General features: G+C 71.8%; 37 protein-coding genes. 15 read left to right on the forward strand and 22 right to left on the reverse strand.

Annotated elements, in window-relative coordinates; genetic code table 11:
• On the reverse strand, positions 1–320 hold a 320-nt coding region (locus N864_RS03290), incomplete at its 3' end, for a hypothetical protein (protein WP_034713469.1).
• Between the two features lie 108 nt (positions 321–428).
• On the opposite strand from N864_RS03290, the gene guaB reads away from it, so the two are divergent.
• The 4 genes from guaB to N864_RS03310 all read left to right on the forward strand — a co-directional run bounded on the left by guaB (position 429) and on the right by N864_RS03310 (position 5,493).
• A complete protein-coding gene (gene guaB / locus N864_RS03295; protein WP_034713471.1) occupies positions 429–1,949 on the forward strand; it encodes an IMP dehydrogenase in 1,521 nt (506 codons plus the stop codon).
• A 119-nt stretch (positions 1,950–2,068) separates the two neighbouring features.
• Positions 2,069–3,190, forward strand: coding sequence for a GuaB3 family IMP dehydrogenase-related protein (locus N864_RS03300; RefSeq protein WP_034713474.1), 1,122 nt, complete (start codon positions 2,069–2,071; stop codon positions 3,188–3,190).
• Positions 3,191–3,424: 234 nt separating this feature from the next.
• Complete coding sequence (locus N864_RS03305) at positions 3,425–3,631, forward strand: cold-shock protein (RefSeq protein ID WP_034713477.1); 207 nt, start codon at positions 3,425–3,427, stop codon at positions 3,629–3,631.
• A gap of 176 nt (positions 3,632–3,807) precedes the next feature.
• Positions 3,808–5,493, forward strand: coding sequence for an FAD-dependent oxidoreductase (locus N864_RS03310; RefSeq protein WP_034713479.1), 1,686 nt, complete (start codon positions 3,808–3,810; stop codon positions 5,491–5,493).
• Positions 5,494–5,668: 175 nt separating this feature from the next.
• On the opposite strand, the gene N864_RS03315 is transcribed toward N864_RS03310, so the two are convergent.
• The 9 genes from N864_RS03315 to N864_RS03355 form a co-directional block, all read right to left on the reverse strand.
• Positions 5,669–7,456 carry an ABC transporter ATP-binding protein gene (locus tag N864_RS03315; protein WP_051518133.1) on the reverse strand — a complete coding sequence of 596 codons (1,788 nt, stop codon included), beginning with the start codon at positions 7,454–7,456 and terminating at the stop codon, positions 5,669–5,671.
• Positions 7,456–9,168, reverse strand: a complete 1,713-nt coding sequence (locus N864_RS03320) for an ABC transporter ATP-binding protein (RefSeq protein ID WP_155892803.1) — start codon at positions 9,166–9,168, stop codon at positions 7,456–7,458. The genes N864_RS03315 and N864_RS03320 overlap by 1 nt, the downstream gene beginning before the upstream one ends.
• Positions 9,169–9,212: 44 nt before the next feature.
• The gene (gene mnhG, locus N864_RS03325; RefSeq protein ID WP_051518134.1) at positions 9,213–9,638 is read right to left on the reverse strand and encodes a monovalent cation/H(+) antiporter subunit G; all 426 of its coding nucleotides are present in this window, start codon (positions 9,636–9,638) and stop codon (positions 9,213–9,215) included.
• Positions 9,635–9,910 (reverse strand): MrpF/PhaF family protein, encoded by a 276-nt coding sequence (locus tag N864_RS03330; protein WP_034713481.1) that lies wholly within the window; start codon positions 9,908–9,910, stop codon positions 9,635–9,637. The genes mnhG and N864_RS03330 overlap by 4 nt, the downstream gene beginning before the upstream one ends.
• Positions 9,907–10,491: a Na+/H+ antiporter subunit E gene (locus N864_RS03335; protein WP_081793327.1), complete on the reverse strand. Its 585-nt coding sequence runs from the start codon at positions 10,489–10,491 to the stop codon at positions 9,907–9,909. The genes N864_RS03330 and N864_RS03335 overlap by 4 nt, the downstream gene beginning before the upstream one ends.
• The gene (locus tag N864_RS03340; RefSeq protein ID WP_034713483.1) at positions 10,488–12,110 is read right to left on the reverse strand and encodes a Na+/H+ antiporter subunit D; all 1,623 of its coding nucleotides are present in this window, start codon (positions 12,108–12,110) and stop codon (positions 10,488–10,490) included. The genes N864_RS03335 and N864_RS03340 overlap by 4 nt, the downstream gene beginning before the upstream one ends.
• Complete coding sequence (locus N864_RS03345) at positions 12,107–12,625, reverse strand: Na(+)/H(+) antiporter subunit C (protein WP_240474193.1); 519 nt, start codon at positions 12,623–12,625, stop codon at positions 12,107–12,109. Before N864_RS03345 ends, N864_RS03340 begins: the two co-directional genes overlap by 4 nt.
• Positions 12,625–15,471, reverse strand: coding sequence for a Na+/H+ antiporter subunit A (locus N864_RS03350; protein WP_034713485.1), 2,847 nt, complete (start codon positions 15,469–15,471; stop codon positions 12,625–12,627). Before N864_RS03350 ends, N864_RS03345 begins: the two co-directional genes overlap by 1 nt.
• A gap of 96 nt (positions 15,472–15,567) precedes the next feature.
• A complete protein-coding gene (locus N864_RS03355; protein WP_034713487.1) occupies positions 15,568–16,278 on the reverse strand; it encodes a hypothetical protein in 711 nt (236 codons plus the stop codon).
• Positions 16,279–16,349: 71 nt separating this feature from the next.
• On the opposite strand from N864_RS03355, the gene N864_RS03360 reads away from it, so the two are divergent.
• The 4 genes from N864_RS03360 to N864_RS23420 all read left to right on the forward strand — a co-directional run bounded on the left by N864_RS03360 (position 16,350) and on the right by N864_RS23420 (position 21,018).
• Positions 16,350–17,117: an SURF1 family protein gene (locus N864_RS03360; RefSeq protein WP_034713490.1), complete on the forward strand. Its 768-nt coding sequence runs from the start codon at positions 16,350–16,352 to the stop codon at positions 17,115–17,117.
• A complete protein-coding gene (locus N864_RS03365) occupies positions 17,114–17,509 on the forward strand; it encodes a DUF3817 domain-containing protein (protein WP_034713494.1) in 396 nt (131 codons plus the stop codon). Before N864_RS03360 ends, N864_RS03365 begins: the two co-directional genes overlap by 4 nt.
• A 1,121-nt stretch (positions 17,510–18,630) precedes the next feature.
• Positions 18,631–20,229 (forward strand): glutamine-hydrolyzing GMP synthase, encoded by a 1,599-nt coding sequence (gene guaA, locus N864_RS03370; RefSeq protein WP_034713495.1) that lies wholly within the window; start codon positions 18,631–18,633, stop codon positions 20,227–20,229.
• A gap of 81 nt (positions 20,230–20,310) precedes the next feature.
• Complete coding sequence (locus tag N864_RS23420) at positions 20,311–21,018, forward strand: phosphatase PAP2 family protein (RefSeq protein ID WP_051518136.1); 708 nt, start codon at positions 20,311–20,313, stop codon at positions 21,016–21,018.
• Here N864_RS23420 and N864_RS03385 read toward each other — a convergent pair.
• On the reverse strand, positions 21,005–21,469 hold the full coding sequence (locus N864_RS03385) for a hypothetical protein (protein ID WP_034713497.1): 465 nt from the start codon (positions 21,467–21,469) through the stop codon (positions 21,005–21,007). The genes N864_RS23420 and N864_RS03385 overlap by 14 nt on opposite strands.
• Positions 21,470–21,657: 188 nt before the next feature.
• On the opposite strand from N864_RS03385, the gene asnB reads away from it, so the two are divergent.
• A complete protein-coding gene (gene asnB / locus N864_RS03390; protein ID WP_034713499.1) occupies positions 21,658–24,333 on the forward strand; it encodes an asparagine synthase (glutamine-hydrolyzing) in 2,676 nt (891 codons plus the stop codon).
• 231 nt (positions 24,334–24,564) lie between these two features.
• Positions 24,565–26,961 carry a phosphoketolase family protein gene (locus N864_RS03395; protein WP_034713500.1) on the forward strand — a complete coding sequence of 799 codons (2,397 nt, stop codon included), beginning with the start codon at positions 24,565–24,567 and terminating at the stop codon, positions 26,959–26,961.
• An 82-nt stretch (positions 26,962–27,043) separates the two neighbouring features.
• Here N864_RS03395 and N864_RS03400 read toward each other — a convergent pair whose 3' ends face one another.
• Both N864_RS03400 and N864_RS03405 read right to left on the reverse strand, forming a co-directional pair.
• A complete protein-coding gene (locus N864_RS03400; RefSeq protein ID WP_240474194.1) occupies positions 27,044–28,123 on the reverse strand; it encodes a lysylphosphatidylglycerol synthase transmembrane domain-containing protein in 1,080 nt (359 codons plus the stop codon).
• Entirely contained in the window at positions 28,120–29,049 is a 930-nt protein-coding gene (locus N864_RS03405) for a PIG-L deacetylase family protein (protein WP_081793330.1), read from the reverse strand. Before N864_RS03405 ends, N864_RS03400 begins: the two co-directional genes overlap by 4 nt.
• A gap of 37 nt (positions 29,050–29,086) precedes the next feature.
• On the opposite strand from N864_RS03405, the gene N864_RS03410 reads away from it, so the two are divergent.
• From N864_RS03410 to N864_RS03425, 4 genes are read left to right on the forward strand one after another with little or no spacing between them, the layout of a single operon-like run.
• Positions 29,087–30,358, forward strand: coding sequence for a glycosyltransferase (locus tag N864_RS03410; RefSeq protein ID WP_034713508.1), 1,272 nt, complete (start codon positions 29,087–29,089; stop codon positions 30,356–30,358).
• Positions 30,355–31,062, forward strand: coding sequence for an NUDIX hydrolase (locus N864_RS03415; protein WP_034713510.1), 708 nt, complete (start codon positions 30,355–30,357; stop codon positions 31,060–31,062). Before N864_RS03410 ends, N864_RS03415 begins: the two co-directional genes overlap by 4 nt.
• Before the next feature lie 10 nt (positions 31,063–31,072).
• On the forward strand, positions 31,073–31,426 hold the full coding sequence (locus N864_RS03420; RefSeq protein WP_034713511.1) for a hypothetical protein: 354 nt from the start codon (positions 31,073–31,075) through the stop codon (positions 31,424–31,426).
• 1 nt (position 31,427) lies between these two features.
• Positions 31,428–31,643, forward strand: coding sequence for a hypothetical protein (locus N864_RS03425; RefSeq protein ID WP_034713513.1), 216 nt, complete (start codon positions 31,428–31,430; stop codon positions 31,641–31,643).
• Between the two features lie 55 nt (positions 31,644–31,698).
• On the opposite strand, the gene N864_RS03430 is transcribed toward N864_RS03425, so the two are convergent.
• The 8 genes from N864_RS03430 to N864_RS03465 all read right to left on the reverse strand — a co-directional run bounded on the left by N864_RS03430 (position 31,699) and on the right by N864_RS03465 (position 39,055).
• On the reverse strand, positions 31,699–32,997 hold the full coding sequence (locus N864_RS03430) for a WD40 repeat domain-containing protein (RefSeq protein WP_034713516.1): 1,299 nt from the start codon (positions 32,995–32,997) through the stop codon (positions 31,699–31,701).
• The gene (locus N864_RS03435) at positions 32,994–33,506 is read right to left on the reverse strand and encodes a SigE family RNA polymerase sigma factor (protein WP_034713519.1); all 513 of its coding nucleotides are present in this window, start codon (positions 33,504–33,506) and stop codon (positions 32,994–32,996) included. Before N864_RS03435 ends, N864_RS03430 begins: the two co-directional genes overlap by 4 nt.
• A gap of 99 nt (positions 33,507–33,605) precedes the next feature.
• Complete coding sequence (locus N864_RS03440) at positions 33,606–35,168, reverse strand: amidohydrolase (RefSeq protein ID WP_034713523.1); 1,563 nt, start codon at positions 35,166–35,168, stop codon at positions 33,606–33,608.
• Positions 35,165–35,521, reverse strand: coding sequence for a 4a-hydroxytetrahydrobiopterin dehydratase (locus N864_RS03445; RefSeq protein ID WP_051518137.1), 357 nt, complete (start codon positions 35,519–35,521; stop codon positions 35,165–35,167). The genes N864_RS03440 and N864_RS03445 overlap by 4 nt, the downstream gene beginning before the upstream one ends.
• A gap of 19 nt (positions 35,522–35,540) precedes the next feature.
• The gene (locus N864_RS03450) at positions 35,541–36,533 is read right to left on the reverse strand and encodes a quinone oxidoreductase family protein (RefSeq protein ID WP_034713530.1); all 993 of its coding nucleotides are present in this window, start codon (positions 36,531–36,533) and stop codon (positions 35,541–35,543) included.
• 10 nt (positions 36,534–36,543) lie between these two features.
• Complete coding sequence (locus N864_RS03455) at positions 36,544–37,059, reverse strand: GNAT family N-acetyltransferase (protein ID WP_051518140.1); 516 nt, start codon at positions 37,057–37,059, stop codon at positions 36,544–36,546.
• Positions 37,060–37,173: 114 nt separating this feature from the next.
• Positions 37,174–37,614 carry an SRPBCC family protein gene (locus N864_RS03460; protein ID WP_034713532.1) on the reverse strand — a complete coding sequence of 147 codons (441 nt, stop codon included), beginning with the start codon at positions 37,612–37,614 and terminating at the stop codon, positions 37,174–37,176.
• On the reverse strand, positions 37,589–39,055 hold the full coding sequence (locus tag N864_RS03465; protein ID WP_205620850.1) for a wax ester/triacylglycerol synthase family O-acyltransferase: 1,467 nt from the start codon (positions 39,053–39,055) through the stop codon (positions 37,589–37,591). The genes N864_RS03460 and N864_RS03465 overlap by 26 nt, the downstream gene beginning before the upstream one ends.
• Before the next feature lie 108 nt (positions 39,056–39,163).
• Here N864_RS03465 and pcrA point away from each other — a divergent pair, with 108 nt between their 5' ends.
• Positions 39,164–41,635 carry a DNA helicase PcrA gene (gene pcrA, locus N864_RS03470; RefSeq protein ID WP_034713534.1) on the forward strand — a complete coding sequence of 824 codons (2,472 nt, stop codon included), beginning with the start codon at positions 39,164–39,166 and terminating at the stop codon, positions 41,633–41,635.
• 57 nt (positions 41,636–41,692) lie between these two features.
• Here pcrA and N864_RS03475 read toward each other — a convergent pair.
• A partial coding sequence (locus N864_RS03475) for a M23 family metallopeptidase (protein ID WP_034713536.1) occupies positions 41,693–42,263 on the reverse strand: 571 nt, incomplete at its 5' end.

Raw genomic sequence — 42,263 nt, forward strand, 5'->3', positions numbered from 1 at the left:
CCGACGCAGGTCCGGGCGAGCGGGTCCGCCAAGGCCCCCAGGCCCGCCGTGCCGCAGCAGGCCGGCCGCGTCGGCTCGAAGAAGCCCGCGACGACACGCACCCCCGGCAGCGGCAGGGCCACCAGCACCCCCGTCACCACGCCCGGCACGACGTCCTCGGTCTCGCCCTCGGCCACCACGAGGGCGGCGCCGACCGCCCCGGGACCTGGCGACACCGCGGGCCGGGCAGCGAACGCCCAGCAGGGCGCGACCCCACCGACACCGGCCAGCGACGGACGGCCGCCGGGTCTCGTCTCCGGCCCCGGCACGCCGGCGGCCACCGTCCCACCCCAGGCCACACACGGCCAGCAGCAGGGACGATTCGAGGGCGCCACAGGGGCCCCCACGGCGGCTCCGGGACGCCCGACCCGCTGAACTACCATTTGTGCATGAGCCTCGGATCGTCTGAACTTCCTGCTGCCTTCGCACCTCTCGGGCTGACCTACGACGACGTCCTGCTCCTGCCCGGCGAGACCGACGTCATCCCGAGCGAGGTCGACACGACCGCTCGGCTGACCCGCGAGATCAGCATCCGGGTGCCGCTGCTGTCCGCGGCGATGGACACGGTCACCGAGGCGCGGATGGCGATCGCGATGGCCCGCCAGGGCGGCATCGGCGTGCTGCACCGCAACCTCTCGATCGAGGACCAGGCCAAGCAGGTCGACCTCGTCAAACGCACCCAGACCGGCCGCATCACGAACCCCGTCACGATCGGGCCCGACGCGACGCTCGAGGAGCTGGACCGGATCTGCGGCGAGTACCGCGTCTCCGGGCTGCCCGTCGTCGCCCCCGACGACACGCTGCTCGGCATCATCACCAACCGCGACCTGCGCTTCGTCCCGGTGGCCGAGTGGAGCCGCACCCTCGTGCGCGACGTCATGACGCCGATGCCGCTCATCACCGCGCCGGTCGACATCGACCGTGACTCCGCCGCGGCGATCCTGCGCCAGCACAAGCGCGAGCGCCTGCCGCTCGTCGACGACCACGGCCGGCTCGCCGGACTCATCACCGTCAAGGACTTCGTCAAGTCCGAGCAGTTCCCCGACGCGAGCAAGGACGGCCAGGGCCGCCTCCTCGTCGGCGGCGCCGTCGGCTACTTCGGCGACTCGTGGGAGCGGGCCACGACCCTCATCGAGGCCGGGGTCGACGTGCTCGTCGTCGACACCGCGCACGGCCACGCCCGCCTGCTGCTCGACATGGTCAAGCGCCTCAAGAGCGACCCCGCCACGGCGCAGACCCAGATCATCGGCGGCAACGTCGCGACCCGGGAGGGGGCGCAGGCCCTCGTCGACGCCGGGGTCGACGCGGTCAAGGTCGGCGTCGGCCCGGGCTCGATCTGCACCACCCGAGTCGTCGCAGGGGTCGGCGTGCCACAGGTGACCGCGATCCACGAGGCCGCCCAGGCCTGCGGCCCGGCCGGGGTGCCGCTCATCGGCGACGGTGGCCTGCAGTACTCCGGCGACATCGCCAAGGCCCTCGTCGCCGGCGCCGACGCCGTCATGGTCGGCTCGCTCCTCGCCGGCTGCGAGGAGAGCCCGGGGGAGCTCGTCCTCGTCAACGGCAAGCAGTACAAGTCCTACCGCGGGATGGGATCGCTCGCGGCGATGTCCTCCCGCGGCAAGAAGTCCTACTCGAAGGACCGCTACTTCCAGGCCGACGTCGCGAGCGACGACGAGCTCATCCCGGAGGGCATCGAGGGCCGGGTCGCCTACAAGGGCCCGGTCTCGACCGTCGCGCGCCAGCTCGTCGGCGGCCTGCACCAGTCGATGTTCTACGTCGGGGCGCGCACGATCCCCGAGCTGAAGGAGCGTGGCCGCTTCGTCCGGATCACGTCGGCCGGCCTCAAGGAGAGCCACCCGCACGACATCCAGGCCATCGTCGAGGCGCCGAACTACGCCGCACGCGGCTGAGTCCCCGGCCCGTATGCCGCTCAGCTCGCCACGCGCGAACGGCGCGGTGAGCTGGTGCTGGCCCAGCGGCATACGGACGACGGCGCGAGCCGGCCCCGCGCGGTCGATAGGCTGACCGGGTGACCGAGATCGAGATTGGCCGCGGCAAGCGCGGCCGGCGTGCCTACTCCTTCGACGACATCGCCGTCGTGCCCTCGCGGCGCACGCGCGACCCGGAGGAGGTCTCGGTCTCCTGGCAGATCGACGCCTACCACTTCGACATCCCCGTCATGGGCGCGCCGATGGACTCGGTCATCTCGCCCGACACGGCGATCGAGCTCGGCCGGCTCGGCGGCCTGCCCGTCCTCGACCTCGAGGGGCTGTGGACCCGCTACGACGACCCGCTGCCGCTCCTCGAGGAGATCGCCGGGCTCGAGCCGCTCCGCTCGACGGCCCGGATGCAGGAGATCTATGCCGAGCCGATCAAGTCCGAGCTCATCACGCAGCGGCTGCAGGAGCTGCGCGCGGCCGGGGTGACCGTCGCCGGGGCGCTGTCGCCCGCCCGGACGCAGCAGCACTGGAAGACCGTCGTCGACGCCGGGGTCGACCTGTTCGTCATCCGCGGCACGACCGTCTCGGCCGAGCACGTCTCCGGTCAGGCCGAGCCGCTCAACCTCAAGCGGTTCATCTACGAGCTCGACGTGCCGGTCATCGTCGGCGGCGCCGCGTCGTACACCGCGGCGCTGCACCTGATGCGGACCGGTGCGGCCGGCGTCCTCGTCGGGTTCGGCGGGGGAGCGGCGCACACGACCCGCGCCACCCTCGGCATCCACGCGCCGATGGCCTCCGCTGTGGCCGACGTCGCGGCGGCGCGCCGCGACTACCTCGACGAGTCGGGTGGCCGCTACGTGCACGTCATCGCCGACGGCGGGGTCGGGACGTCGGGCGACGTCGTCAAGGCGATCGCCTGCGGTGCCGACGCGGTCATGCTCGGCGCCGCGCTGGCCCGGGCGACCGATGCCCCGGGCCGTGGGTTCCACTGGGGCCCCGAGGCGCACCACCCACAGCTACCGCGCGGCGAGCGGATCCAGCTGGGACGGCAGGCGACGCTCGAGGAGGTCCTTGTCGGGCCGAGCCGCAGCGCGGACGGCACGACGAACATCATCGGTGCGCTCCGGCGCGCCATGGCCACGACCGGCTACTCCGACGTCAAGGAGTTCCAGCGGGTCGAGGTCGTCGTCGCGCCCTACGGCGGCCGCTGAGGCCGCTCAGGTCGACGCGCCCCCGGCGAGCGACTCGCGGTGCGCCGGGCCCGAATAGGTTTTGGCGGGCCGACCCCCTAGAGTTGTCGCGGGTTGGTTCTTGCGTTTTTGCATCATGAGTAGTCGGTCCCGCCGGGGCCTGCAGTTATTCCTGAGAAGACGAGTCACAGGCATCACACCTCGGACCGCTCCGAAAGTCGGTGCGGACTCCATTCCTCAGAAGGCAGGTTCACCATGGCTACTGGCACCGTGAAGTGGTTCAACTCCGAAAAGGGCTTCGGCTTCATCGCTCCCGACGACGGCTCCGCCGACGTGTTCGCCCACTACTCGGCGATCAACTCGGGCGGCTACCGCTCGCTCGACGAGAACGACAAGGTCGAGTACGAGACCCAGCAGGGCCCGAAGGGTCCGCAGGCCGCGAACATCACCGTTCTGCGCTGACTCTGGGCTGACGCTGCGCCGAGACTCCTCGGCACGAGCATCCACGACCGCCGTCCGACGTCTCGTCGGGCGGCGGTCGTCGTCTTCCCGGCCCGAACAGCCGGCCACGGGGGGCCCGCGCGCCGCGATGTGACCGGCCGGTAGCCTTTGCCGGCGCGGCCTCCTACAGTTCTCCCATGAGCCGCGCGCACGACCACGACGTCATCGTCATCGGCTCGGGTTTCGGCGGGTCCGTCGCGGCCCTCCGGCTCGCGGAGAAGGGCTACGACGTCCTCGTCTACGAGGCGGGGCGGCGCTTCGCGGACGAGGACTTCGCCAGGACCAGCTGGGACCTGCGGCGCTACCTCTGGGCCCCGGCGCTCGGCTGCTACGGCGTGCAGCGGATCCACCGACTCCCGCACTGCCTCGTCCTCGCCGGTGCCGGGGTCGGCGGCGGGTCGCTCAACTACGCGCAGACGCTCTACGTCCCGCCGAAGCCGTTCTTCACGGACCCGCAGTGGTCCGGCATCACCGACTGGGAGGCCGAGCTGGCGCCCCACTACGCCACGGCGCAGCGCATGCTCGGGGTGGTCGAGAACCCGTGCGACGGCCCCGTCGAGCGGCTGATGCGCGACACCGCGGTCGAGCTGGGCACCGGCGCGTCGTTCCGGCGCACGCCCGTCGGCGTCTTCTTCGGCGAGCCGGGCCGGCGCGTCCCCGACCCGTACTTCGGCGGCGAGGGGCCGGACCGCACCGGCTGCACCCAGTGCGGCAACTGCATGGTCGGCTGCCGGGTGGGCGCCAAGAACACGCTCGTGAAGAACTACCTCGCGCTCGCGGAGCGCCGCGGCGTCGTGATCGAGCCGCTACGCACCGTGACGTCGGTGCGCCCGCTCGATCCCGCCCACCCCGACGAGGGGTATGCCGTTCACACCGTCCGCACCGACGCGCACCGTCGCGGCCGGCGCGATCCGCGGGCCGCGACGGCCCGGCACGTGGTCGTCGCGGCGGGCGCGTGGGGGACCGCCCAGCTGCTGCAGACGCTCAAGGCGACCGCCCTGCCGGGCATCTCCGACCGGCTCGGGTGGCAGACCCGGACGAACTCGGAGGCGCTCGGTGGCGCGATGACCGTCCGGGTGCCACGCGACGTCGACCTGACCAGGGGCGTGGCGATCACATCGAGCTTCCACGTCGATGAGACGACCCACGTGGAGAACGTCCGCTACGGCAAGGGCTCCAACGCGATGGGCCTGCTCGCCGTGATGCAGGTCGACGGCGGCGGCAGGGTGCCGCGGCCGGTGCGCTTCCTCGCCTCGGCGCTGCGCCACCCCGGCGACTTCGCGAGGTCGCTGTCCGTGCGGCGCTGGAGCGAGCGGACGGTCATCGCGTTGGTGATGCAGACGGTGGACAACTCCATCGTCGTGAGCCGGCGGCGCGGCTGGTTCCGCTGGCACCTCACCTCCGAGCAGGGCCACGGTGAGCCGAACCCGACCTGGATCCCGCAGGGCAACCGTGCGGTACGGGCGCTTGCCCGGGGTCTGGAGCGCGCCACCGGCGAGCGGTCGCGGCCGGGCTCGTCGATCGGGGAGATCCTCGACATCCCGATGACCGCCCACTTCCTCGGCGGGGCCGTCATCGCGGAGTCGCCCGACCGGGGTGTCGTCGACCCCTACCAGCGACTCTGGGGCTATCCGGGGATCAGCGTGGTGGACGGTTCGACGGTGTCGGCGAACCTCGGGGTCAACCCGGCCCTGACGATCACGGCCCAGGCGGAGCGGGCGATGGCGCTCTGGCCGCGCCGGGGTGAGCCGGACCGGCGCCCGAAGCAGGGCGAGCCGTACGTGCGGCTCACGGAGCGTGTGGCGGCCGGTGCCGACGGCTGATCAGGCAGGTTTGGGAGGCTGGGGTCGCCACCCCTCAGAGACAACCCCAGCCCCTGATGGCGGACCGCAACCGGTCGGAACCGGCCCGCACATCAGCGACGACGCCGCAACCACGTAGGGATGCGTGCCGTCGCCACCATCCTTCCATGCTTGGCCGTGTTTCGCTCCAGATGTCTCAGCCGTGGGCCGGCTCGCGCTCGTCGCGCCACGACCGCCACAGCGCCGCGTAGGCACCGTTTGCCTCGAGCAGCTCGTGGTGGGACCCGATCTCGCTCACCAGCCCGTCCTCGATGACACACACCCGGTCGGCGTCGTGCGCCGTCATCAGCCGGTGAGCGATCGCGACGACCGTGCGCCCGTCGACGACCGCCGCGAGGGACCGCTCGAGGTGGCGGGCGGCCCGAGGGTCGAGCAGCGAGGTCGCCTCGTCGAGGACCAGCGTGTGCGGGTCGGCCAGGACGAGCCGCGCGAGCGCGAGCTGCTGGGCCTGTGGCTCGCTCAGCCGGTGGCCGCCCGACCCGACGACGGTGCCCAGGTGCTCGGGCAACCGGTCGGCCCACCCGAGGGCGTCGACGGCGGCGAGGGCGTCGCGCAGCTCGTCGTCGGAGGCCGCCGGCCGCGCGAGGCGCAGGTTGTCGGCCAGGGAACCGACAAAGACATGGTGCTCCTGCGTGACGAGGGCGACCTGTCCCCGCAGCTGCGCCAGCTCGAGGTCGACGAGCCGCACGCCGCCGACGTCGACCCGCCCCGCACGGGGACCGTCGATGCCGGCCATCAGCCGCCCGAGCGTCGACTTGCCCGCGCCCGACGGGCCGACGATGGCCAGCCGCTCACCCGGCCGCAGGTCGAGCGACACACCCTTCAGCACATCGCGACCGGACCGGTAGGCGTAGTGGGCCCCGTCGACGGTGAGCCGGTCGTCGGCAGGCACCTCGCCCGTCGCGGACCGGTCGGGTGGCACGTCTCCGACCCCGATGACCCGCGCGAGCGACGTCGCGCCGACCTGGACCTCGTCGAGCCAGGAGATCAGCTCGTCGAGCGGGCCCGCCATCTGCTGGACGTAGAGCGCCACGGCGGTGACGGTGCCGGCGGTGGCGAGGTCGTTCGTGATGAGCCAGCCGCCCCAGAGCAGGGTCGCCGCGACGGGCAGGTAGAACGCGACCTCGACCGCCGGGAACCACCGCATCCGCAGCCGGAGGGTGTAGAGCTCGGCGTCGTAACAGTCCGCGAGAGCCGCGTCCATGCGCCGACGCCGCCGCCGGCCCAGCCCCAGTGCGTCGACGGTCCGCGCGCCCTCGGTCGACTCCGTGACGACCCCGCCGAGCACGGCATACGTCGCCCGCTCCCGGAGGTAGCCCGCGGGGGCGAGGCGCAGGTAGCGCCGCGTCGAGGCCCACAGCAGCGGGGCACCGACGACGACCGGCAGCGCGACGAGCCAACCCGTCGCGAACGCGGCGACGAGGGTGATCGCCGTCGTGACCGACCCCACGAAGACCGCGGGGATCCCGAAGCGCAGGACGTGCGAGAGCGCCTCGACGTCGTTCGTCGTCCGCGACACGAGGTCACCGGTGCCGGCACGCTCGACGGTCGAGAGCGGGAGGCCGACGACCCGGGACATGAACTGCTCGCGCAGCTCCGCGAAGATCGTCTCGCCCATGACGAACGAGGCGCGCCGGGCGAACCAGGTCAGGACGGTCTGGACGACGACGGCCACCGCGATCCACAGGGCGAGCCGGTTGACGACCGCGATCGAGCGGTGGCCGGTGATCTCGTCGACGAGCAGCCCGATGACGCGTGGCGCGACGAGGGCCGCGAGGGCGGCGACGGCGTGCATCGCCACGACGCGCACGATCGCGCTGCGGTGCCGGGTGAGCAGGCCGCGGGTGTGGGCGCGCACCGACGCGGTGGTCGCGACGGGCAGCGTGCGGCTCACCGGGTCGGTCGCGGGGGTCGCGGTCGGCATCAGGCGTCCTCCCCTCGGACGACGGTCGAGCGGTATGGCGCGTGCTCGGCGAGGAGGGCGCGGTGCGTCCCGGACGTGGTGGCCCTGCCGCCCTCGAGGAAGACGACGTGGTCGGCCTGCTCGAGCAGGAGGGGGCTGGCGGACATGACGACGGTGGTCCGGCCCCGGCGGGCCTCGGCGAGCCGCGCCGCGATGCGCGCCTCGGTGTGGGCGTCGACCGCGCTCGTCGGCTCGACGAGGACCAGGATGTCGGCCTCGGTGAGCAGTGCCCGGGTCAGGGCGAGCCGCTGGCGCTGGCCGCCGCTGAACGCCCGGCCGCGCTCCTGGACCTCGCTGTGGACGCCGTCGGGGAGCGCCTCGAGGATGTCCTCGCCACTCGCCACCGACAGTGCCGTGAGGACCGCCGCGTCGCCGTGCACGCCGCGGGGGTCGAGCTCGTCGCGCAGCGTCCCGGTGAACAATCGGGGGTCGGTCTCGGAGACGACGATGCGGCTGCGGACGTCGGTGAGGGAGGCATCGGCCAGGCGGGTGCCACCGAGGCGTGCCTCGGTCGGCACGGGGCCGAACCGGCCCAGCCGATCGGCGAGTGCAGCGGACTCCTGCGGGTCGGCGGACACGACGGCGGTCAGGCGGCCGGGCTCGATGCGCACCCCGCTCTGCGGATCGAACAGGGGCGCCGGCCCGGTCGGCAGCGGAATGGCCTCCGACCCGTCACGGTCATCGGGCTCGACGGAGAGCACCCGGAGCAGCTTGCCCGCGCCGATGTGGGCGCGGGTCGCCCGGTCCACCATCTCGGTCGCGGTGCGCAGCGGGATGACGAGGAACGCGGTGTAGCCGTAGAACGCGACGAGTTGCCCCGGGGTGATCTCGCCGTCGATGGCGAACCGCGCCCCGAGCCACACGACGACGAGCACGAACAGCCCGGGCAGCAGGACCTGGGCGGCGTCGAGCGCTGCCTGGTAGCCCGCCACGCGGTTGCCCGCGCGCCGCACATCCTGGGACTGAGCGGCATACCGGCCGAGGAAGGTCTGCTCGCCGCCGATGCCGCGCAGCACTCGCAAGCCGGCCACGGTGTCGGCCCCGAGGCCGATCAGCTTGCCCGACTCCTCGCGCTGGGCGAGCTGGCGTCGCTGGAGCGGCCGGACGATGAAGCTGAGGCAGGCGACGAGCACCGGCACGCCGATGAGGACGACGAGACCGAGCGGGCGGGACGCGTCGAGCAGGATGAGGGCCACGACGACATAGCTCGCGACGGCACCGACGAAGCGGGCGCTGATGTCGTAGATGCCGCCGATCCGCATCGCGTCGGAGGACACGCTCGCGACGACGTCGCCCACCGGCACCGTCCGGGGGAGTGCCTCGCCGGTGTCGGCGGCCTGGTGGCCGACGAGCTGGGCCGAGCGGAACGCGCCCTGCAACCAGTTGAGCACCGAGAAGCGGTGCCGCAGCACTCCGGCGGCGGCACTGAGCAGGATGAGCCCGAGGAGGGCGGCGCACCAGCGCAGCAGCGCCTCGGAGTCACCGCCGAGGATGCCCTCGTCGATGGCGCGGCTCATGACCGCCGGGAAGAGCGCCTGGCTGACCATCCACACGACGCCGAACGTCACCGCCACCACGAGGGTGCGCCACTGGAGCCGGCCGACCCAGCGCAGGTAGGCGGTCGCGCTCGTCAGGTCGGGAGTGCCGGGATCGGCGTAGGGCAGGCGGATCACCAGCCGACGGTAGCGCCGAGGACCGACACGGCTCACCCCATTTTCTACGGCTGTAGTGGTCCGGGTGCATCTGGCGAGGCGGGTGGTCGGGCGTCGTCGCCATCGCCGTCGCCGTCGGCGCCGCCGTCACGCGCCAGCGCCTCGGATAGCTCGTCGACGATGAGCAGGTCCGTGCGGACGTTGCGGTGCCGGTAGGCCGACCGGCCGACCAGCTGGGCCGTCACCGGCGAGGTGAAGAACTGCGTCGCACCGACGAAGACGAGCGTCGTCACCGCCGCCCAGGTGCGCAGCGTCAGCGACAGCCCCATGAGGACGAGGATGAGCCCGAGGGTCTGCGGCTTCGTCGCCGCGTGCAGACGCGACAGGGTGTCGGGGAAGCGGACGAGCCCCACTGCTCCCGCGAGGCACATGAACGCGCCGAGGAGCAGGCAGACCCCTCCAGCGGCGTCGAGCACGGTGGACCAGGTCACGGCGCCTCCCGGTCGGAGTCGTGCGACATGAAGCGGGCGATGGCGACGCCACCCACGAAGCTGACGATGCCGAGGACCATGAGCAGGGGCAGGCTCGTCGCCCGCTTGTGCCAGGCCGCCTCCATGCCGACCCCGGCGATGACGATGACGAGCAGGATGTCGGTCGCGATGAGCCGGTCGAGGTTGGTCGGCCCGCGGTAGACGCGGTAGAGGACGAGGGCCGCGGCGGCGGCGAGCATGAGCATCCCGGCGATGGCGAAGGCGGCGGTCATGCGAGCTCCTCCTCGCGCTTGCGCCGCTCGAGGTCGGCGATCTCCTCGTCGGACCCGAGGGCCCGCACCACCCGCTCCTCGACCCGGTAGACGTGGGCGCGGCCCTCCTCGATCGCACCCGGTCGACCGACGTCGAGCAGGTGCAGGAACAGCGTCGAGGTCGACCGGCGCGCGTCGAGCACGACGGAGCCGGGGACGAGCGCGTTGAGCTCCGCCGTGATGGTCAGGTAGAAGTCGGAGCGTGAGCGCAGCGGCACCTCGATGACGGCGTTGCGCGGCCGCTTGGGGCTGAAGGCGAGCCGCGTCACCTGGATCGAGGCGACGACGAGGTCGATGAAGAACCGCAGGATGAGGTGGGCGACGCGCAGCGGCCGGGGGTGACCGGCGAACTCGATGGACGGCAGCGGGAAGGCCAGGGTGACGACGAGGCCGACGATGAGCCCGTTGACGATGTTGCCCCAGGTGATGCGGTCCCACAGGAAGAGCCACGCGACCGCCACGGCGATGATGGCCCGCGGCTGGAAGCCACCGCGGCGCGAGGCCCGGTGGCGGCGGCCCTGCTTCGTCGGCCGGTCCGTCATCGGCGCACCTCCGGTGGGAGCACGCTGGTGATGTAGGGGGTCCGCTGCTTGAGGTCGGCCGCGGCGCGCTGGGTGTAGGCGAACAGCGGTCCGGCTGCAAGCGTGATCACCAGACCGACCGCGGTCATCGTCGCCGTCGCAGCGAGCATGAGCGGCGGCATGGCCCGGCTCGTCGACGGCGTCTCGGTCAGCACGGTGGTCCGCGCGGTCGCCGGGTCGACGTCGGCCGGCACGCCGACGCTGCCCGACGCGAGCGCGGCGGCCACCTCGGCCGGGGCCGGCGTCTCGGCGATGGGCCGCCAGAAGGCCTGGCTCCACACCTTGGCCAGCGCGTAGAGGGTCAGCAGGCTGGTCACGATGCCGCCCGCCACGAGGGCCCAGGACAGGGGGGTGCCGAACTCGATGCCGGCGTGGAACAGCCCGATCTTGGCGAGGAACCCGGACAGCGGCGGGATGCCGGAGAGGTTCATCGCCGCGACGAAGAAGAGGATGGACAGGACGGGGGACGCGACGGCCAGGCCGGCGAGCCGGTCGAGCGACGTGGTGCCGCCCAGCCGTTCGACGAGCCCGGCGATGAGGAACAACGCGGTCTGGATCGTGATGTGGTGCACGACGTAGAAGATGGCGCCTGCCATGCCGTGGGCCGTCCCGAGCGCGATGCCGAAGACCATGTAGCCGATGTGGCTGACGAGGGTGAACGACAGGATGCGCTTGAGGCCGGACTGGGAGACGGCGCCGAGGATGCCGATGACCATCGTCAGCAAGGCGGCCCACATCAGCAGGCCGTGCAGCGGCGACTCGGGGAACAGGAGCGTCTGCACCCGGATCATCGCGTAGACACCCACCTTCGTCAGCAGCCCGGCGAAGACGGCCGTGACCGGCGCTGGCGCGGTGGGGTAGCTGTCCGGCAGCCAGGCCGAGAGCGGGAAGACGGCGGCCTTGATCGCGAACGCGGTGAGCAGGCAAAGCTGCAGCACGAGCAGCACCCCCGGCTCGACCCCCCCGAGGCGGATCGCGAGCTGGGCGAGGTTGACGGTGCCGGTCGCGGCATACGTCGCGGCGATCCCGATCAGGAAGATCGACGAGGAGATCAGGCTGACGACGACGTAGGTGGTGCCGGCGTGGATGCGCTGCTCGGCGCCGCCCAGCGTCAGCAGCACATAGGAGGCGTAGAGCAGGATCTCGAAGCCGACGAAGAGGTTGAACAGGTCACCGGCGAGGAAGGCGTTGCTGACGCCGGCCGCCAGGACCAGGTAGGTCGGGTGGAAGATCGTCATCGGGGTGTCCGTCTCGTCGTCCTCCTGTCCCTGGGCAATAGAGAAGATCAGGACGACGAGAATGACGACCCCCGACACGAGCAGCATCAGCGCGCTGAGCCGGTCGGCGACGAGCGAGATGCCGAGCGGCTCCTTCCAGGCGCCGACCCAGAGCACCTGTGGGCCCTGGCGGTCCGTCACGACGACGAGGATCGCGGCGACGACGACGAGTCCGGTCAGCGCGACGGTGCTGGTGACCCGCTGGAGCAGGGGCGAGCGGCGCACGGCGAGCGAGAGGGCCGCACCGAGGAGGGGAAGCAGGACCGGCAGCGGGACGAGGTTGGCCGCGACGTCGTCGATCATGACCGCTCCTCGGCGAGCTCGTCCGACGTGGTCGTCGACTCCTCGCCGACGTCGAACGTCGCCGACGGCTCGTCGAGGTCGGCCAGCTCCTGCAGCTGCTCGTCCTCGATGTCGTCGGGCACGTTGTCGGTGCCCGACACCTGCCAGAGCCGGTAGGACAGCGCGAGGAGGAAGCCGATCGTCGCGAGGGAGATGACGATGGCCGTCAGCACCATGGCCTGGGGGAGCGGGTCGCTCATCTCGGTCGCGGGGGTGCCGTAGAAGGGCGGCTTGCCAGACGCGCCGCCCGAGACGAGGAAGAGGACCGAGACGCCGTTGCCGATCAGGAGGGTGCCGAGCAGCACCCGGACGAGGCTGCGGTCGAGCAGGAGGAAGACGCCGGCCGCCACGAGGACCGCGACGACGACGACGAGGACGAGGTTCGGGGCGAGACTGCTCGAGATCGTAGGCTCGCCGGCCGCGGGCGCGGGCGCGAGGCGCTCGAGGACGAGTTCGGCCATCGTTCGCGGCGGCATCAGACCTCCGCCTCCGCACGGCGTTCGGCGGAGATCTGCCGGTCGATCCCGGTGCCGAGGCTGCGGACGATGTCGAGCATCATGCCGAAGACGATGAGATAGACCCCCATGTCGAAGATGGCCGAGGTGACGAGGTGGACCTCGCCCCACGGCGGCAGGGTGAAGTCGAAGACGGCGGACTGCAGGATCGTGCCGCCGAAGGCGAGGGGCGCGAGGGCCGCGAGCACGACGATGAGCAGGCCGATGCCGACGGCGAGGCCGGCGTCGAACGGGGCCGCCTCGTCGAGCTCGTAGCGGCCACCGGCGAGGTAGCGCACGACGAGGGCGAGACCGGCGACGAGGCCGCCGGCGAAGCCGCCACCCGGGAGGTTGTGCCCCGAGAAGAGGACGTAGAGGGACACGGCGATCATGATGTGGAAGATCAGCCGGGTGACGACCTCGAACATCACGGACCGGCGCTCCCGCCGCAGCGTCCGCCCACCGCGCAGCCAGGTGCCCCTCGTCGGCTCGGTCGGCGCGATGGCCTGCTCGCTCGCCGTCGACAAGCGGGTGTTGCGCGTCTTGACGAAGATGAGGCTCGCGATGCCGGTCGCGGCCGCGACGAGCACCGACACCTCGCCGAGGGTGTCCCAGGCGCGGATGTCGACGAGCGTGACGTTGACGATGTTGCTCCCGTGGCCGAACGAGTGGGCCTGCTCGGGGAAGTCGATCGAGACGGGGACGACGTGTCGGGCCGCGCTCGCGACGAGGATGACGGCGGCGACCGACGCCCCGAAGGCGATGCCGAGCAGCACCCGCAGCCGGCGTCGGAGCGAGCGCTCGTGCCGCTCGAAGCGGGTCGGCAGCCGGCGCAGCGCGAGGACGAAGACGACGAGCGAGACCGTCTCGACGAGCATCTGCGTGATGGCGAGGTCGGGGGCGCCGTGCAGGATGAACAGGGTCGACACCCCGTAGCCGGTCACCCCGACCAGCATCACCGAGGCGAGCCGCCGGTCCGTCAGCAGGACGAGGACGCACGCGACGACGATGACGGCGCCGACGACGGCCTGCGCGGGCGTGTCCCACAGTCGCACCGGGCCGACCGAGCCGCGGAGCAGCGCGGCCATCCCGGGCAGCGCGACGAACACGAAGACGATCGTGGCGAGGTAGAACGGCAGCGAGCCCCGCTGCGTCCGCGCCGTCACCTCGACGGCCCCCACGTCCAGGCCGCGCATGAACCGCGCATAGGCGCGCTCGCCGTCGACGAGGGGCGGCACGGCGCGCTGGACGCGCCCGACGCGGTCGCGCCAGACGAAGAGGCCGACGCCGATGGCGATGGCGAGAGCCGACAGCCCGAGCGCCGGGGTGAAACCATGCCACAGGGCGAGGAGGGCGGGCGGTGCCCCGCGAACGAGCTGCTGCGCGTACGGCAGGAGCCAGGGGTGCTCGAGCGGGGCGAGCAGCCCCACGAGGAGGGAGCCCACGCCGAGCAGGAGCGGGGCGAGCAAGAACCCGGGATGGGGCACGCGGACGGGGGTGAGCGGCATACCCGGCTTTCGGGCGAAGGCGCCCCAGACGAACCGCGTGCTGTATGCGACGGTGAGGATCGACCCGACCACGAGCGTGACCGTCATGAGCCAGCCCCAGGCGGCCGCGAACGGCACGCCGTCGGAGGCGGCCTCGAGCCCGGCCTGGAGCGCTGCCTCCTTGGCGACGAAGCCGGCGAGGGGCGGGATCCCGGCCATCGACAGGGCCGCCAGCACCGCGGGCACGGACAGCGGCAGCAGCCGGCGGCCCACCCCGGACAGCTCGCGCAGGTCGCGGGTGCCGGTCGACCGGTCGATCACCCCGACGGTGAGGAAGAGGGTCGACTTGAAGAAGGCGTGGGACACGACGAGGGCAAGGGCCGCGAGGCCGCCCTCGCGAGTGCCGAGGCCGGCGAGGGCCACCATGAACCCGAGCTGGCTCACCGTGCCGTAGGCAAGGAGCAGCTTGATGTCGTACTGGCGCAGGGCGCGCCAGCCACCCACGAGCATCGTGAACAGGCCCAGCCCGACCGTCAGGGCGTGCCAGCCCGGCGCCCCCGCGAAGGCCGGCGCGAGAAGGGCGACGAGGTAGACGCCGGCCTTGACCATGGCGGCGGCGTGCAGGTAGGCGCTGACCGGGGTCGGGGCCGCCATGGCCCCGGGCAGCCAGAAGTGGAACGGCACGAGGGCAGACTTGCTGAGCGCGCCGACGAGCAGCAGCACGACGGCGCCGATGGTGACCGCATCCAGAGCCGGTGGGTGGGCGACGACCTCGCTGATCCGGTAGCTGTGCCGCACGCCGAGGGCGATGATGCCGACGAGCATGGCGAGCCCGCCGAGCGTCGTGACGATGAGTGCCTGCATCGCCGCGCGGCGGTTGGTCGAGCTCGCCGGGTTGTGCCCGATGAGCAGGTAGGAGAAGACGGTCGTCAGCTCCCAGAAGACGTAGAGGACGAGGAAGTTGTCGGTCAGGACGAGGCCCAGCATGGCGCCGGCGAACGCGGTGAAGACCGCGGTGAACCGCCAGAGCGTCGGGTCGGTCGCCGTGAAGTACCAGCGGCAGTAGAAGAGCACGAGCGCGCCGACGCCGGTGACGAGCAGGGCGAGCACCCAGGACAGCGTGGTGAGGCGGAAGTCGAGGTCGAGGCCGAGCCCCGGCACCCAGCTGACGCGCTGGACCGGCCCGTTGCCGGCGCGGACGTCGGCGGCGACGGACAGCAGCCAGGCGAGGGCACTGGCGGGGGCGAGGGCCAGCACGAGGAAGGCGTTCCGGCCCAGGAACCTGACGAGGACCGGGGCAACTGCCGCGGCGACGAGGTGCACGAGCAGCAGTTGCACCACGGCGGCCCCTCGGTCGTCGGTCTGGTCAGGAGTTCGGGTGCCATTCTAGGTGCCGTCGGAGGGCGGCCCTGACGCGCGGGGCTGGTCGGCAGGCTCTCAGAACGTGACGAAGGTGTTCTTGGCGATGAAGAAGCCGCGCTCGTAGTCGGTGTCGATGCACGTCACCCCGACCTCCTCGCTGAGGCAGCTGAACGGCGAGTCCGGCACGACCGTCGCCGAGCCGTAGGCCAGCTTCGGCGCGCCTGCGGCACCGTCGAGCTCGCCGCCGCAGACGGGCAGCGCCCCGAGGTCGGTCAGCTTGACGCCGCGGACCCGGTCGCCGGCGGCGGCGGTGTCGCTGGCGTCGCCGGCGTCGCCGGGGCAGAGGCGGCTCGGCACCTTGATGCGACCCTTGTCGACCTCGCACCCGGCCACGACGGCCGCGTTGCTGATGTCGCACTGGATGTTGCCGCTCGGGCTGCGGAAGGTGCCGTGGATCGACCCGTCCACCCGGGCCTTGGCGAACCGGGCCTTCGCCTCCGCATAGCTGTGCGGCGCGCCGCGCTGGTGGCCGACGGCCAGGGAGGTCGGCAGGGGAGCGGTCGGCCGGGGGCCGGTCGGGGTCGGTGCGGTGCCGGTCCGGATCGGTGTGCCCGTCGCCGGGGCGCCATCGGGTGATGTGGCGGCCCCCGTCTCACCGGTCACCGTGACGGTGACAGTGGTCGCGGCCGCCGGACGGGCGCTCGTCGAGCAGCCGCCGATCGTCGCCATCCCGGCGGTGGCGAGGAGCACCGCGGCACAGGTGGTGGCGGTCTGGCGGGCGGTCATGGCCGTCGAGTGTGGCACGGGCCGCCCCGGGCGGGACAAATCGAGCGGGGTCGGTGACTTACCCTTGGGGCGTGTCCGCAGGCCCGTTCCGACCTCGCTGGATCGGGCTGTTCCTGATCCTCGTCGTCGTGGTCTCCGCGTGCACCCTCCTCGGGATGTGGCAGCTCGGCGTGGCCCAGGACAAGGGGCGGGCCGAGACCGTCGCCGCCGCGTCCAAGCTGCAGCGCGAGCCCCTCGAGCAGGTGACGCAGCCGCACTCCGCGTTCGAGGCCGACTTCTCCAACCGGCCGGTCTCGGCCGTCGGCACGTATGACGCCAACGGCCAGATCCTCGTCGTCGACCGGCGGCTGGACGGCCGCGCCGGCTCCTGGGTCGTGACCCCCCTGCGGACCGCGGAGGGCACGATTGCGGTGCTGCGCGGCTTCGTCGAGGGCACGCCCGGCACCCCGCCCGCTCCGCCGACCGGCACCGTGTCGATCCTCGGCACGCTGGGCCCGGGTGAGTCGCCGCGAGCCGACGCGGCCGCGCTGCCCCAGCCGCAGCGCCACTCGATCGACCTCGCCGCCCTCGTCAACGAGTGGCCGGGCGAGCTCTACAACGTCGTCCTGCTCGCCTCGAGCGAGTCCGCCGACGGGACCCCGGTCGACCCGGCTTCGGCCGGGCTGAGCCGGGTGCCACCGCCCGAGCTGCCGTCGCACCTCAACGTCAGGAACGCCGCCTACGCCATCCAGTGGTGGGTCTTCGGGCTCTTCGCCGTCTGGATGTTCGTAAAGATCGTCAGAGCCGAGTGGCTGGCGCAGCGCCAGCCGGTTGCACCCAAGGAAGAGGCCCACGCGTGAGCACCTACCCGACCAAGCTGGCCAAGCCGAAGCAGATCCGCACGGCCCTGTCCATCTACCGCGTCATGGCGATCGTCGCCGGCATCGCGCTGTTCATCCTCATCGCCGAGATGGTGATGAAGTACGCGATGCACATGGACAACTTCCTCACCGAGAACTGGAGCTACATCCACGGGTTCATCTACATGGCCTACGCCGCGTCGGTGGCCAACCTGGGCCTCAAGTGCGCCTGGTCGCTGTGGCGGATCGTCAAGAACCTGCTCGTCGGGTTCGTGCCAGTGCTCCCGTGGGTCGTCGAGCCGAAGGTCAACCGTGAGACGCACGCGCTCCTCCAACGCGCCTACGTCGCGGACGACGTGACCGGCGCCGCCGCTGGCGGCCAGGCGGTCTGACGTCGGTTGGTGGCCTTTCGACGTTCCCCAACGTCGACGGGCCACCGTCGGAAACTGGCCTTTCGTCGGTTCGTGGCCTTTCGACGTTCCCCAACGTCGAAGGGCCAGTTCGCGTCGAAGGGCCAGTTCGCGTCGACGGGCCACAAACCGACGGTGTCGTATGCCGCTCACCGCGGAACCGCGGGGACGCGCGGTCCCAGCTCAGCGGCATACGGCATCCGGCTTGCCGTCGGAAACTGGCCTTTCGTCGGTTGGTGGCCTCTCGACGTTCCCTAACGTCGAAGGGCCAGTTCGCGTCGACGGGCCACAAACCGACGGTGTCGTATGCCGCTCACCGCGGCACCGCTGGGACGCGCGGTCCCAGCTCAGCGGCATACGGCATCCGGCTTGCCGTCGGAAACTGGCCTTTCGTCGGTTGGTGGCCTCTCGACGTTCCGCATGTCGAAGGGCCAGTTCGCGTTGACGGGCCACAAACCGACGGTGTCGTAAGCCGCTCGCCGCGGACCGCGGGGGCGTGTGGTCCCAGCTCGGCGGCATACGGCATCCGCTTGCTGTCGGAAACTGGCCTCTCGACGTTCCCCAATGTCGAAGGGCCAGTTCCCGTCGACGGGCCACGAACCGACGGTGTCGTACGCCGTTCACCGCGGCACCGCGGGGGCGTGCGGTCCCAGCTCGGCGGCATACGGCATCCGGCTTGCTGTCGGAAACTGGCCTTTCGTCGGTTCGTGGCCTTTCGACGTTCCGCACGTCGAAGGGCCAGCTCGCGTTGAAGGGCCACAAACCGACGGTGTCGTATGCCGTTCACCGCGGAACCGCGGGGGCGTGCGGTCCCAGCTCGGCGGCATACGGCGTCCGGCTTGCTGTCGGAAAGTGGCCTTTCGTCGGTTGGTGGCCTCTCGACGTTCTCTAACGTCGAAGGGCCAGTTCATGTCGACGGGCCACAAACCGACGGTGTCGTATGCCGCTAACCACGGAACCGCGGGGACGCGCGGTCCCAGCTCGGCGGCATACGGCATCCGGCTTGCTGTCGGAAACTGGCCCTTCGTCGGTTCGTGGCCTCTCGACGTTCCGCCGGCTCAGCGGCCTGCAGGACCATCGGGCTGGGTCGGTAGGCTTCCGTCGTGAGCGAGACCCGCACTGACCTGCAGCGTCACCCCGTCCTCGTCGTCGACTTCGGCGCGCAGTACGCCCAGCTCATCGCGCGGCGCGTCCGCGAGGCGCGGGTCTACAGCGAGGTCGTGCCGCACTCGATGCCGGTCAGCGAGATGCTCGCCAAGGAGCCGGCCGCGATCATCCTGTCCGGGGGGCCGAGCTCGGTCTACGAAGCCGGCGCCCCGCGGCTCGACGCGGCGCTGCTCGAGGCGGGCGTGCCAGTGTTCGGAATGTGTTACGGGTTCCAGTCGATGGCCCAGGCGCTCGGCGGGACCGTGGAGAAGACGGGCGCTCGCGAGTACGGCAAGACCGGCGCGACGATCGCCGGCACCGGCTCGACGCTCTTCGAGGGCCAGCCATCCAGCCAGATCGTCTGGATGTCGCACGGCGACTCCGTCACCGTCGCGCCGCCCGGCGCCCGGGTCACCGCCTCGACCGCCGGCACCCCCGTCGCCGCGATCGAGGACGACGACCGGCGCCTCTACGGCGTGCAGTGGCACCCCGAGGTGCTGCACTCCGAGCAGGGGCAGCGGGTGCTCGAGAACTTCCTCTGGCAGGGCGCCGGCATCGAGCCGTCCTGGACCCCGGGCAACGTCGTCGACGACCTTGTCACGGCGGTGCGCGAGCAGGTCGGCCAGGACCGCGTGCTCTGTGCGCTCTCCGGCGGCGTCGACTCCTCCGTCGCCGCTGCGCTCGTGCAGCGGGCCGTCGGTGACCAGCTGACCTGCGTGTTCGTCGACCACGGGCTGCTGCGTGAGGGCGAGGCCGAGCAGGTCGAGAAGGACTTCGTCGCGGCGACCGGCGTCGACCTCGTCGTCGTCGACGCCCGCGAGCGGTTCCTCACCGCGCTCGCCGGCGTGACCGACCCCGAGGCGAAGCGCAAGATCATCGGCGAGCAGTTCATCCGGGTGTTCGAGCAGGCCGCGCGGGACGTCGTCGGGCGGCATGGCCGCAGTGACAGCGACGAGGAGCACCCGGTCAAGTGGCTCGTCCAGGGCACGCTCTACCCCGACGTCGTCGAGTCCGGGGGCGGCGAGGGCGCGGCCAACATCAAGAGCCACCACAACGTCGGCGGCCTGCCCGAGGACCTGCAGTTCGGGCTCGTCGAGCCGCTGCGGACGCTCTTCAAGGACGAGGTGCGCCAGGTCGGGCTCGAGCTCGGCGTACCCGAGGGGATCGTCTGGCGCCAGCCGTTCCCCGGGCCCGGCCTCGGCATCCGGATCATCGGCGCCGTCGACGCCGAGCGCCTCGCGATCCTGCGCCGCGCCGACGCGATCGCCCGCGAGGAGCTGACCCGGGCGGGGCTCGACCGCGACATCTGGCAGTGCCCCGTCGTGCTCCTCGCCGACGTCCGCTCGGTGGGCGTCCAGGGCGACGGGCGCACCTACGGGCACCCGGTCGTGCTGCGGCCGGTCGCCTCGGAGGACGCGATGACGGCCGACTGGGCGCGGGTGCCCTACGACGTGCTCGCGCACATCTCGACCCGGATCACCAACGAGGTCGCCGAGGTCAACCGGGTGGTCCTCGACGTGACGAGCAAGCCGCCGGGCACCATCGAGTGGGAGTGACCTGCTGCCCATCGGCGGGTGGGAGCAGGCACACAGCACGAGGGGAGCGGGCGCACAGGCGGCGTCGTTAGCGTGAGTGACATGGCGACCGGCACGGGCACCCAGCGCGCAGGTGGAGCTGCGCCGGGCCTGCGGCCGGCCTCACGGACGCGGCGGGTCCTCGACGTGGTCGTGCCGGCGCTGCTGCTGACCGCCTTCGCGCTCCTCACCGTCGAGGTCGTGCGGGACGGGGCCGTCGTGCGGCTCGACGACCTGGTCCGCGACTGGACCCCCGGGCAGGGCAACGGACCGATGGTGCCCGACCTCCTCGGGCTCGTCGTCGTCGACATCGCCACCCCACCCGTCTGCGTCGCGGCGGTGCTGCTCCTCGGAGCCGTGCTCTCGCTGCGCACCGGCCGCTGGGCGCCGCTGGTCCTGACCGGTGCGGCCATCGCGCTGCTCACCGCCACGGTGCTGCTCGGCAAGGAGCTCATCGACCGACAGGCACCCGACTACGTGGGAGTGGCCGGCGCCGGGGGCGCCTTTCCCTCCGGTCACACCGCCACCGCCATCATCTGCGCGGGTGTCGTGGCCGAGCTCGTCTCGCACGCACGACCGGCCCGCCGCAGGCTGGCGTGGCTGCTCGCCGCCGGGTGGACGCTTCTCGTCGCGGTGGCGTTGCTGTGGCTGCACTTCCACTGGCTGAGCGATGTGCTCGGTTCGCTGCTCCTCGGGTCGGCGCTCCTGTGGCTGCTGCTGCGGTGGCCGCTCCGGCTGGGCGACGGCCTGCAGCGGGTCAGCGGCCGGTAGCCGCGATGTAGACCGCGGCGTTCCCGTTCGGGTTGACGAGGACGGCCGGGGCCAGGCACCGGTCGGGAAGGGTGACCCGCGCCTTGATCGCGGCGTCGCCAGCAGCGCTGAACGGCACGGCCGTCGTCGTGGCGACGGCCGTCCCGTTGCAGGCGACGGTCGCCGACACGGTCCGGACGGGGCCGACGCCGACGCCCGGGATCAGCAGCCCGTCGAGCGAGACCTTGACGGTGCCGTCCGACGCGAGCTTCGCCTCGCCGGACGTGATGACCCACGGTGCGCCGCCACGGACGGCTCCGAAGAGCGGCGGGTCGCTGAGGACGCTGCCCTGCATGGGGGCCTTGAGCAGGTCGGTGCTCGCACCCCCCGCCACGGCGGCCGTGCCACCGAGGAGGGTGGCCGCCGCGAGGGCGCCGAGGGTGAGTGAGGCTCGTCGGGTCGGTCGGTGCATGGTCGTGCTCGCTTCCTGTTCCGCGGACGGGTTCTCGCGACTCTCGAGCGGGCGCCGGGATGGCGACCGAGAGGCGCTGTTGACGGACACGAGGTAGCCCGGCGAGAGGTTCAGTGGGCCCCGCCCGGCACCCGGGGCACGGTGAGCGGGTGCGGGCTGAGCGGCATACGGCCATTAGGGTTGTCGCCATGTGCGGGATCGCGGGATACGTCGGCTTCGAGGCGGACGAGGCGCTGCTGCGCCGGATGAACGACTGCCAGCGCCACCGTGGTCCGGACGGCGAAGGCATCCTCATCGACGGTCGCGGGGGGCTCGCGCACCGGCGCCTGTCCATCATCGACGTGGCCCACGGCCAGCAGCCGATGAGCACCGCCGACGGCCGGTTCACGATCGCCTACAACGGCGAGGTCTACAACTACCTCGACCTGCGCGCCCAGCTCGAGGAGCTCGGCCACACGTTCACGACCGACAGCGACACCGAGGTGGTCCTCGAGGCGTTCGCCGCCTGGGGATCCGATGCGTTCGACCGCTTCAACGGGATGTTCGGCCTGGCCATCTGGGACCACCAGAACCGAACGATGACCCTCGCGCGCGACCATTTCGGCATCAAGCCCCTTTATGTATGCCGCTCAGCGGGCAGCGGTGCCGACGGCGGGGACGCGTGGTTGTTCAGCTCCGAGATCAAGCCGCTCCTGCAGTCGGGGCACTACGAGAAGCGGCCGAACGACCGCACCATCTACCGCTACCTGCGCTTCCGGATCCACGAGGACGGCCGGGAGACGTTCTTCGACGGGATCGAGCGGCTCGAGCCGGGCGAGATGATGACGATCGGCGAGGACGGGCGCGCGGAGCGGCGCACCTTCACCCGGCTGCGTGAGGAGCTGGCCGAGCTGGCGTCGGTGCAGCGGCCCTACGACGAGTCGACGGCGGCGGAGTATCGCGAGCGGCTCGTCGAGGCGGTCCGGCTCCGGCTCCAGTCGGAGGTCCCGGTCGGCACGTCCCTGTCCGGGGGCCTCGACTCGTCGGCGGTCGCCGTCATCATCAACCGGTTGATCAACTCGGGCGACCGGACGACGGAGTCCGTCGGGCAGCAGCAGAACACCTTCAGCGCCGTGTTCCCCAACTCGATCAACGACGAGGAGCGCTACGTCGACGACGTCCTCGACATCTGCCGCGGCCACGTCGACGGGCACAAGATCAAGCCGACGGCCTCCGAGTTCAAGGCCGACCTGCGCGACTTCGTGCGCACCCAGGAGGAGCCGCTCATCTCGAGCGGGCCCTACGCCCAGTACCAGGTGATGCGCGAGGCGACGAAGCACGTGACCGTGCTGCTCGACGGCCAGGGCGCCGACGAGATGATGGCCGGCTACGTGCCGTACTACTTCGTCTACCTGCGCCAGCTACGCGCCCAGGGTGCCCGCAAGGCGGCGACCGAGCTGTCGAAGTCGCTCGACGTGCTCTACCGGCTCGGCCGGTTCAAGCTCAAGGCGAAGCTGCGCGGCCGCCGTGACGTCCCGACGACCCAGCTGCTCGGCCGCGACTTTGTCGGCGCCCACCAGGGGGAGCGCTACGTCGTCGAGCAGGCGAACCTCAAGAAGCGGCTCATCGAGGACCTCTTCGTCGGTTCGCTGCCGTCGCTGCTGCGCTACGAGGACAAGAACACGATGCGGTTCTCCCTCGAGGGACGGGTGCCATTCCTCGACAAGGAGGTCGTGAAGTTCATCTTCTCGCTGTCCGACGAGGCGATCATCAAGGACGGGTGGAACAAGCGCATCCTGCGTGACGCGACCCGCGACCTGCTGCCTGACTCGATTCGTCGGCGGCGCAACAAGATCGGCTTCACGACGCCTCAGGGCGAGTGGTTCATGACCCTGAAGAACCACTTCTACGGGATCTTCCTGTCCGAGTCGTTCGCGAACCGGCCCTACTTCAACCAGACCGAGGTCCTGCACGCGTTCGAGGGCTGGATCAAGGGGACCAACGACGTCGACTCGATGACGTTCTGGCGCCTGATCAACCTCGAGCTCTGGCTGCAGGAGTACTTCGACGAGCAGCCCAGCGCCGACACGGTCGCCGTGCAGAGCCAGCCGAAGACGGACTACGAGCCGAACGCGCGCAAGTCGCTCGACCTGACGCTCGACTCCGGGGAGGTCGTGCGACGCTATCCGCTCCGGACTGAGCTTTACGCCCGCGAGGACGACCTCGACGAGAAGACCCTGGGCTACATCGAGCGGTTCTTCGCCGGTCTGCCGTCGGCGCCGCCCGAGCACGAGGTGGCCACGAAGGGCCGCTGGTACTTCTTCATCTCGGAGAAGATCGTCGCGATCACGCAGGGGCGGTCCTACTTCATCTGGGACATCAAGGTGTCCCGCCCAGCCCGGGTCCTCTCCCGCTACGTCACCCGCACCCCGGCGGGCATCGGGCTCGGCTCGCCGTTCACGATGCAGCTCGCGATCCAGGAGGCGGGGCTGCCGAAGGTGCTCTATGCCGCGGCCGGCGGCGCGGTCGGCAAGCTGGTCGGCAAGCGGGGGATGTTCTACGACCTCGTCGGGGGCGACATCCGGGCCATCGACGGGCCGACCGAGTACTCCGTCTACCCAGCGAACGTCTCGGCCAAGCTGGCGCCGAAGGACCCGGACGCGGTGGCCGCGCGACTGTCGGCGGCGATCCGGGCTCGTGTCCCCGAGCCGTGGCGGTCGACGTTCGGCGGGACCGTGGTCATGGACGCCAACGACATCGGCCGCAACGTCCTCGGCAAGGACGCGCCCGGGACCAAGGAGCGCTACGAGGCGATGTTCGCCGACAACCCGCTCGGGCAGGGCTCCGAGCAGACGCCGATGGCGGTCGTCTTCGAGCAGCCCTGATCCCACGCACCCTCCCCGTCGAGTGAGCGCAAACTCTGGTTCCCGCCCGTCGAGTGAGCGCAAACTCCGGAGTTAGGACTCACTCGACGGTTCGCAACCGCAGTTAGGGCTCACTCGACGGTTCGCAAGCGGAGTTCCGGCTCACTCGACGGGGTGGGGTGCTCTGGACAGTGGCGGCGGGCGGCGAATGTTGCCATGGTGGAGGGGCGTCGCCCGTCCCGAGGAGGCCCGATGCGCACGCTCAGCCCGACCCAGCAGGCCCAGCCGTTGGACGAGGAGGCGCTCCAGACTGTCGATGCCTACTGGCGTGCCTGCAACTACCTCGCCGTGGGGCAGATCTACCTGCTCGATAACCCCCTGCTGAAAGTGCCGCTCCTGCCGGAGCACATCAAGCCCCGGCTGCTCGGCCACTGGGGCACTACGCCGGGCCTGAACCTCGTCTACGCCCACTGCAACCGGGTCATCCGCGAGCGCGACCTCGACATGATGTACATCATCGGCCCGGGCCACGGCGGCCCGGCCATCGCGGCGAACGCCTGGCTCGAGGGCAGCTACACCGACCACTACCCGGACGTGCGCCAGGACGAGACGGGGATGAGGCGGCTGTTTCGCCAGTTCTCCTTCCCCGGCGGCATCCCCAGCCACGTGGCGCCGGAGATCCCGGGCTCGATCCACGAGGGGGGCGAGCTCGGCTACTCGCTCGCGCACGCTTTCGGGGCCGCCTTCGACAACCCGGACCTCGTGGTCGCGTGCGTGGTCGGCGACGGCGAGGCCGAGACGGGCGCCCTCGCCACGTCGTGGCAGTCCACCGCCTTCCTCGACCCGGCCCGGGACGGAGCGGTCCTGCCGATCCTGCACCTCAACGGCTACAAGATCGCCAACCCCACCGTGCTCGCGCGGATCGGCGACGAGGCGCTGACCCGCCTGCTGGAGGGGTGCGGGTGGCAGCCGTACCTCGTCGAGGGCGACGACCCAGAGCACGTCCACCAGGCGCTCGCCCGCACGCTGGACACGGTCCTCGACGAGATCGCTGACATCCAGAGGGAGGCTCGCTCTGGGGCGGAACAACCGCGTCGCGGCGAGGACGGCTGGCGGCCGTGGCCCATGATCGTGCTCCGCACCCCCAAGGGCTGGACCGGGCCGCACACCGTCGACGGCAAGCAGGTCGAGGGCACCTGGCGGGCCCACCAGGTGCCCCTCGCCGAGGTGCGGAACAATGCCGCGCATCTCGGCATGCTCGAGGAGTGGCTGCGCAGCTATCGCCCGGACGAGCTCTTCGACGATGACGGGGCCCCCACAGCACAGCTGACCGCCTGGGCGCCGGACGGGGACCGGCGGATGGGCTCCAACCCGCATGCCAACGGCGGCCGTCTGACGCGGGACCTCGAGCTGCCCGACTTCCGCGAGTACGGCGTCGACATCGACGGCCACGGTCGCACGACGAGCGAGAGCACCAAGGTGTTGGCGCGCTGGCTCGCCGAGGTGATGCGTCGCAACCCGGAAACTTTCCGCCTGTTCGGCCCCGACGAGACGGCCTCGAACCGGCTCGATGCCGTCTACGACGTCACGGGCAAGACGTGGGGCGCCCGCGTTCTGCCCGTGGACGAGAACCTCGCCGTTGACGGGCGGGTCATGGAGGTGCTGTCCGAGCACCTCTGCGAGGGCTGGCTCGAGGGCTACCTCCTCACCGGCCGGCACGGCCTCTTCAGCTGCTACGAGGCGTTCGTCCACATCGTCGACTCGATGTTCAACCAGCACGCCAAGTGGCTCAACACCTCCCGGCGCATCGGGTGGCGGGCACCCATCCCGTCGCTGAACTACCTGCTCACGTCCCATGTGTGGCGCCAGGACCACAACGGCTTCTCGCACCAGGACCCCGGCTTCATCGACCATGTCGTCAACAAGAAGGCGGCCGTCATCCGGGTCTACCTGCCCCCGGACGCGAACTGCCTGCTCTCGGTCGCGGACCACTGCCTGCGCAGCCGCGACTACGTCAACGTCGTCGTCGCCGGGAAGCAGCCGGAGCTGGTCTGGCTCACCATGGCGGAGGCGGCTGCCCACTGCGCGAGGGGCCTAGGTGTCTGGGACTGGGCGAGCAACGACGACGGCAGCCCCGATGTCGTGCTGGCCTGCGCGGGCGACGTGCCGACGCTCGAGACGCTCGCTGCGGCGGACCTGCTCCGACAGGACCTGCCCGACCTTCGGGTGCGCGTCGTCAACATCGTCGACCTGATGCGCCTGCAGCCGCCGAGTGAGCACCCGCACGGCATGCCGGACCCGGAGTACGACGCCGTCTTCCCGCCCGACGTGCCGGTGATCTTCGCCTACCACGGGTACCCGTGGCTGATCCACCGGCTCGCCTACCGCCGCCACAACCACGACCACCTGCACGTGCGCGGCTATAAGGAGGAGGGCACGACGACGACCCCCTTTGACATGGTCCTGGTCAACGACCTCGACCGGTACCACCTCGTCATGGACGTCATCGACCGCGTGCCAGGCCTGGCCGCCCGGGCCGCGGTGGTGCGACAGCAGCTCGTCGACAAGCGCGCCGAGCACCGTCGGTATGTCCGCGAGCACGGCACCGACATGCCGGAGGTCGCTGACTGGCTCTGGCCGGAGCGATGAGAGTCCCGGCCGTCGCGCGTCAGGGGCAACGCCTCCTCTTGGGAGACGACCTGTCCGAGCGAGTGGATGGAGCCGACCAGCCCTAGCCGACGGGTTCGGCGTCGTCGAGATGGGCGTCGCCGGGCTCCTGCTTGGGGCTGAACCACCAGATGACCCAGCCGACCAGCCCGAGCGGCACCTCGAAGAAGTGGGTGAAGAGCGAGAAGAGCACCACGCCCGCCGTCGCCTGGGCCGGGTCCGCGCCCCACCCGACGAGCACGGCGGCCGTGCCGGCCTCCGTGACACCGAGCCCGCCGGGGGTGATCCCCACGGCGGTCAGCAGCCGGCCGACCGTGTAGGCCCCGAACATGTAGGCGAACGGCATCTGGACGCCCATCGAGTTGAGGCAGAACCAGAACAGGATGTAGTAGACGCCGAAGAACCCGACCAGCCCGTAGGTCATCTCGAGCCACCCGTAACGGACGATGTCGATGATCCGGCGGCGCAGGTCGGTGATCGCGAACTCGAGGTCGACGTCCTTCTTGCGTCGTCGCCGCAGCGGCCCGGAGATCTTCATCAGCCAGCGACCGAGCTTGTGCGCGAAGCTTTCCGAGGCCAAGGCGCCCCAAAAAGCCACGACGACACTGACGCCGATGAGGGCACCGAGGATCGCCGCTTGTGCGACAAGCGGATTCAGGTGTCCGATGCCGATGATGATTGCGACGATCCCGACGACCGGCAGCACGACGCGGGCCAGCACGTTCCAGACCCCGGTGACGATCACCATCGTCGAGATGTCGCGCCGCAGGAAGCCCCACGACCGCAACTGCTTGTACGTCACGACGACCCCTGCCGCGCCTCCACCCGGCAGCAGGTTGCCGATCGAGCTGCCGCACGCGTTGACGATCATCGCCTGCACGTGCCCCAGCCCCTTGAGGGACCCGGTGTAGAGGAAGGTCACGAGCCACAGCCCCGAGATCATCAGGACGGTCAGCCCGACCACGGTGCCGAGCTGCAGCTGTGAGAGCAGGTGCCACACGTCGGTCCACGTCGTGTGCGCCACCTTCGGCAGCCCCCACCAGAGGAGGAACACCGCGAGGCCCACGCCGACGACGAACTGCGCGAGACGCCATACGATCGAGCGCCCGTGGGACACCTCGCGGGTCGTTGGGGGCGCGCTCACGTGAGTCCCTCGAAAACATCAGTCCGTATGCCGCTGTGTTTCCTTCCAGCGGCCCTACCCTTCCGCGTTCCCTCCCCATCGAGAGCGCGATCCCCACGATCGAGAGCACAGTCCCCGTTCTCGTCGGGGGGGTGCGTAATCCCATGTGCCTCGGCCGTCGCATCGACGTACCACTCCCGGCCGAAGACCAGGTCGTAGAGCGGCCGGGGGATCCGCAGGAAGGCCGCCAGCGTGCGGTCGGCGCCGCCGTCGGCGCTTGCCTGGGAGGCGTGGGCCCGCATCGAGGCGCGCTTGGCAACGATGTGGCGACGAACGCTGATCCGGTGGGTGATGTCCCGGCGCGCCGAGAAGGCCCGGTTGAACGAGTTGCGGTCGAACTCCGGCGGGAAGCGGTAGACCTTCGCGGCGAGGTCGATGGCCCGGCGGATCGTGTCGCGGGGCACCGTCGCCTGCAGGACGCGGCGGGTGCCGGCGAGCTCGGCGGCCCGCATCCCGACCTCGTGGGCCTTGACGTGGTCGGGGTGGCCGTAGCCGCCGTTCGGGTCGTAGGTGAGCAGGACGTCGGCGTCCTCCTCGGTGAGGATGGCCGCGAGCCGGGCGGCCGCCTCGTCGGTGTTGGCGCGCACGAACCGTGTCGCGCCCGGTGGATCGGGGGGTGCGTGCGGCCCGAGCCCGCTGTCGGCATAGCCGAGGTGCTCCACGCGAGCCACCCCGAGCGCCCGGGCGCTCGCCTCGAGCTCGCCCATGCGGCGGACGGCCAGCCCGCCGTCACCGGCGTACTCCGTGGCGGCGAGTCCCTCACCACCGTCGGTGGCCACGACGAGCACGACCCGGTGCCCCTCGGCGGCCGCGCGCGCCATCGTCCCCGACGTGAGGAGGGCCTCGTCGTCAGGGTGCGCGTGGAATGCGAGGAGCGTGTGCGGCATACGTTCGTCCATCTTTGCGCATGACAGAGTGTTCCCCGTGAAGGTGGCGCTCCTGTCCGACTGTTACCTGCCGCGCCTCGGCGGGATCGAGGTGCAGACCCACGACCTCGCCGGCCAGCTGGTGGCGCTCGGACACGAGGTCGAGGTGTTCACGGCGACACCCGGTCCAGAGGGGGAGATGCACGGTGCGGTGACGGTCGTCGACGGCATCCCGGTGCATCGGCTGGCCATCCAGCTGCCCTGGGAGCTGCCGGTCAATCCCAGGGCACCGAAGGAGCTGCGACGGCGGCTCGTGTCCGGCGGCTTCGACGTGGCCCACGTCCAGACCGGCGTGGTCAGCCCCTTCGCCTGGGACTGCACGCGGGTCACGGTCGGGCTCGGCCTGCCGACCGCCATGACGTGGCACTGCATGCTCGGGCCGGTGACGTCCCTGTTCCGCGCCGCCCGGTTCGTGCGGCGGTGGGCCGACCGGGGGGTGGCGATGTCGGCCGTCTCGGAGGTGGCCGCCGAGCCGTTGCGCCGGGTCGTCGGTGCGGCCGGCGACGTGACGGTCCTGCCGAACGGGATCGACGTCGCCCGCTGGCGCCCTTCGACCCCGTCGGATACTGGCCTTTCGACGGGAACTGGCCTTTCGACGGGGTCAACCGTCGAAAGGCCACGAACCGACGAAGGGCCACGAACCGTCGAGAGGCCACGAACCGACGAGGGGCCACGAACCGTCGAAGGGCCACGAACCGACGAGGGGCCACTCCGGCTGGTCACCGCGATGCGGCTGGCGCCGCGCAAGCGGCCCACGGCCCTTGTCGACCTCGTCCGTCGGGCCGCCGACGCCGCCGGACCCGGCTCGCTCGACCTGACGATCCTCGGGGAGGGGCCGGAGCGCCGCAAGATCGAGGCCCAGCTGCGCACGCACGGGCTCGACTGGGTCCACCTGCCCGGACGGGTGCCCCGTGACGAGCTCGCCACGCGTTATGCCGCGAGCGACGTCTACCTCTCGCCGACGAAGCTCGAGTCGTTCGGCATCGCGGCCCTCGAGGCCCGCACCGCCGGCCTGCCGGTCGTCGGCCGGGCAGGCTCCGGCATCGGCGAGTTCGTCACCGACGGCGTCGGCGGCCGCATCGTCGGCGACGACGCGGAGATGGCACGGGTCATCGCGGAGCTGGCTGCCGACCGCGACGCCGTCGACCGGATGCGTCGCTGGAACCTCGACCACCCGCCGACCCAGGACTGGCCCGCGGTGGTCGCCCTTGCGGTGGCGGAGTACGACCGGGCCCGTGCCCTCGCGCGGCTCGGGAGCGCCCGCCGGTGAAGTCGAACGTCCCCGGTGGGGTCCGCGTGGTCGCCGTGCCCGGCGTCGGCACGCCCACGGCCGTCGGCCGGATCGCCCACGGTCAGCATCCCGAGACGCTCCTGCACGCGGCAGGGTGGGTGGCCCATGCTCCCGAGTCAGCGTCCGTCGCCACGGACGGCGCGCTCGAGCTGGCGTACCGCGTGAGCCCGCTCAGCGGCATACCCCCTCGTGTCGAGGGACGCCGTCGCGACCGGGACGTGCCCGCCGACGCGGTCGGGGAGGCCTACCAGCGGGTTGCGGCGTACGCGCTCGTCCTGAGCCGGGAGGGCGTGCTGCTCACGGAGTTCACCGCGCAGACGCACGTCGCGGGGGAGTGGGGCCTGCCCGGTGGGGGCCTGGAGGCGGGCGAGACGCCAGTCGACGGCGTGCTGCGCGAGGTGTGGGAGGAGACCGGGCAGCAGATCGTGCTCGGTGAGCTGATCGCGATCCAGTCGAGCCACTGGGTGGGCCGGGCGCCGTCGCGGGTCATCGAGGACTTCCACGCCATCCGGATCGTCTACCGCGCCGTGTGCCCCGACCCGACCGAGCCGGTCATCCACGACGTCGGCGGCACGACCGGCGACGCACGGTGGGTGCCGCTCGACCGGGTCCAGGACCTGCCGCTGACCCGGTCGTGGCAGGAGTTCGAGGCCCTCGTCGGGGGCGGCCCGACGCCACCGTAGGATCGCGGCCATGGACGTCCTCCAGAAGATCATCCTTGTCCTCCACCTGCTCGGCATGGCCGCGATCGTCGGCGGCTGGCTCGCCGCACGCAAGGGCCGGACGATGTCGGAGGTCGTGGTCTGGGGCGCCCGCGCGCAGATCGTCACCGGGCTCATCCTCGTCGGCCTCGCCGAGGCGACGAAGGACGAGGGGAGTGCGCTCAACTACACGAAGATCGGCATCAAGCTGCTCGTCGCCGTGATCGTGGTGGCCTTCGCCGAGATCGGCCGGGCCCGCGCCAAGCGGAACGAGTCGTCCTCGACGGCGCTCGACGCGGCGGGGATCGGGGGCGTGCTCAACGTCCTCGTCGCCGCCCTGTGGTGAGATGCGCTGGAACGTCGGCGTCCTCGCGGGGCTGCTGATCGGCCTCGCCTGGCTCGCGGGCGGCGTCGTCACCTACGTCATCGGCCGGCGCAACGCGCGCCGCTCGGAGCGGGAGGGGGCGGGCGGGTCCGCCGTCATCGGCATCTTCCTCATCGTCGTGGGCGCGCTGACGCTGTTCGCCACCTTGTTGCTCGCCGTCGTCCCGGGCAACGACTGACCTCCTGCGCGCCCCATCAGCCCGTATGCCGCTGAGCCGGCTGGCGCTGGCCCGCTCAGTCCCGCGCGTATCCGGCGCCCAGTGCGATCGGCAGGGACTGCGGACCTGCTGAGTTGACGCGCATGGCCTTGTAGATGCCGCCCGTCTCGACGTCCCAGACGAGCAGGTAGTCCCCGCCTCCGGCGAAGGCCGAGAGGTGCAGGTAGCGTCCCGATGGATCCCACCCGACCGGGCTGACGGGGAAGCCCGAACGACTGGTCAGCACCTTGACCGGCGCCCGACCGGCGGCGTGCGCCTGTCCGAGGTCGGCCACGACGATCGACGTTCCGTCCGCCCCGATCGCGACCCGGTCACCGGCCGACTTCACCACACCGGTCGGCGTGCCGAGCCCTGAGCCCAGATTGGTGCTCGTCACACCGGAGGGCCCGTACCGGTTCACGACCAGGGCGCCGTCGCGCCCCGCCCGTGCCCCGTATCGCGAGTCGTTCTCCTGACCCATCGTGCGTCGTACCCGCCCGGTCGTCAGGTCGATGTGCCAGCTGGCCAGTGCGGAGTGGGCGATGACTGCTCCGACATCGTCGACGGACCATCCGGCCGAGGTGAGGCCCGGGTCGGGCACGGCCAGGGAATGGACGGCATGGGTGACGAGGTCGACCACCACGACTCCGCCCGGTTGAGCGAAGACGAGCTCGCTGCCATCCGCGGACAGCGGCGTTCCCGATCCGGCCGAGACCTTCTCCGCCTGCTCGGCGGTCAGGGTGACGGAGTCGACGGCGACCAGATCACTCCCGATCTGGATCACGAGGTGGTACGTCGAGGCCGGCGGGCGCACCTGGTCGCCCTCGAGGTAGACGGCAGTGACCGCAGGAAGAAGCGGAGCCACCGGCCTCGCGGACAGTCTGGAGCCGGAAGGGCTCGACATGAGCACGTGGTCACCGGCATCGAAGTTCGGCAGGTCGGCGTACTGGGTGACATCCGGCAGGCGGATCTGGAGCGTCCCGCCGGCGCCGGGAACCCAGCCCCGGGGGTCGATCCAAGGCGCCGGTTGGGTGATCGTCGCCGCGTCTGAGGTCGGTGGCGGAAGCGTGGGGACCCGGATCGGCGCGGACGCCCGCGTGGTCCGTGCGGGGACCGGCTGCATGCCGCGGTCGACGCCGTGAGACCCGATCCATTGCCAGCCGGCGCCCAGTGCCAGCACGGCGGCGACCACGGCGGCGAGGACGACTCGGAGCCTGCGCTGGTGCTGGGCCCCACGCCACGCGGTCTGGGTGAAGTCGACCTCCGGTACGTCCGCGACGACCTCGTCGAGCAGGAGACCCAGGCGGCTACGACTCCCCGCGGGACGCTCGTTCATGACGACTCACCTCCAGTCGTGAGCGGCGCGAGGTGCGGTACCAACGTCCTGATCCGGGACAACGCGTCGTGCGTCTGGCTCTTGACCGTGCCGACCGAGATCCCGAGGATCGCTGCTGTCTCGGCCTCGCTCCGATCCTCGAAGAACCGCAGGACGAGGACCGCCCGCTGTCGTGGCGCCAGACGGCTGAGGGCCCGCTCGAGGTCGACCTTCGCCTCGACGCTCGTGTCGTGAGCGGCGTACGGGGTGGGCTCCGGGGGAGTGAGGGTGACCCGCTCCCGGCTGGTGCGCCGCCACGACGAGATTGCGTCGCGGTAGAGCACCCGGCGCACGAAGGCGTCCGGGTGCTCGTGCCGGATCGTCTCCCACCGCAGCGCGAGTTTGATGAGGGCCTGCTGCACGAGGTCCTCGGCCTGATGGCGGTCGCCGCACACCAGATAGGCGGCGCGCAACAGCCCGTGCTGTCGGGCGCGCACGTACTCGGCGAACTCCGCGTCCATCGGTTTCATGCCCGGCCCCCTCTCTAGAGCATGAACGCTCCGAAGGGCCCGTGGGGTTGGGTCGGCACAAACGCCGGTATGCCGCTGAGCCGGCTGCCGCTGGCCGGCTCAGCCGCGCTCGTGGACCAGCGCGCCGCCGACCCAGGTCTGCTCGATGCCGGCGTCGCGGATCGCCGCGGGGTCCCGTCGCTCCAGCTCGAAGACGTTGCGGTCGACGCAGATGAGGTCGGCGAGCTGCCCCGGGATGAGTCGGCCGACGTCGCGGCGGCCGGCCGCCCGCCACGACCCGACGGTGTGGGCGCGGACGGCCTCGGCGAGGCTGATCCGCTCGTCGGGCTGCCACCCGCCCGGCGGGACGCCGTCGGCGCGCTGCCGGGTCACGGCCGCGTGCAGAGCGTGGAAGGGGTTCGGCTCCTCGACCGGGGCGTCGGAGCCGAACGCGAGCGCCACCCCGGCGTCGAGCATGGAGCGCCAGGCATAGGACCGGAGCGGCCGGGGCCCGATGACCGAGTCGACGACCTCGAGGTCGGTGGTGCAGTGCGTCGGCTGCATCGACGCGACGACCCCCAATCGGGCGAACCGCTCGATGTCCGCGGGGAGCACGTGCTGCGCGTGCTCGACCCGGAGGATGGCCTTTCGAAAGCGGGGCCGCAGCTCGGCGTAGGCGTCGAGCACGAGCCGGTTCGCCTCATCGCCGATCGCGTGGGTGCACACGTCGAGCCCTGCCTCGAGGGACGTGCGGATCCGTTGCAGGAGAACGGGATACGGGGTCACTGCGAGGCCGCACGACCCGTGTCCGAGGAACGGCTCGGTCATGTGGGCCGTGCGCGACCCGAGCGCCCCGTCGGCAAAGAACTTGACCGGGCCGACCCGGAGCCGGTCGTCGCCGTCACCGGCGCGGCGGCCCTCGTCGATGGCCAGCTCGAGGTCCGGGTCGCGGACGCACTTCGTGACGCGAAGCTGGAGCGAGCCGGCCGCGTGCAGGTCCGCGTAGCCCTGACGCACCTCTTCGCCGTCGATGTCGGTGATGGCCGTGAGGCCGGCCGCGAGCAGGCTCCGCTGGACAGCCGCCAGGGCCTCCCGCACGGTGCGGGCGTCCGGGACCGGCGTCGGCACGAGCTCGATCGCATCGTCGTAGAGCACCCCCGTGGGCTCCCCGGCCCGGTCCCGGTCGATGCGGCCGCCGACCGGGTCGGGAGTGGCGCGGCTGATCCCCGCCGCGACGAGCGCCGCCGAGTTGACCCACGCCGAGTGCCCGTCGACACTCGGCAGGACCGCCAACCGGCCGCCGGTGACCCGGTCGAGGGACCAGCGGTCCGGGCCCGGACCGGTCCACCGGTTCCGGTTCCACCGCCCGCCCCGCACGTCGGCGCCCGAGGGCAGCTGTGCGGCATACCTCTCGACGAGCGCGAGCGCCTCGTCGAGCGAACCGGTCTCGCGCAGGTCGACGGCGATGGACTCCTCCGCCAGCCAGCCGGTGTGGAGGTGCGCGTCGTGCAGGCCGGGCAGGACGACCGCGCCGGGCAGGTCGACGACCGTGCTCGTGCCGCCGTCGAGCGCCGCTGCCCCGACAGCGACGATGCGCTCTCCCTCGACGAGCAGGGCATCGGTCCAAGGCTCCTCGGGGGCGCCGGTCCAGATTCGGGTGTGGCGAAAGAGGGTCCGGCTCATCCGTTCGGCAGGTCCGGTCCCCGCTCGGGGTCGACGTTCGGCGCCTGCATGGGGGTGCCGGTGCGGTTGGCGATCGTGCTGATCCGGCGGGCCAGCTCGACGTCGCGCGACGTCAGGTGACCGACGTCGTGGCTGGTCGTGCGGATGACGACCTCGCCGTAGCGGACGTCGACGTCGGGGTGGTGGTTCAGCTCGTCGGCGACCTGTGCGATCTCCGGCAGCAGGGCCGCCCCCCGCGAGAAACCGCTCGTCTCGAGGACGGTCATGAGGGAGTCGCCGACCTGCCGCCACCCCTCGAGGCCCTCGGCGTGCGCCAGCTCGTCCGGACTGATGGGTGCGTTCGGGTCACTCATCGTCCCAGCCTGTCACAGCTCAGGCGGTCGGGACGAGGATGACCTTGCCGGTCGTCCGGCGGCCCTCGAGCGCGTCGTAGGCGGCGGCGGCCTCGTCGAAGGGATAGCGGCCGCCGATCTCGACCTCGAGGGTGCCGTCCGCGATCGCCCCGAGGACCTCGCGCGCCCGCCACTCGAGCTCGTCGCGGGTCTGGACGTAGTGCGCGAGCGTCGGCCGGGTGATGAAGAGGGACCCGGCCCGGTTGAGGCGCTGCAGGTCGAAGGGCGGCACCTGGCCGCTCGCGCCCCCGAAGAGGACGAGCATCCCGCGGGGCCGCAGCGAGCCGAGCGAGGCGTCGAAGGTTGCCTTGCCGACACCGTCGTAGACGACGTCGACGCCGCGGCCCGCCGCCTCACGGACCGCCGCCGCGAGGTCCTGGGTGCTCGAGTAGTCGATGGTGTGCGCGGCGCCGCGACGGCGGGCGATCTCGAGCTTCTCCTCCGAGCCCGCGGTCGCGATGACGGTGACGCCCTTGGCGGTGAGCAGCTGCACGAGCAGCTGGCCGACACCACCCGCGGCGGCGTGCACGAGGGCGATGTCGCCCTCCTTGGCGGGGAAGGTCGACGTGACGAGGTAGTGCGCCGTCAGGCCCTGAAGCATGGCGGCGGCCGCGGTCTCGAGGTCGACCCCGTCGGGGACTGGGACCAGGTCGTCGGTGCGGCGGTTGACGACGGAGGCCTCGCTGCCCCCCGCCTGCGCCCAGGCGACGTGGTCACCGACGCTGAAGCCATCGACCCCGTCGCCGAGGGCGGTCACCGTGCCGGCGCCCTCCTCACCGAGGACGAACGGCGTCGGCGTGGGGTAGACGCCCTGTCGCTTGTAGACGTCGATGAAGTTGACCCCCGCGGCGGCCACCTCGACCTGGACCTCACCGGCACCGGGTGGCGTCACCTCGATGTCCTGCACCTCGAGGACGCTGCCGTCCCCGGGCTTCGTGACGATGACGGCGCGCGCGGTGGTCGTGGTGGTCATGCAGGCCACCTTATGACCGGGCCAGCCGCTCCAGCGCGTCGCCGTCGACCCGGAACGTCGTCCACTCCTCCTGGGCGACCGCGCCCTGTGACCGGTAGAACTCGATCGACGGGGTGTTCCAGTCGAGCACCCACCACTCGAACCGGGTCCAGCCCCGCTCGAGGCAGAGCTGGGCGAGGCGGACGAGGAAGGCCTTGCCGATGCCGCGGCCGCGCTGCTCCGGCTCGACGAAGAGGTCCTCGAGCCAGATGCCGTGCCGCCCGGTCCACGTGGAGAAGCTGACGAACCAGATCGCCATCCCGACGACCCGGCCGTCCCCCTCCGCGACGTGGGCGTAGGCCGCCGGGCTGCCGTCGCTGGGGAAGAGCGCCTCGCGGAAGTGCTCGGGGGTCGCGGTCGCCGACTCCGGCTCCCGCTCGTAGGCCGCGAGCTCGCGGACGAGCCGGAGGAGGTCGTCGACGTCGTCGATCGTCGCTTCGCGGATGCTGAAGCCGGGGGTGGGGGAGGTCGCCGTCACGGGGCCCATCATCCCCGGCGCCCGCTGCGCGACGTCGAGCACGTCCGTATGCCGCTCAGCCCGCTCACGCTCGGCCGGCTCGCTCCCGTTCGCGCTGGCTCGGGCGCTGGGCGGCGTCGGCCGTCAGGTCGGGCGCTCGAGGTCGGCCTTGAGACCCTGCAGCGTCTCGGTCACGAGGCCGTCGATGACGCGTCGGCGGATGAAGCCGGGCAGCGGCAGGTTGTGGTGGATCGTGAGCTCGAAGTCGACGATGCTGGTATCGACTCCCGCGGCCCGCACCAGGTAGCGGCCTTCCTGCCCGGTCTGCAGCCGGCCCTCGAGCAGGCTCCAGTTGAGCCCGTCGGGCGTATGGGTGTAGGCCAACGTGTAGCGGTCGGTGCCGACGGCGGTGCTCGCCGCGAACCGCGCCGTTTTCGGCAGGCCCTCGCTCGTCGTCTCGAGCACCTGCGCCTCCCGGATCGACGGTGACCAGCGCGCCTGCCCGGCCACGTCGCGCACGGCGGCGAGAACCTGCTCCGCTGGCGCGCTGATGGTCAGCTCATGTCGGGCGGTGTCCGTCGGCATGGCGGCTCCCTCCTCGTGTGCCGGACCGGCCCATCCGGACGAGCCGGTGCAGCTCGTCCTCGAAGGCGGCGACGAGCCGCTCGGGGTCGGGCACGACCGATGCGTCGCTCAGGAAGCCGACCTGGACGTTGCCGGCGTAGGTGAAGATGCAGATCCCCAGGATCTGGCGCCCGGACCCGGGCACCCAGCCGAGGACACCGGTCACCGCGGTGCCGGCGAGGTAGCGGACCGAGTCGGGGCCATGGACGTTGGTGGTGACGCCGATGGTCTTGTTCGCGAAGAAGTCGACGACGTGCCGTCCGAGCTCTGGGGTGAGCCGGCCGATGACGTTGATCAGCCCGTAGGTCAGGACGGGCTCCGGCGACGCCTTGATCCAGTCCATCCGGCGCTTCGACTCGGCGAGCCGAGCCAGCGGGGCACCGAGGGCGCTGGGGAGGCGGAGGAAGACGAGGGCGAACTCGTTCCCGAGCTCGGGTGGCAGCGGCTCGTCGGGCGGCCGGACGTTGACCGGCACCATCGTGGTGAGGTCGACGGGGTCGGTGCGGCGCTCGAGCTGGTAGGTGTGCAGGGCGGCGGCGGTCGCGCTGATGAGTACGTCGTTGAGCGTCGCCCCGGAGAGGCGGCGCACGTCCGTCAGCCCGCGGATCGGCAGGCGCTCGCTCCAGGCGACGCGCTTGGGCGGCCCCGGCTCTCCCGCGAGGGGGCTGGGCGGGTTCGAGCTGAACAGCAGCACGGCGGCGACCTCGGCGGTGCGCCACGCGAGCCGCGTGGCCTCGGCGAGGCGGTGGCGCGAGGTGAGGGTCCCGGCCCCGCGCAGGCCGAGTCGACCCAGCCTGACGGGGACCGTCAGCACGGACGTGGCGAGCGACAGCGGCCAGGCCCGCGTCTGCTCGGGCGGCAGCGACACGTCCACGTCGAGGTCGTCGTCGGCGACCCGGCCGCGGGCGTCCTCGGTCAGGGACAGGAGCACCCGGGCCAGGGCCAGACCGTCCGCGAGGGCGTGGTGGCTGCGGCACACCAGGGCCGCGCCGGACCCGTACCCCTCGACGAGGTGCAGCTCCCACAGCGGGTGGGAGCGGTCGAACGGCAGCGCCAGTCGTTCGTCGATGTAGGACTGCAACGCGCCGTCATCGCCAGGCGGGGGCAGCACCACCCGAGCGACGTGCCGGTCGAGGTCGAAGTCCGCGTCGTCCGTCCAGGACGGGCCGCCGAGCGGCCCGCGAGGCGGGAGCGGCCGCTGCCGGAAGACCGGGTAACGGGCCACGACGCGGTCGCGCACGAGCCGCCGGACCTCGTCGAAGTCCGGGACCCCGTCGAGGAAGAGGACCGATGCGACGACCATGAGGTTGTTGGGGCGGTCCATCTGGAGCCACATCGCATCCACCGGGCCGACCCGTCGGCGCGATGCCCCACCTGCCCCCGGACCCGCTGGCTGCTTCACGGTCCCTCCTGACTCCGCCCCAGCCTGCACCCTGCCGCCGAGGAGAGCCCGGGCCGTTGGTCCCGCCGTGCCGGCGCTGTCCCCGACGGGACGTAGGGTTGGCTCATCATGAGCACGCTGTTCGACGACCTGTTCGGCTCCGACCCGACCGCCGCGTCCGGCGGCCCCGATGTCACCGAGCGAGGCGTGCCGACCTGGGCCGAGGCGGCCGCACGCGGGCCCGCGGCGGCCGGTGAGCGGCATACGGGCGCCATCGACCCCGAGCAGCTGCTCACGGGGCTCAACCCCCAGCAGCGTGAGGCCGTCGTGCACGAGGGCACCCCGCTGCTCATCGTGGCGGGCGCCGGCTCGGGCAAGACGCGCGTGCTGACCCACCGCATCGCGTGGCTCCTCGGCGAACGGGGAGTGCAGCCGGGCCAGATCCTCGCGATCACGTTCACCAACAAGGCCGCCGCCGAGATGCGTGAGCGGGTCGCGGCGCTCGTCGGTCCCCGAGCCCGGGCCATGTGGGTCATGACGTTCCACTCGGCGTGCGTGCGCATCCTGCGGCGCGAGGCGACGAAGGTCGGCATGAAGTCGACCTTCTCCATCTATGACGCGGCGGACAGCCAGCGGCTGATGAGCCTCGTCGTCCGCGACCTCGACCTCGACCCGAAGCGCTACCCGCCGCGCACCTTCTCGGCGCTCGTCAGCAACGCGAAGAACGACCTCATCGACGAGGAGTCCTACGCCCAGCAGGTCGCCGAGGGCGACCACTACCACCGGACCGTCGCCGAGGCCTACACCCAGTACCAGCGCCGGCTGCGCCAGGCCAACGCGCTCGACTTCGACGACATCATCATGATGACGGTCAACATCCTGCAGGCCTTCCCCGACGTGGCCGAGTACTACCGGCGCCGGTTCCGGCACATCCTCGTCGACGAGTACCAGGACACCAATCAGGCGCAGTACCAGCTGATCCGCGAGCTCGTCGGGGAGGTGCGGCACGGCGGCGAGTACACGGTGCCACCGGCCGAACTCTGCGTGGTGGGCGACTCCGACCAGTCGATCTACGCCTTCCGCGGCGCCACGATCCGCAACATCCTCGAGTTCGAGCAGGACTACCCCGACGCGCGCACCATCCTGCTCGAGCAGAACTACCGCTCGACGCAGCGCATCCTGCGCGCCGCCAACGCCGTGATCGCCCGCAACGAGGGCCGGCGGGCCAAGAACCTCTGGACCGACTCCGGCGACGGCCCGCTCATCGTCGGCTACGTCGCCGACAACGAGCACGACGAGGCGGCCTTCATCGCCAAGACCATCGACGACCTCGCCGACGAGGGGGTCCGGCCGGGCGACGTCGCCGTCTTCTACCGGACCAACGCCCAGAGCCGCGCCGTCGAGGAGGTCCTCGTCCGGGTCGGCCTGCCCTACAAGGTCGTCGGCGGCACCCGGTTCTACGAGCGCAAGGAGATCAAGGACGCGCTCGCCTACCTCCGCGTCGTCTCCAACCCGACCGACACGGTCAACCTGCGACGCATCCTCAACACCCCCAAGCGCGGCATCGGTGACCGCGCCGAGGCGTGCGTCGCAGCGCTCGCCGAGCGCGAGCGGATCCCGTTCGTCGCGGCGCTCGGCCGGGCCGAGGACGCGCCGGGCATCGCGAGCCGGTCGGTGGCCGCGATCAAGGGCTTCACCGACCTGCTCGAGCGGCTCCGTGAGGTCCGCGAGAGCGGCGACGGCATCGCGGTGCTCCTCGAGGCGGTCCTCGAGCAGAGCGGCTACCTCGCCGAGCTGCGGGCGAGCCATGACCCGCAGGACGAGACCCGGGTCGAAAACCTTGCGGAGCTCGTCGCGGTCGCGCAGGAGTTCGACGACCGCAAGCTGCGCGAGCGCGAGGAGTCCGGCGGGGAGCTGCTGCCCGGCCAGGAGCCGGAGGACGTCGGTCCGGCGAGCGACCTCGAGGAGTTCCTCGAGCAGGTCTCGCTCGTCGCGGACGCCGACGAGATCCCCGACGCGCCGGAGGGGGCCGACGGCGAGCCGGCCGAGGACCAGGGGGTCGTCACGCTGATGACCCTGCACACGGCCAAGGGCCTCGAGTTCCCGGTCGTCTTCCTGACCGGGCTCGAGGACGGGACGTTCCCCCACATGCGGTCGCTCGGCGACCCCACGGAGCTCGAGGAGGAGCGCCGGCTGGCCTACGTCGGCATCACCCGGGCTCGGCAGCGGCTCTTCCTGTCCCGTGCCTCGGTCCGGTCCGCGTGGGGCGCCCCCCAGTACCACCCGGCCTCGCGCTTCCTCGACGAGATCCCGGGTGATCTCGTCGACTGGCAGCGGCTCGGCACGTCCTTCAGCGGCGCGCGCGGCTCAGGTCAGCCGGCGGTCGCGACGCTGGCCGCCCGTCCCGGCGTCCGCAGCCCGGGCAAGCGGCCGATCATCGCGCTGCACTCCGGCGACCGCGTCACCCACGACGCGTTCGGCCTCGGCACGGTCGTACGTGTCGAGGGAGAGGGGGACAAGGCGATGGCGCATGTCGACTTCGGTGCCGACACGGGCACGAAGCGGCTGTTGCTGCGCTACGCACCGCTCGAGCGGCTCTGAGGCACGTCAGGCCGGCCGGTCTGGCCGAGCCCGTGCCGGGCGCGCCGAGCCACGGGGTCAGAGCTGCACGCCCTTCTGGGCGAGCCACGGACGCGGCGACACCGAACCGGCGCCCTGCGGGTGGATCTCGAGGTGCAGGTGCGGCCCGGTCGAGTGGCCGGTGTTGCCGCTGTAGGACACGACCTGGCCCGGCTCCACCTCGTCGCCGATGCTGACGAGCAGGCGGCTGTTGTGGGCATACCACGACACGGTGCCGTCCCAGTAGCGGATCTGGACCATGTAGCCGTAGCCCTGGTTGGACCACCCGGAGAAGATGACGGTCCCCGTCGAGAGCGCGTGCACGGGGGTGCCGACTGGGGCGGCGAGGTCCTGGGCCGGGTGCATGCGGCCCCAGCGCCAGCCGAAGCCGGACGTGAGCGTGTAGTTGGCGATGGGAGAGACCCAGCGCTGCGCCTTCTGCCGGGCCGCCTCGGCAGCCTTCTTGGCGGCCTGGGCCTTCTTGGCCGCTTCCGCCTGCTCGGCGGCCCGGGCGCGCTCGGCGGCTGCCACGGCGCTGTCGACGTCGGCGGCCTTCTGGTCCGCCAGGCTCACGACGCTCGCGACGGCGGCCCGGGAGGCGTCCCGCGAG

Source organism: Intrasporangium chromatireducens Q5-1, from assembly GCF_000576575.1.
Classification (GTDB): domain Bacteria; phylum Actinomycetota; class Actinomycetes; order Actinomycetales; family Dermatophilaceae; genus Intrasporangium_A; species Intrasporangium_A chromatireducens.

Excerpts from the sequence above, each read along its gene's own strand:
- N864_RS03445 (WP_051518137.1), bottom strand. The coding sequence starts at position 35,521 with ATGAGTGACCCGAACGCACCCATCAGTCCGGACGAGCTGGCGCACGCC.
- N864_RS03440 (WP_034713523.1), bottom strand. The coding sequence starts at position 35,168 with ATGAGCCGGACCCTCTTTCGCCACACCCGAATCTGGACCGGCGCCCCC.
- N864_RS03425 (WP_034713513.1), top strand. The coding sequence starts at position 31,428 with ATGCGCTGGAACGTCGGCGTCCTCGCGGGGCTGCTGATCGGCCTCGCC.
- N864_RS03385 (WP_034713497.1), bottom strand. The coding sequence starts at position 21,469 with ATGCACCGACCGACCCGACGAGCCTCACTCACCCTCGGCGCCCTCGCG.
- N864_RS03460 (WP_034713532.1), bottom strand. The coding sequence starts at position 37,614 with ATGCCGACGGACACCGCCCGACATGAGCTGACCATCAGCGCGCCAGCG.
- guaB (WP_034713471.1), top strand. The coding sequence starts at position 429 with ATGAGCCTCGGATCGTCTGAACTTCCTGCTGCCTTCGCACCTCTCGGG.
- N864_RS03345 (WP_240474193.1), bottom strand. The coding sequence starts at position 12,625 with ATGCCGCCGCGAACGATGGCCGAACTCGTCCTCGAGCGCCTCGCGCCC.
- N864_RS03340 (WP_034713483.1), bottom strand. The coding sequence starts at position 12,110 with ATGATCGACGACGTCGCGGCCAACCTCGTCCCGCTGCCGGTCCTGCTT.
- N864_RS03455 (WP_051518140.1), bottom strand. The coding sequence starts at position 37,059 with ATGGGCCCCGTGACGGCGACCTCCCCCACCCCCGGCTTCAGCATCCGC.
- N864_RS03305 (WP_034713477.1), top strand. The coding sequence starts at position 3,425 with ATGGCTACTGGCACCGTGAAGTGGTTCAACTCCGAAAAGGGCTTCGGC.
- N864_RS03435 (WP_034713519.1), bottom strand. The coding sequence starts at position 33,506 with ATGAAACCGATGGACGCGGAGTTCGCCGAGTACGTGCGCGCCCGACAG.
- pcrA (WP_034713534.1), top strand. The coding sequence starts at position 39,164 with ATGAGCACGCTGTTCGACGACCTGTTCGGCTCCGACCCGACCGCCGCG.
- N864_RS03450 (WP_034713530.1), bottom strand. The coding sequence starts at position 36,533 with ATGACCACCACGACCACCGCGCGCGCCGTCATCGTCACGAAGCCCGGG.
- N864_RS03420 (WP_034713511.1), top strand. The coding sequence starts at position 31,073 with ATGGACGTCCTCCAGAAGATCATCCTTGTCCTCCACCTGCTCGGCATG.
- N864_RS23420 (WP_051518136.1), top strand. The coding sequence starts at position 20,311 with ATGGCGACCGGCACGGGCACCCAGCGCGCAGGTGGAGCTGCGCCGGGC.
- N864_RS03315 (WP_051518133.1), bottom strand. The coding sequence starts at position 7,456 with ATGCCGACCGCGACCCCCGCGACCGACCCGGTGAGCCGCACGCTGCCC.
- N864_RS03355 (WP_034713487.1), bottom strand. The coding sequence starts at position 16,278 with ATGACCGCCCGCCAGACCGCCACCACCTGTGCCGCGGTGCTCCTCGCC.
- N864_RS03310 (WP_034713479.1), top strand. The coding sequence starts at position 3,808 with ATGAGCCGCGCGCACGACCACGACGTCATCGTCATCGGCTCGGGTTTC.
- N864_RS03405 (WP_081793330.1), bottom strand. The coding sequence starts at position 29,049 with ATGCCGCACACGCTCCTCGCATTCCACGCGCACCCTGACGACGAGGCC.
- N864_RS03330 (WP_034713481.1), bottom strand. The coding sequence starts at position 9,910 with ATGACCGCCGCCTTCGCCATCGCCGGGATGCTCATGCTCGCCGCCGCC.
- N864_RS03395 (WP_034713500.1), top strand. The coding sequence starts at position 24,565 with ATGCGCACGCTCAGCCCGACCCAGCAGGCCCAGCCGTTGGACGAGGAG.
- N864_RS03335 (WP_081793327.1), bottom strand. The coding sequence starts at position 10,491 with ATGACGGACCGGCCGACGAAGCAGGGCCGCCGCCACCGGGCCTCGCGC.
- N864_RS03430 (WP_034713516.1), bottom strand. The coding sequence starts at position 32,997 with ATGAACGAGCGTCCCGCGGGGAGTCGTAGCCGCCTGGGTCTCCTGCTC.
- asnB (WP_034713499.1), top strand. The coding sequence starts at position 21,658 with ATGTGCGGGATCGCGGGATACGTCGGCTTCGAGGCGGACGAGGCGCTG.